This is a genomic window from Cellulomonas denverensis, from assembly GCF_012396125.1.
GTDB lineage: Bacteria > Actinomycetota > Actinomycetes > Actinomycetales > Cellulomonadaceae > Cellulomonas > Cellulomonas denverensis.
Genome location: NZ_JAAXOX010000001.1, coordinates 570,315 through 626,155, shown reverse-complemented (window position 1 = coordinate 626,155; position 55,841 = coordinate 570,315). Strand labels below are relative to the sequence as shown.

53 protein-coding genes and 4 tRNA genes (2 of these 57 cut by a window edge) are annotated in these 55,841 nt (G+C 73.6%); 36 read left to right on the top strand and 21 right to left on the bottom strand.

Annotated features, from left to right (window positions below; translation table 11 throughout):
- Positions 1 to 526 carry the 3' portion of a polyprenyl synthetase family protein gene (locus tag HGA03_RS02840; RefSeq protein WP_168628667.1) on the top strand. 479 nt of this gene lie to the left of the window's left edge, so the window shows 526 of its 1,005 coding nt (coding positions 480-1,005); its start codon lies off the left edge, out of view; it ends in the stop codon at positions 524 to 526.
- A 60-nt stretch (positions 527 to 586) separates the two neighbouring features.
- Here HGA03_RS02840 and HGA03_RS02835 read toward each other — a convergent pair whose 3' ends face one another.
- A complete protein-coding gene (locus HGA03_RS02835; RefSeq protein ID WP_168628666.1) occupies positions 587 to 1,966 on the bottom strand; it encodes an FAD-dependent oxidoreductase in 1,380 nt (459 codons plus the stop codon).
- 217 nt (positions 1,967 to 2,183) lie between these two features.
- Here HGA03_RS02835 and rarD point away from each other — a divergent pair, with 217 nt between their 5' ends.
- Positions 2,184 to 3,125 (top strand): EamA family transporter RarD, encoded by a 942-nt coding sequence (gene rarD, locus HGA03_RS02830; RefSeq protein ID WP_239073574.1) that lies wholly within the window; start codon positions 2,184 to 2,186, stop codon positions 3,123 to 3,125.
- Here the strand turns inward: rarD and HGA03_RS02825 are convergent.
- From HGA03_RS02825 to HGA03_RS02815, 3 genes are read right to left on the bottom strand one after another with little or no spacing between them, the layout of a single operon-like run.
- The gene (locus tag HGA03_RS02825) at positions 3,112 to 3,858 is read right to left on the bottom strand and encodes an amino acid ABC transporter ATP-binding protein (protein WP_168628664.1); all 747 of its coding nucleotides are present in this window, start codon (positions 3,856 to 3,858) and stop codon (positions 3,112 to 3,114) included. The genes rarD and HGA03_RS02825 overlap by 14 nt on opposite strands.
- Positions 3,855 to 4,754, bottom strand: coding sequence for an amino acid ABC transporter permease (locus HGA03_RS02820; RefSeq protein ID WP_168628663.1), 900 nt, complete (start codon positions 4,752 to 4,754; stop codon positions 3,855 to 3,857). Before HGA03_RS02820 ends, HGA03_RS02825 begins: the two co-directional genes overlap by 4 nt.
- The gene (locus HGA03_RS02815) at positions 4,754 to 5,596 is read right to left on the bottom strand and encodes an ABC transporter substrate-binding protein (protein WP_168628662.1); all 843 of its coding nucleotides are present in this window, start codon (positions 5,594 to 5,596) and stop codon (positions 4,754 to 4,756) included. Before HGA03_RS02815 ends, HGA03_RS02820 begins: the two co-directional genes overlap by 1 nt.
- A gap of 156 nt (positions 5,597 to 5,752) precedes the next feature.
- Between HGA03_RS02815 and htpX the strand changes: the two genes are divergently transcribed.
- Positions 5,753 to 6,631 (top strand): zinc metalloprotease HtpX, encoded by an 879-nt coding sequence (gene htpX, locus HGA03_RS02810; RefSeq protein ID WP_168628661.1) that lies wholly within the window; start codon positions 5,753 to 5,755, stop codon positions 6,629 to 6,631.
- Between the two features lie 45 nt (positions 6,632 to 6,676).
- Here the strand turns inward: htpX and HGA03_RS02805 are convergent, their stop codons facing one another.
- On the bottom strand, positions 6,677 to 7,177 hold the full coding sequence (locus tag HGA03_RS02805) for a YajQ family cyclic di-GMP-binding protein (protein WP_168628660.1): 501 nt from the start codon (positions 7,175 to 7,177) through the stop codon (positions 6,677 to 6,679).
- 131 nt (positions 7,178 to 7,308) lie between these two features.
- Here HGA03_RS02805 and HGA03_RS02800 point away from each other — a divergent pair.
- From HGA03_RS02800 to HGA03_RS02775, 6 genes are all read left to right on the top strand, one after another.
- A tRNA-Tyr gene (locus HGA03_RS02800) sits at positions 7,309 to 7,390 on the top strand.
- A 143-nt stretch (positions 7,391 to 7,533) separates the two neighbouring features.
- Positions 7,534 to 7,606: transfer RNA gene (locus tag HGA03_RS02795), tRNA-Thr, on the top strand.
- A gap of 53 nt (positions 7,607 to 7,659) precedes the next feature.
- A tRNA-Met gene (locus HGA03_RS02790) sits at positions 7,660 to 7,736 on the top strand.
- Between the two features lie 72 nt (positions 7,737 to 7,808).
- Entirely contained in the window at positions 7,809 to 7,979 is a 171-nt protein-coding gene (gene rpmG / locus HGA03_RS02785; protein WP_168628901.1) for a 50S ribosomal protein L33, read from the top strand.
- Positions 7,980 to 7,994: 15 nt separating this feature from the next.
- The gene (locus HGA03_RS02780) at positions 7,995 to 8,444 is read left to right on the top strand and encodes an FAS1-like dehydratase domain-containing protein (protein WP_168628659.1); all 450 of its coding nucleotides are present in this window, start codon (positions 7,995 to 7,997) and stop codon (positions 8,442 to 8,444) included.
- A complete protein-coding gene (locus tag HGA03_RS02775) occupies positions 8,444 to 8,863 on the top strand; it encodes a MaoC family dehydratase (protein ID WP_168628658.1) in 420 nt (139 codons plus the stop codon). The genes HGA03_RS02780 and HGA03_RS02775 overlap by 1 nt, the downstream gene beginning before the upstream one ends.
- A gap of 1 nt (position 8,864) precedes the next feature.
- Here HGA03_RS02775 and HGA03_RS02770 read toward each other — a convergent pair whose 3' ends face one another.
- Complete coding sequence (locus HGA03_RS02770) at positions 8,865 to 9,932, bottom strand: LacI family DNA-binding transcriptional regulator (RefSeq protein ID WP_168628657.1); 1,068 nt, start codon at positions 9,930 to 9,932, stop codon at positions 8,865 to 8,867.
- 194 nt (positions 9,933 to 10,126) lie between these two features.
- On the opposite strand from HGA03_RS02770, the gene HGA03_RS02765 reads away from it, so the two are divergent.
- The 3 genes from HGA03_RS02765 to HGA03_RS02755 are packed head-to-tail and all read left to right on the top strand — an operon-like array spanning position 10,127 to position 13,816.
- Positions 10,127 to 11,500 (top strand): MFS transporter, encoded by a 1,374-nt coding sequence (locus HGA03_RS02765; protein ID WP_239073573.1) that lies wholly within the window; start codon positions 10,127 to 10,129, stop codon positions 11,498 to 11,500.
- Between the two features lie 16 nt (positions 11,501 to 11,516).
- Positions 11,517 to 12,731 (top strand): MFS transporter, encoded by a 1,215-nt coding sequence (locus HGA03_RS02760; protein ID WP_168628656.1) that lies wholly within the window; start codon positions 11,517 to 11,519, stop codon positions 12,729 to 12,731.
- Positions 12,728 to 13,816 (top strand): UDP-N-acetylmuramate dehydrogenase, encoded by a 1,089-nt coding sequence (locus tag HGA03_RS02755; RefSeq protein WP_168628655.1) that lies wholly within the window; start codon positions 12,728 to 12,730, stop codon positions 13,814 to 13,816. The genes HGA03_RS02760 and HGA03_RS02755 overlap by 4 nt, the downstream gene beginning before the upstream one ends.
- Here the strand turns inward: HGA03_RS02755 and HGA03_RS02750 are convergent.
- The 8 genes from HGA03_RS02750 to HGA03_RS02715 all read right to left on the bottom strand — a co-directional run bounded on the left by HGA03_RS02750 (position 13,773) and on the right by HGA03_RS02715 (position 25,192).
- Positions 13,773 to 14,822, bottom strand: a complete 1,050-nt coding sequence (locus HGA03_RS02750; protein ID WP_168628654.1) for an adenosine deaminase — start codon at positions 14,820 to 14,822, stop codon at positions 13,773 to 13,775. The genes HGA03_RS02755 and HGA03_RS02750 overlap by 44 nt on opposite strands.
- A 29-nt stretch (positions 14,823 to 14,851) precedes the next feature.
- Positions 14,852 to 15,874 carry a sensor histidine kinase gene (locus HGA03_RS02745; RefSeq protein ID WP_168628653.1) on the bottom strand — a complete coding sequence of 341 codons (1,023 nt, stop codon included), beginning with the start codon at positions 15,872 to 15,874 and terminating at the stop codon, positions 14,852 to 14,854.
- Positions 15,871 to 16,512, bottom strand: coding sequence for a response regulator (locus HGA03_RS02740; RefSeq protein ID WP_168628652.1), 642 nt, complete (start codon positions 16,510 to 16,512; stop codon positions 15,871 to 15,873). Before HGA03_RS02740 ends, HGA03_RS02745 begins: the two co-directional genes overlap by 4 nt.
- Positions 16,509 to 17,714, bottom strand: a complete 1,206-nt coding sequence (locus HGA03_RS02735; RefSeq protein ID WP_168628651.1) for a sensor histidine kinase — start codon at positions 17,712 to 17,714, stop codon at positions 16,509 to 16,511. The genes HGA03_RS02740 and HGA03_RS02735 overlap by 4 nt, the downstream gene beginning before the upstream one ends.
- Before the next feature lie 19 nt (positions 17,715 to 17,733).
- Complete coding sequence (locus HGA03_RS02730) at positions 17,734 to 18,561, bottom strand: ABC transporter permease (RefSeq protein ID WP_168628650.1); 828 nt, start codon at positions 18,559 to 18,561, stop codon at positions 17,734 to 17,736.
- The gene (locus HGA03_RS02725) at positions 18,558 to 19,436 is read right to left on the bottom strand and encodes an ABC transporter ATP-binding protein (protein ID WP_168628649.1); all 879 of its coding nucleotides are present in this window, start codon (positions 19,434 to 19,436) and stop codon (positions 18,558 to 18,560) included. The genes HGA03_RS02730 and HGA03_RS02725 overlap by 4 nt, the downstream gene beginning before the upstream one ends.
- A gap of 110 nt (positions 19,437 to 19,546) precedes the next feature.
- Positions 19,547 to 23,455: an SdrD B-like domain-containing protein gene (locus tag HGA03_RS19535; RefSeq protein ID WP_168628648.1), complete on the bottom strand. Its 3,909-nt coding sequence runs from the start codon at positions 23,453 to 23,455 to the stop codon at positions 19,547 to 19,549.
- A gap of 495 nt (positions 23,456 to 23,950) precedes the next feature.
- The gene (locus tag HGA03_RS02715; protein WP_239073572.1) at positions 23,951 to 25,192 is read right to left on the bottom strand and encodes a pyridoxal phosphate-dependent aminotransferase; all 1,242 of its coding nucleotides are present in this window, start codon (positions 25,190 to 25,192) and stop codon (positions 23,951 to 23,953) included.
- A gap of 139 nt (positions 25,193 to 25,331) precedes the next feature.
- Here HGA03_RS02715 and HGA03_RS02710 point away from each other — a divergent pair.
- The 7 genes from HGA03_RS02710 (at position 25,332) to HGA03_RS02680 (ending at position 29,747) form a co-directional block, all read left to right on the top strand.
- Positions 25,332 to 25,404, top strand: a tRNA-Trp gene (locus HGA03_RS02710).
- 108 nt (positions 25,405 to 25,512) lie between these two features.
- On the top strand, positions 25,513 to 25,800 hold the full coding sequence (gene secE, locus HGA03_RS18655; protein ID WP_168628646.1) for a preprotein translocase subunit SecE: 288 nt from the start codon (positions 25,513 to 25,515) through the stop codon (positions 25,798 to 25,800).
- Positions 25,801 to 25,850: 50 nt separating this feature from the next.
- Complete coding sequence (gene nusG / locus HGA03_RS02700; RefSeq protein ID WP_168628645.1) at positions 25,851 to 26,651, top strand: transcription termination/antitermination protein NusG; 801 nt, start codon at positions 25,851 to 25,853, stop codon at positions 26,649 to 26,651.
- An 85-nt stretch (positions 26,652 to 26,736) separates the two neighbouring features.
- The gene (gene rplK, locus HGA03_RS02695; protein ID WP_168628644.1) at positions 26,737 to 27,168 is read left to right on the top strand and encodes a 50S ribosomal protein L11; all 432 of its coding nucleotides are present in this window, start codon (positions 26,737 to 26,739) and stop codon (positions 27,166 to 27,168) included.
- A gap of 91 nt (positions 27,169 to 27,259) precedes the next feature.
- Entirely contained in the window at positions 27,260 to 27,979 is a 720-nt protein-coding gene (gene rplA / locus HGA03_RS02690; RefSeq protein WP_168628643.1) for a 50S ribosomal protein L1, read from the top strand.
- 142 nt (positions 27,980 to 28,121) lie between these two features.
- Positions 28,122 to 28,415, top strand: a complete 294-nt coding sequence (locus HGA03_RS02685) for a thiamine-binding protein (protein WP_168628642.1) — start codon at positions 28,122 to 28,124, stop codon at positions 28,413 to 28,415.
- A 156-nt stretch (positions 28,416 to 28,571) separates the two neighbouring features.
- Complete coding sequence (locus HGA03_RS02680; protein ID WP_168628641.1) at positions 28,572 to 29,747, top strand: hypothetical protein; 1,176 nt, start codon at positions 28,572 to 28,574, stop codon at positions 29,745 to 29,747.
- 10 nt (positions 29,748 to 29,757) lie between these two features.
- Here HGA03_RS02680 and HGA03_RS02675 read toward each other — a convergent pair whose 3' ends face one another.
- The 5 genes from HGA03_RS02675 to HGA03_RS02655 are packed head-to-tail and all read right to left on the bottom strand — an operon-like array spanning position 29,758 to position 35,082.
- Positions 29,758 to 30,726, bottom strand: coding sequence for an alpha/beta hydrolase (locus tag HGA03_RS02675; protein ID WP_168628640.1), 969 nt, complete (start codon positions 30,724 to 30,726; stop codon positions 29,758 to 29,760).
- An 8-nt stretch (positions 30,727 to 30,734) separates the two neighbouring features.
- Positions 30,735 to 31,703: a zinc-binding dehydrogenase gene (locus HGA03_RS02670; protein ID WP_168628639.1), complete on the bottom strand. Its 969-nt coding sequence runs from the start codon at positions 31,701 to 31,703 to the stop codon at positions 30,735 to 30,737.
- An 18-nt stretch (positions 31,704 to 31,721) separates the two neighbouring features.
- A complete protein-coding gene (locus HGA03_RS02665; protein ID WP_168628638.1) occupies positions 31,722 to 32,546 on the bottom strand; it encodes a maleylpyruvate isomerase N-terminal domain-containing protein in 825 nt (274 codons plus the stop codon).
- Positions 32,547 to 32,565: 19 nt separating this feature from the next.
- Entirely contained in the window at positions 32,566 to 33,759 is a 1,194-nt protein-coding gene (gene metX / locus HGA03_RS02660) for a homoserine O-acetyltransferase MetX (protein ID WP_168628637.1), read from the bottom strand.
- Positions 33,760 to 33,765: 6 nt separating this feature from the next.
- Positions 33,766 to 35,082: a bifunctional o-acetylhomoserine/o-acetylserine sulfhydrylase gene (locus HGA03_RS02655; RefSeq protein WP_168628636.1), complete on the bottom strand. Its 1,317-nt coding sequence runs from the start codon at positions 35,080 to 35,082 to the stop codon at positions 33,766 to 33,768.
- A 403-nt stretch (positions 35,083 to 35,485) separates the two neighbouring features.
- Between HGA03_RS02655 and HGA03_RS02650 the strand changes: the two genes are divergently transcribed.
- Complete coding sequence (locus HGA03_RS02650; RefSeq protein WP_168628635.1) at positions 35,486 to 36,826, top strand: C40 family peptidase; 1,341 nt, start codon at positions 35,486 to 35,488, stop codon at positions 36,824 to 36,826.
- 62 nt (positions 36,827 to 36,888) lie between these two features.
- Here the strand turns inward: HGA03_RS02650 and HGA03_RS02645 are convergent, their stop codons facing one another.
- Positions 36,889 to 37,386, bottom strand: coding sequence for an inorganic diphosphatase (locus tag HGA03_RS02645; protein ID WP_168628634.1), 498 nt, complete (start codon positions 37,384 to 37,386; stop codon positions 36,889 to 36,891).
- Positions 37,387 to 37,542: 156 nt separating this feature from the next.
- Here HGA03_RS02645 and dacB point away from each other — a divergent pair, with 156 nt between their 5' ends.
- The 16 genes from dacB (at position 37,543) to nadC (ending at position 54,545) form a co-directional block, all read left to right on the top strand.
- A complete protein-coding gene (dacB, locus tag HGA03_RS02640; RefSeq protein ID WP_168628633.1) occupies positions 37,543 to 38,964 on the top strand; it encodes a D-alanyl-D-alanine carboxypeptidase/D-alanyl-D-alanine endopeptidase in 1,422 nt (473 codons plus the stop codon).
- Positions 38,965 to 38,993: 29 nt separating this feature from the next.
- Complete coding sequence (locus HGA03_RS02635; protein WP_168628632.1) at positions 38,994 to 39,977, top strand: zinc-dependent metalloprotease; 984 nt, start codon at positions 38,994 to 38,996, stop codon at positions 39,975 to 39,977.
- A 1-nt stretch (position 39,978) separates the two neighbouring features.
- Positions 39,979 to 41,022, top strand: coding sequence for a tRNA lysidine(34) synthetase TilS (tilS, locus tag HGA03_RS02630; protein ID WP_168628631.1), 1,044 nt, complete (start codon positions 39,979 to 39,981; stop codon positions 41,020 to 41,022).
- A 61-nt stretch (positions 41,023 to 41,083) separates the two neighbouring features.
- Complete coding sequence (hpt, locus tag HGA03_RS02625; protein ID WP_210732166.1) at positions 41,084 to 41,623, top strand: hypoxanthine phosphoribosyltransferase; 540 nt, start codon at positions 41,084 to 41,086, stop codon at positions 41,621 to 41,623.
- Between the two features lie 114 nt (positions 41,624 to 41,737).
- Positions 41,738 to 43,792, top strand: coding sequence for an ATP-dependent zinc metalloprotease FtsH (gene ftsH, locus HGA03_RS02620; RefSeq protein WP_168628629.1), 2,055 nt, complete (start codon positions 41,738 to 41,740; stop codon positions 43,790 to 43,792).
- 2 nt (positions 43,793 to 43,794) lie between these two features.
- The gene (gene folE / locus HGA03_RS02615) at positions 43,795 to 44,391 is read left to right on the top strand and encodes a GTP cyclohydrolase I FolE (RefSeq protein ID WP_168628628.1); all 597 of its coding nucleotides are present in this window, start codon (positions 43,795 to 43,797) and stop codon (positions 44,389 to 44,391) included.
- A gap of 91 nt (positions 44,392 to 44,482) precedes the next feature.
- Positions 44,483 to 45,301, top strand: coding sequence for a dihydropteroate synthase (folP, locus tag HGA03_RS02610; protein WP_168628899.1), 819 nt, complete (start codon positions 44,483 to 44,485; stop codon positions 45,299 to 45,301).
- The gene (gene folK, locus HGA03_RS02605; protein ID WP_168628627.1) at positions 45,298 to 46,881 is read left to right on the top strand and encodes a 2-amino-4-hydroxy-6-hydroxymethyldihydropteridine diphosphokinase; all 1,584 of its coding nucleotides are present in this window, start codon (positions 45,298 to 45,300) and stop codon (positions 46,879 to 46,881) included. The genes folP and folK overlap by 4 nt, the downstream gene beginning before the upstream one ends.
- Complete coding sequence (locus tag HGA03_RS02600) at positions 46,881 to 47,375, top strand: DUF3180 domain-containing protein (protein ID WP_168628626.1); 495 nt, start codon at positions 46,881 to 46,883, stop codon at positions 47,373 to 47,375. Before folK ends, HGA03_RS02600 begins: the two co-directional genes overlap by 1 nt.
- 30 nt (positions 47,376 to 47,405) lie before the next feature.
- Positions 47,406 to 47,894 carry a PH domain-containing protein gene (locus HGA03_RS02595; protein ID WP_168628625.1) on the top strand — a complete coding sequence of 163 codons (489 nt, stop codon included), beginning with the start codon at positions 47,406 to 47,408 and terminating at the stop codon, positions 47,892 to 47,894.
- Positions 47,891 to 49,387 (top strand): PH domain-containing protein, encoded by a 1,497-nt coding sequence (locus HGA03_RS02590; RefSeq protein WP_239073571.1) that lies wholly within the window; start codon positions 47,891 to 47,893, stop codon positions 49,385 to 49,387. Before HGA03_RS02595 ends, HGA03_RS02590 begins: the two co-directional genes overlap by 4 nt.
- Complete coding sequence (locus HGA03_RS02585; RefSeq protein WP_239073570.1) at positions 49,384 to 50,352, top strand: Rossmann-like and DUF2520 domain-containing protein; 969 nt, start codon at positions 49,384 to 49,386, stop codon at positions 50,350 to 50,352. Before HGA03_RS02590 ends, HGA03_RS02585 begins: the two co-directional genes overlap by 4 nt.
- The gene (panC, locus tag HGA03_RS02580; RefSeq protein ID WP_168628623.1) at positions 50,349 to 51,227 is read left to right on the top strand and encodes a pantoate--beta-alanine ligase; all 879 of its coding nucleotides are present in this window, start codon (positions 50,349 to 50,351) and stop codon (positions 51,225 to 51,227) included. Before HGA03_RS02585 ends, panC begins: the two co-directional genes overlap by 4 nt.
- Before the next feature lie 2 nt (positions 51,228 to 51,229).
- A complete protein-coding gene (panD, locus tag HGA03_RS02575) occupies positions 51,230 to 51,700 on the top strand; it encodes an aspartate 1-decarboxylase (RefSeq protein ID WP_168628897.1) in 471 nt (156 codons plus the stop codon).
- On the top strand, positions 51,697 to 53,403 hold the full coding sequence (locus HGA03_RS02570) for an L-aspartate oxidase (protein ID WP_168628622.1): 1,707 nt from the start codon (positions 51,697 to 51,699) through the stop codon (positions 53,401 to 53,403). The genes panD and HGA03_RS02570 overlap by 4 nt, the downstream gene beginning before the upstream one ends.
- A 230-nt stretch (positions 53,404 to 53,633) precedes the next feature.
- Positions 53,634 to 54,545: a carboxylating nicotinate-nucleotide diphosphorylase gene (gene nadC / locus HGA03_RS02565; protein WP_168628621.1), complete on the top strand. Its 912-nt coding sequence runs from the start codon at positions 53,634 to 53,636 to the stop codon at positions 54,543 to 54,545.
- Between the two features lie 42 nt (positions 54,546 to 54,587).
- On the opposite strand, the gene HGA03_RS02560 is transcribed toward nadC, so the two are convergent.
- Positions 54,588 to 55,841: the 3' portion of an LPXTG cell wall anchor domain-containing protein gene (locus HGA03_RS02560; protein WP_168628620.1), read on the bottom strand. Its footprint extends 1,137 nt past the window's final position; the window shows 1,254 of its 2,391 coding nt (coding positions 1,138-2,391); its start codon lies beyond the right edge, outside the window; its stop codon occupies positions 54,588 to 54,590.

Below are 55,841 nucleotides of genomic sequence, written 5' to 3'. Positions count from 1 at the left end.
GGCCGAGGGCGACGACCCGGTGCAGCACTACCTGCGGGTGCTGGCCGACAAGACCGCCTCGCTGATCGCCACCTCCGCCCGGCTGGGTGCGATGTACGGTGGCTGCGACCAGGCCACGGTGGAGACCGTCGCGGCCTTCGGCGAGCGGATCGGGGTGGCGTTCCAGCTGGCCGACGACGTGATCGACCTGTCGCTGGACGGGACGCTGTCCGGCAAGACCCCCGGCACCGATCTGCGCGAGCAGGTGCCGACCATGCCGGTGCTGCTGCTCCGCGAGCGGGCGGCCCGGGAATCCCGGCCGGCCGACCTCGCGCTGGTCGAGCTGTTGGACTCCGACCTGTCCGCGGACCAGGACCTGGCCCGCGCGGTGGCCGAGCTGTCCGCGCACGAGGTGGTCGAGGAGACCCGGGCCCGGGCGCTGGCGCTGGTGGACGAGGCGGTCGCCCTGCTCGACCCGCTGCCGGCCGGGCCGGTGAAGGACTCGTTCATCTCCTTCGCCGAGGCGCTGGTGAATCGGGCGTCCTGAGACCACGCCACGAGGGCCCCGCACCGGTGATCCGGTGCGGGGCCCTCGTCGTGGTGCGAGTCAGTCCTCGTCGGTCAGGGCGAGCGCGATCCGGACCATGTCCTCGCGGGGGACGACCTTGACCCGCTCGCGGCCTTCCCGCTCGCCCAGCGTGCGCTCGTAGGCGTCCAGCAGCTCCCAGCCGTCCCAGTGGATCGGCCGGGCGCCACGGGCCCGCAGGAAGTCGAGCACGGCCTCCGGGTCGGGCTCGGTGGCGGCGCGGAACGACTCGGCCGCGGCGTCCTCGACCAGGTGCTCGATGGTCTCCTTGGCATCGGACTTGGTGTGGCCGATCAGGCCGACCGGGCCGCGCTTGATCCAGCCGGTGGTGTACACCCCGGGCACCGGGTCGCCGTCGACGTCCACCACCCGGCCCTCCCGGTTGGCGATCACCCCGCCCTGCTCGTCGAAGGGCACGTCCACCACCGGGGAGCCGAAGTAGCCCACCGCGCGGTAGACCGCCTGCACCGGCCAGTCGTGGAATTGCCCGGTGCCGACCACGGTGCCGTCGCCGGTGAGCACGGTGCGCTCGGTCCGCAGGCCGACCACCTTGCCGTCCTCGCCCAGCACCTCGGCCGGGGCGTGCAGGAAGTGCAGGTGGATCCGCCGGCTCGCGGTCAGCTCCTCCGGCTCCTTGAGCGTCCAGTCGGTGAGGGTCTTGACCACCTGCTTGGTCTGGTTGGACGAGCGGATCGCCGCCTGGGAGCCCTCGTCGAACTCGAAGTCCTCCGGGTAGACGATCACGTCGACGTCGCGAACGTGGCCCAGCTCGCGCAGCTCCAGGCTGGAGAACTTGGCCTGCGCCGGGCCGCGCCGGGCGAAGACGTGCACATCGGTGATCGGGGAGGCCGCGAGCACCTGGTGCACATTGGCCGGGACGTCGGTGGCGGCCAGGTCCTCGGCGTGCTTGGCGAGCATCCGGGCCACGTCCAGCGCGACGTTGCCGGCGCCGATCACGGCGACCTCGCGGTCGTCCAGCGGCCAGCTGCGCGGCACGTCCGGGTGCCCGTCGTACCAGGAGACGAAGTCGGCGGCGCCGTAGGACCCGTCCAGGTCGATGCCGGGGATCGGCAGGTCGGCGTCCTTGATCGCCCCGGTGGCGAAGATCACCGCGTCGTAGTGCCGCCGGACGTCCTCCAGCTTGAGGTCCACGCCGTAGTCGACGTTGCAGATCAGCCGGATGTCACCCCGTTCGAGCACCTTGTGCAGGGCGGTGATGATCTGCTTGATCCGGGGGTGGTCGGGGGCCACGCCGTAGCGGACCAGTCCGAACGGGGCGGGCAGCCGCTCGATCAGGTCGATGGACACGTCCAGTCCGGAACGGGACAGGATGTCCGAGGCGTAGATGCCCGCGGGTCCGGCGCCGATCACGGCGACCCGGACGGGACGGTGGGAGCTCACGCGGCTTCCTTCTCTCTCGACGAGGACGTGGCGCCGCGCGACGCTCCGGCGACCGAGTCCGGGTCCGGACGTCCAGGTCGCCGCCCTGCGGCCGCGGGCTGTGACCAGTCTAGGCGGGCCGGGCAAGGGTGCCTCCGCTCGCCAATCGCCGTCGAACTCCTGCCAACGGCCGGATGCGGTCCGGGGTGGGTCGGCGGCCGGGGTTACGGTTCGGCCTGTGAGCACGACACCCACCCCGACCCTGGATCCCCGTGGCCTGGCCAACGGCACGGCCGCCTACCTGCTGTGGGGCGTGCTCCCGCTGTACTTCACCCTGCTGGTCCCGGCCGGCCCGGCGGAGATCATCGCGCACCGGGTGCTGTGGTCCCTGGTGTTCTGCGCGGTGGTGCTCACGGTGGGCCGCGCGTGGGGTGCGTTCGGCACCGTGCTGCGCTCTGGCCGGACCCTCGGGGTGCTGGCGGTGGCGGCGGTGCTGCTGGCGGTGAACTGGCTGACCTTCGTCTACGGGACGCTGTCCGGTCACGTGGTCGACGCGGCGCTGGGCTACTTCATCAACCCGATCGTCACGGTCGGGCTGGCGGTGCTGGTGCTGCGCGAGCGGCTGCGCCGGTTGCAGTGGATCGCGCTCGGGATCAGCGTGCTGGCGGTGGTGGTGATCACGGTCGGGGTCGGGCGGCTGCCGTGGGTGGCGCTCACCCTGGCGTTCTCCTTCGGGTTCTACGGGCTGCTGAAGAACCGGGTCGGCCGGTCGGTGGGCGCCGCACCGTCGCTCGCGGTGGAGACCCTGGTGCTGGCACCGGTCGCCGCGGGGTACCTGATCTGGCTGACCGCGATCGGTGACAGCAGCTTCGGCCACGCCGGCACCGGGCAGGCCCTGGCCCTGGTCGGCACCGGGGTGGTCACGGCGCTGCCGCTGCTGCTGTTCGGCGAGGCCGCCCGCCGGCTGCCGCTCAGCGTGGTCGGGATGCTGCAGTACCTGGCGCCGATCCTGCAGTTCCTGATCGGGGTGACCGTGCTGCACGAGACCATGCCGCCGGCCCGGTGGTGGGGCTTCGCGCTGGTCTGGGTCGCGCTGGTGCTGCTGACCATCGACGGGGTGCGGGCGAGCCGGGCCCAGCGGCTGAGCCGGGTCCAGGAGGCGACGCTCAGCCCGCGGTGAACCGCCGCAGGAAGTCCCGGGTGCGCTGCTCGCGCGGTTCGACCAGCACCTGCTCCGGCGGGCCCTGCTCCAGGATCCGGCCCTGATGCAGGAAGCACACCTGGTCGGCCACATGCCGGGCGAAGCTCATCTCGTGGGTGGCCAGCACCATCGTGGTGCCCTCCGCCTTCAGCTCCTCCAGCAGGCCGAGCACCTCGCCGACCAGTTCCGGGTCCAGGGCGCTGGTCACCTCGTCCAGCAGCATCAACGCCGGCTGGCCGACCAGGGCCCGGGCGATCGCCACCCGCTGCTGCTGGCCGCCGGACAGCTCGTCCGGGAAAGAGTTGGCCTTGGCGGCCAGCCCGACCCGGTCCAGCATCCGGGCGGCCCGGTCGCGCGCCTCGGCCCGGTCGAGCTTGTGCACGAGCCGTGGCGCCAGGGCCACGTTGTCCAGCACCCGCAGGTGCGGGAACAGGTTGTAGGACTGGAAGACCATCCCGATCCGGGCGCGCACCGCGTTGGCGTCCACCCGCGGGTCGGTGATCTCCTGCCCGGCCATGGTGATCGCGCCGTCGTCGACCTCCTCCAGCAGGTTGATGCAGCGCAGCAGGGTCGACTTCCCGGACCCGGAGGACCCGATCAGCACGACGACCTGGTGCTCGTGCACATCCAGCGACAGGTCGTCCAGCACGACGTGGTCGCCGAAGGCCTTGCGCACCCGGTCGATCCGCAGCAGCGGCTCGGTGCCGTTCATCGCATCGCCCCCGCACCGGCCAGGCCGCTCTGCGAGCCCAGCCAGCCGCCCCGCTTGGCCAGCGCGTCGGTGAACCGGGTCAGCGGGATGGTCAGCAGCACGAACAGCACCCCGGCGACCACATAGGGCGTGAAGTTGGCGTACTCGGCGGTCTTGAGCTGGGCCGCGCGCACCGCGTCGATCGCACCCAGGATCGAGATCAGACCGGAGTCCTTGGACAGCGAGACCAGGTCGTTCAGCAGCGGCGGGATCACCCGGCGCACCGCCTGCGGCAGCACCACGTGCCGCAGCGTCTGCCCGCGGGTCAGCCCGAGCGAGCGGGCCGAGGCGATCTGCGAGGGGTGCACCGACTCGATCCCGGCCCGGAACACTTCGGCGACATAGGCCGAATAGGTCAGCACCAGGGCGATGCCGCCGAGCACCACCGCCGAGGTCGGGATGCCCTGCAAGCGCAGCCCGGGCAGCCCGAAGCCGACCAGCAGCAGCACCAGGATCAGCGGCAGCCCGCGGAACACGTCGACGTAGCCGGTGGCCAGCGCGCGCAGCGGGAAGAACGCCGGGCCGCGCAGGGTCCGGGCCAGGGCCAGCAGCATCGCCAGCACCACGATGATCACCGCGCAGACCACCATCACCCGGACGTTCAGCCACAGCCCTTCCAGCACCTTGGGCAGCGACTCCCAGGCCACGTGCGGGTCCAGGAACGACTTGCGCACCCGAGGCCACCCGGGCGAACTGACCAGCGCCAGCACCGCCACCGCGGCCACCAGCACCGTGCTGACGATCGCCACCAGCACCGAGCGGCGGGCCCGGCCCTTGCGGAAGGCGTCCCGTTCGAGCTGACGCGCCGACGGCGCCCAGGCGGAGGCCCGGGCGCCGTCGGCGGAGGTGCTGGTCATTACTTCAGGACCGGGGCACCGGCGGCGTCGGTGAGCCACTCGGCCTGCAGGTCGTCCAGCGTGCCGTCCTCGCGCAGCGCGTCCACCGCCTCGGTGACCGGCTCGGTGAGCGGGGAGTCCTTGTCCAGCACCAGGCCGAACTGGTCCGGGTCGTCACCGGCCGGCAGCTGACCGACCAGCACGCCGTCGTCCAGCTCGGCCGCGGTGATGTAGAGCGCGGTCGGCAGGTCGACGATGATCGCGTCCACCAGGCCGGAGGTCAGCGCCTGCTTCACCTGGTCGTTGTCGTTGAACACCTGGATGTCGGTGTCCGGTTCGATCGTGTCCTGCGCGACCTGCAGGCTGGTGGTGCCGACCATCGCGCCGAGCTTGACGCCCTTGAGGTCGGCCAGGCTGCTCGCCTCCGCCGCCGGGCTGCCCTCGACCGTGACCACGGCCTGCGCGGTGTCGTAGTACGAGGAGGAGAAGTCCAGGTTCTCGGCCCGCTCCGGGCTGATCGACACCTGGTTGATCGCGAAGTCGAAGCTCTTGGCGCCCGGCGCGATGATCTGGTCGAAGGTCACGGTCACCCACTCGACCTGGTCCGCGTCGTAGCCGAGCTGCTCGGCCACCGCGTAGGCGACCGCCGACTCGTAGCCCTTGCCGTTGCTGGGGTCGTTGTCCACGATCCACGGCTCGTAGGCCGGGTCGGAGGTGCCGATGGTCAGCACACCGTCGGTCAGCGTCTGCAGCGCGCCGTCGGTGGCGGTGGCACCGCCGCTGCTGTCGTCGTCGGCCGGGGCACACGCCGCGAGCGCCAGGGCGCTCGCAGCGGCCAGGGCGAGAATGCGGGTGCTACGCACGAGGGTCTCCTCGGGGGACGGGGCCGGCGGCCCGGTGGTCGCGCGCGCGTGATGGCGCGCGAAGGGCCAGGGTAGGGGAACCGGGGCGGGGCCTGCGGCGTTGTCTCGGGGAACGGAGCGCCCTCACCCGCGCTCCCCGGCGAGGGAAGGACGACCATGGGCCACCGGCACTACAACGGGCTGAAGACGGCACTCCTGTTCGGCGTGCTGTGGGCGGTGCTGCTCGGCATCGGTGCCCTGGTGGCGGGCGGTCGCTACATCTGGCTGTTCGCGGTGTTCGGCCTGCTGAGCACGGCCTACTCGTACTGGAACTCGGACAAGATCGCGATCCGCGCCATGCACGCCCGCCCGGTCTCCGAGATCGAGCAGCCGGTGATGTACCGGATCGTGCGCGAGCTCTCCACCGAGGCCCGCCAGCCGATGCCCCGGCTGTACGTGTCGCCCACCGCCGCCCCGAACGCCTTCGCCACCGGCCGCAACCCGCGCAACGCCGCGGTCTGCTGCACCGAGGGCATCCTGCAGATCCTGGACGAGCGCGAACTGCGCGGCGTGCTGGGCCACGAGCTGATGCACGTCTACAACCGGGACATCCTCACGTCCTCGATCGCCGCCGCGGTGGCCGGCGTCATCACCTCGATCGCCCAGATCGCGCTGATCTTCGGCGGGGGCAACGACCGCGAGCGGGGTGGCAACCCCTTCGCCGCGCTGCTGATGGCCCTGCTCGCCCCGCTGGCCGCCACCATGATCCAGCTCGCGATCAGCCGGACCCGCGAGTACGACGCCGACGAGGACGGCGCCAACCTCACCGGCGACCCGCTCGCCCTGGCCTCCGCCCTGCGCAAGCTCGACGCCGGCACCCAGGCCCGCCCGCTCCCGCAGGACCGCGACCTGGTGGACGTCTCGCACCTGATGATCGCCAACCCGTTCAAGGGCGCCGGGGTCGGCAAGCTGTTCGCCACCCACCCGCCGATGGGCGACCGGATCGCCCGGCTGGAGCGGATGGCGGGGGATATCGGCGGGATCACGCGGTACTGACCGGCCGGTCGCGGCCCGCGCCGGTGCGAACCGCGACCGCGTGGCTCAGCGGTAGTTGACGAACTGCAGCGCCGCGTCGATGTCGTCCGCGCCCTTGAGCAGCGCGATGACCGCCTGCAGGTCGTCGCGGCTCTTGGAGGACACCCGGACCTCCTCGCCCTGGATGACGGTCTTGACGCCCTTGGGGCCCTCGTCGCGGATCAGCTTGGCCACCTTCTTGGCGTTCTCCGAGGACAGGCCCTCCTTGAGGGTGCCGGTGAGCCGGTACTCCTTGCCGAACGCCTTGGGGTCGCCGTCGCCGGTGTCGATCGCCTTGAGCGAGACGCCGCGCTTGATCAGCTTGGTCTGGAACACGTCCAGGACGGCGCGGACCCGCTCCTCGGAGTTGGCGACCATCAGGACGCTGTCGCCGCTCCAGCTGATCGAGGCGCCGACGTCCTTGAAGTCGTAGCGCTGGGCGATCTCCTTGGCGGCCTGGTTCAGCGCGTTGTCGACCTCCTGCCGGTCCACCTTGCTGACGACGTCGAACGACGAGTCGCTGGCCATGACTACCTCCTGCGATGACGGTCTGGTGCGGTGCGGGACCCGGTCCGCCGTGGCCGGATGTCACGGGAGGGTCCGAACCCTTGCTATCCTTCCATCCGCACGCAGGTCGTACCGACCGGCGCGCCACCCTTGGCGGGTTACCCAAGCGGCCAAAGGGGGCTGACTGTAAATCAGCTGGCACTGCCTACGGGGGTTCGAATCCCTCACCCGCCACCCTCGACAGGGCGTCCTCCTCACGGAGGGCGCCCTGTTCTGGTCTGCGGGGGAGTGCGTGGCCCGTGATCTCCGGGCGGGCCTGCGGGGGAGGGCGCGACGATTTCACTCCGCGCCGAGGGCCGTGTAGTGTTTCCCGCGCTGCCCCGATAGCTCAGTCGGCAGAGCGTCTCCATGGTAAGGAGAAGGTCAAGGGTTCGATTCCCTTTCGGGGCTCTGTGATGTGACACGGGCCAGGACCTCGTGGTCCTGGCCCGTGCCTCATCCCTGGCGGGGTAGCTCAGTTGGTCAGAGCGCACGACTCATAATCGTGAGGTCGCGGGTTCAAGCCCCGCTCCCGCTACCACGCATGAACCAGCGCGTCGGCCGGCGCGCATCAGCAGAACACGGCGCCACTGGCGCGGAGGGTGGCACGAACATGGCCAGCAAGAGCTCGGACGTCCGTCCGAAGATCACGCTCGCGTGCACGGAGTGCAAGGAGCGGAACTACATCACCAAGAAGAACCGTCGGAACAACCCCGACCGGCTCGAGATGAACAAGTTCTGCCCGCGCGACGGCCGCCACACGCTGCACCGCGAGACCCGCTGACGCTGACGATCAGCCGTGGCCGTCAACCCTGAGTTCGCCGGGCGGGAGTACCCGCCGAACGAGCCGTACGAGGTCGGCCGCGTGAAGCTCCGCGAGTTCGCGGAGGCCGTGGGGGCCACGCACCCCGCGCACACCGATCCCGCCGCCGCCCAGGCGCTGGGCTACCCGGACGTGATCGCTCCGCCCACCTTCGCGGTGGTGGTGGCGCAGCGTGCCGAGGCTCAGCTGATCCAGGACCCGGCGGCCGGGATCGACTTCAGCCGGGTCGTGCACGCCGACGAGCGCTTCGTGCACCACCGCCCTATCCACGCCGGTGACCGGCTGGTGACGGTGCTGCACGTCGACGCGATCACCGAGCGTGCCGGGTTGTCGATGATCACCACCCGCTGTGTGATCTCCGCCGAGTCCGGTGAGCCGGTGGCGTCGGTCACCTCCACCCTCGCGGTGCGGGGGGAGGACGCCTGATGCCCGCTCTGAGCGAGCTGGCCGTCGGCCAGGAGGTCGCCCGCCGCACCATCGCCGTGGACCGGTCCCGGCTGGTGCGCTACGCCGGCGCCAGCGGTGACTTCAACCCGATCCACTGGAACGAGCGGTTCGCGACCGAGGTCGGCCTGCCGGGCGTGATCGCGCACGGCATGTGGACGATGGGTGCCGCGAGCTCGGTGGTCGCCGACTGGCTCGGCGACCCGGGCGCGATCGTGGACTACCAGACCCGGTTCGCCCGGACCGTGCCGGTGCCCGACCCTGGTGCCGCCGAGGTCGAGGTGGTCGCCGCGGTGGGTGCGCTGGACCCGGAGTCCGGCACTGCCCGGATCGACCTGACCGTCACCTGCGACGGTGCCCGCGTGCTGGCCAAGTGCCAGGCGCTCGTCCGGCTGTCCTGACTCAGGCGGCCGGCGCCGGGCCGGTGGTGGTGCCCACCCGCAGCCGCACCGGCAGCACCTGATCGGCGGGGTGCTCCCCGGCCAACAGCTCCCGCACGGCCCGGCCGACCACGGCTCCCTTCTCCGCGATCGGCTGCACCACGGTGGTGAGCACGTCCGGGGTGAGCCAGGGCAGGTCCAGGCCGTCGAAGCCGGCGATCGAGACGTCCTCTGGCACCCGGAGACCGAGCTCTCGGGCACCGATCACCACGCCGGAGGCCAACAGGTCGGACTGGGCGACGATCGCGGTCGGCCGTTGGTCGGCGGGCAGGTCCAGTAGGGCGTGCGCGGCCGCCGTGCCGTGCTCGACCAGTGAGGCGGGCGTCTCATACACCGCGACCGGCTCCACCCCGGCGTCCCGCAGACCGGCCAGCCGGCGCTCGGCGATCTTCCACCGGATCGCGCGCTGCCGGTCCGGGTCGGCCACCGCGGCGCGCCGGTCCGGGCCGAACGGCAGGGTGACGGTGGCGATCCGGCGGTGGCCCAGGTCCAGCAGGTGCCGGGCGGCCTCGGCCACCCCGTCGCGGTCGTCGATCCCGATGGTGACGATGTCGTCCAGCTCGTGGCCCTCGACCACCACCGCCGGGATGCCGCGCCGGCGCAGCGCCTGCAGGGTCGGGTCCTCGCTGCTGCCGCCCCAGATCATCACCGCCACGTCCATCGCGGCGGACTCGATCAGCGGGTCGACGGCCGGCTCGTCCGGGCCGGTGGGGCCGGGTATCAGCAGCACCCCGAGCCCGGCCGGGGCGATGGTGTCCACCAGGCCGTCCAGCAGCTGCACCGAGACCGGGTCGCGGAACGAGCGTTTGAGGGCGTCCCCGACCACCACGCCGACGATGCCGGAGCGGCCGGACCGCAGCTGGCGGCCGAGCGGGTTGGGGCCGGAGTAGTCCAGGTCCTTGGCGGCGGCGAGCACGCGCTCCCGGGTGGCGTCGGCGATCGGCCCGGCGCCGGAGAACGCCAGGGACGCGGTGGAGACGGACACCCCGGCGCGCGCGGCGACGTCGGCGAGGGTGGGGCGTGGCGACACCGGGTCTCCTGCCTGCCGGGCGGCGGGCCCGGCGCTGGATGCATGGCCTGGCGCCGGTTCGCCCGCCGCCGAGCGGGGGGACGATGTTGACGCCGTTGCCAGGGTACCCGCAGACTGGTCGGGTCCCTCTAATCGATTCGATCCACCCGCTCGGGGCCGGGTTCGAATCGATTCGATCGCCTCAGGAGTTCGCCGTGACCACCCCGCGCCGCCCGCGCCCCGCCACCGGGCAGCTCCCGCGCCCGCGCCCGCCCCGTGGCGAGCGCGCTCCGGTCGATCCGGTGGTGGCCCGGGCCCGTCGGCTGCTGCTCGGCCTGTTCATGCTGACCGGCCTGATGTTCTCCTCCTGGCTGGCCCGGATCCCGGCGGTGCGGACCGCCCTCGGGATGAGCGAGGCCGAGCTCGGCGGCATCCTGATCGCCGGGTCGGTCGGGTCGCTGGCCACGGTCTCGCTGGCCGGCTGGCTGGTCACCCGGTTCGGCGGCCGGCTGGTGCTGTACCTGTCCACCGCCGCGTTCTCGGCCGCCTACGTGCTGATCGGGCTCGGCCCCACCCTGCACTCGGTGCCGGTGCTCGCGGTCGGGATCTTCCTGTCCGGGTCGGCCTTCGCGCTGGGCAACGTCCCGCTGAACGTGGAGACCGCGGCGGTGGAGCGCCGGATGGGCCGCACGGTGCTGCCGCAGTTCCACGCGGCGTTCTCGATCGGGTCGGTGGTGGGCTCGGGCATCGGGGCGCTGGCCGCGCACGCGCAGGTGCCGCTGCTGGTGCAGTTTGTGGTGACGGCGATCGTCGGTGCGGTGTGGCGGCTCGCGTCGGTGCCGGGGGCGGTGCTGGACTCGCTGCCGCCCGGCCCCGAGCAGCGCGCCGCCGCGCGGGCCGCCCGGGTGGAGGCCGCCACCGCGCCGGGCCGGGCAGGGGTGCTGGGCCGGACGCTGCGGCTGCGCGGGGTGCGGGCCACCGCCCGCCCGGGATCCGCGCTGCACGCCTGGCGCGAACCGCGCACGCTGCTGATCGGCGTCGTGATCATGTCCGCCGCCCTGTCCGAGGGGTCGGCCAACGACTGGCTGGCGCTGGCGGTGGTGGACGGCTTCGAGCAGACCGAGGCGATCGGCGCGGCGATGTTCGGGGTGTTCGTCGGGGCGATGACTGCGGTGCGGCTGCTCGGCACCACGCTGATCGACCGGTACGGCCGGGTGGTGGTGCTGCGGGTCTCCGGGGTGGTGTCGCTGGCCGGGCTGGTGCTGTTCGGCTTCGCCCCGACCCTGCCGCTGGCGGCCGTCGGCATCATCGCCTGGGGCTTCGGTGCGGCGCTGACCGTGCCGATCGGCATCGCCGCCGCCTCGGACGACCCGCTGCGCGCCGCCGCCCGGGTGTCGGTGGTCAGCTCGTTCAGCTCCACCGCCTCGCTGGCCGCCCCGCCGCTGCTCGGCCTGGCCGCCGAGGCGATGGGTGCCCGGCACGCGCTGCTGCTGATCACGGTGTCGATGGTTACCAGCGTGCTGCTGGCCCGGGTGGTCGCTCGCCAGGAGCAGCCCGCACCTGCCACCCTCGAACCTGCCCGTCCATGAACCGAGAGCTCTGACGATGACGTCCACCCACCCCCAGGTCCGCGCGGCCTCCGTTGCCGTGTTCGCGGTCTTCGCGCTGAGCGGCGCCAACTTCTCCAGCTGGGCCGCCCGGTTGCCCGCGGTCCGGGACGGGCTCGGCCTGCAACCGGCGCAGATGGGCCTGCTGCTGCTGGTCGGGTCGATGGGCTCGATCGTCGCGCTGCCGCTGTCCGGGCTGATCGTGACCAAGCTGGGCGCGGCCCGCACCGTGCTGGCCTTTGCCGTGCTGAACGCCTGCGGGTACCTGCTGGCCGCCGTCGGGGTCGGTCTGGGCCAGGTGCCGGTGGTGGCGGTGGCGCTGGTGCTGTGCGGGGTGGGTACCGGGGTCTGGGACGCCTCGATGAATCTGGAGGGCGCGCTGGTCGAACAGCGGCTCGGCCGCACCGTGATGCCGCGGTACCACGCCGGTTTCTCGGTCGGCACGGTCGCCGCGGCCGGGGTGGCGGCAGTGGCGGCGGGTGCGAAGGTGCCCGTGTGGGTGCACCTGCCGGTGGTGGTGCTGCTGTCCACGGTCGGGGTGTTCGTGGCCACCCGGAAGTTCCTGCCCGCCGGGCACGCCGAGGCCGCCGCGGCCCACCCGTCGGACGGCCCGCGGCAGTCGGTGTTCGCCGCCTGGCTGGAGCCGCGCACGCTGCTGATCGGCCTGGTCATCCTGGCCGCCGCGCTGACCGAGGGTGCGGGCAACGACTGGCTGAGCCTGGCGGTGGTGGACGGCTTCGACCAGAGCGACACGATCGGGGCGGTGGCGTTCGGGATCTTCGTCGCGGCGATGACCACGATGCGCTTCCTCGGCACGGCGCTGCTGGACCGGTTCGGCCGGGTGGCGGTGCTGCGACTGTGCGCCGGGCTGGCACTGGTCGGGCTGCTGGTCTTCGGCCTGGTGCCGCGGGACCTGCTCTGGCTCGCGGTGATCGGCGCGGTGCTGTGGGGGATGGGTGCGGCCCTCGGGTTCCCGGTCGGGATGAGCGCCGCCTCCGACGACCCGCTGCGGGCGGCGGCCCGGGTGTCGGTGGTGTCCACCATCGGCTACACCGCGTTCCTGGCCGGCCCGCCGCTGCTCGGCCTGCTCGCGGACCATGTGGGCTACCGGCACGCGCTGCTGGTGATCGCGGTGCCGATCGTGATCGGGCTGCTGGTGGTCAAGGCGGCCGCGCCGCCGGAGCCGGTGAACCGGCCTACCGTAGGGGCATGACCGCCACCACCCGCAGCGCCACCCTCGCCGACCTGACCACCCTCGCCGTGGGCGGCCCGGTCCGGGAACTGGTCGAGACCGACACCGAGCAGGAGTTCATCGACGCGATCCGGGCCGCCGACACCGACGGCACCCCGCTGCTGGTGATCGGCGGCGGGTCGAATCTGCTGGTCGACGACGAGGGATTCGACGGCGTGGTGGTCCGGGACACCCGGCAGGGCTTCACCGTGCCGGACCACTCGGCCTGCGCCGGGGTCACCCTGACCGTGCCGGCCGGCACCCGGTGGGACGACGTGGTCGAGCACTGCGCGGGCGTCCGGCTGAAGGGGATCGAGGCGCTCTCCGGCATCCCGGGATCCACCGGCGCCACCCCGGTGCAGAACGTCGGCGCCTACGGCCAGGAGGTCGCCGAGACCATCGCCACGGTGCGGGTGTGGGACCGCGAGCGCAGCCGGGTGCGCACCCTGCCGCTGGTCGACCTGACGTTCGGCTACCGCACCTCGCTGCTCAAGCAGTCGATGCTGACCGACCCGCAGGACCCGGCCACCCCGTGGTTCCCGACCCCGCGCTACGTGGTGCTGGACGTGACCTTCCAGCTGCGGGTGGCCCAGCTCTCCGAGCCGATCCGCTACGCCGAGCTGGCCCGGACCCTGGACATCGCGGTCGGTGAGCGGGCGCCGCTGCCGGAGGTGCGGGCCGCGGTGCTCGGCCTGCGGGCCCGCAAGGGCATGGTGCTGGACCCCGCCGACCCGGACACCCGCTCGGCCGGCTCGTTCTTCACCAACCCGGTGCTCACCGAGGCCGAGGCCGCCGCACTGCCCGAGGACGCGCCCCGGTTCCCGGCCGGCGAGGGCCTGGTCAAGACCAGCGCGGCCTGGCTGATCGAGCAGTCCGGCTTCGGCAAGGGCTACGGCCTGCCCGGCCCCGCGGCGCTGTCCACCAAGCACACCCTGGCGCTGACCAACCGGGGCGGGGCGAGCGCGGCCGACCTGCTGACCCTGGCCCGGACGGTGCGCGACGGGGTGGCCGAGCGGTTCGGCATCACGCTGGTGCCGGAGCCGGTGCTGGTGGGCACGGCGCTCTGAGCCAGTCGTCCACCCCGGCGAGCAGCCGCTTCCGGGTGGTGTCCCCGGCCCGGGACGCCCGGATCGAGGACCGCGCCAGCTCGGCCAGGGCATCGTCGTCGAAGCCGTGCACCTCGCGGGCGGTGACGTACTGGTCGACCAGCCGGCTGCCGAACAGCAGCGGGTCGTCCGCCCCGAGCGCCAGCTGCGCCCCCGCGTCCACCAGGGTGCGCAGCGGCACCTGCGCCGGGTCGGCGTAGACCCCGAGCGAGACGTTGGACGCCGGGCAGACCTCCAGGGCGATGCCCGCGTCCACCACCCGGCGCAGGAGCCCGGGGTCCTCACTGGACCGCACGCCGTGCCCGAGCCGGTCCGGGTGCAGGTGGTCCAGCACCTCGGTGACGTGCGCCGGGCCGAGCAGCTCGCCGCCGTGCGGCACCGATGCCAGCCCGGCCCGGCGGGCGATGGCGAAGGCCGGGCCGAACTCGGCGGTGTCGCCCCGGCGCTCGTCGTTGCTCAGCCCGAAGCCGATCACCTCGCCCGGTCCGTCGCCGGCGTGCTTGGCGGCCAGCCGGGCCAGGGTGCGGGCGTCCATCGGGTGCCGCATCCGGGAGGCCGCGACGATCACGCCGACCTCGGTGCCGGTGTCCCGCCAGGCGGCGCGGGCCTCGTCCAGCACGATCTCCAGCGCCGGGGTGATCCCGCCGACGCCGGGGGCGTAGGAGGTGGGGTCGACCTGGATCTCCAGCCGGCCGGAGCCCTCGGCGGCGTCGTCCACCGCGGCCTCGCGCACGATCCGGCGCAGGTCGGCCTCCCCGCGCACGCAGGCGCGGGCGGCGTCGTACAGCCGTTGGAACCGGAACCAGCCGCGTTCGTCGGCCGGGACCCGCAGGCCCTCGCCGTCCAGCAGGGTGGCCGGCAGCCGGATGCCACGGTCGGCCGCCATCTCGGCCAGGGTGGACACCCGCATCGAGCCGGTGAAGTGCAGGTGCAGGTGCGCCTTCGGCAGAAGGGCGAGGTCGCGCATCGAAGGATGATGCCCGATCGCGGCGCCGGTCACGAATCCGCGGCGCGCCGGACCGTGCCGTCCGCGCCCAGCACCAGGTGCGCGGGGCCGTCGTCCCGGGCGGTGACCAGCACCTCCTGCACCCCGCGCAGCAGGACGACCTCGGTGTCCCGGCTGACCGGCACCGGGGGCACCTCCACCGTGATCCGGATGCCGGTCTCGGCGTGGAACCGGGTCAGCAGCCGGTCCAGCACCTCGGTCAGCTCGGCCTCCTCCAGGGCGGGGCTGCCGAAGGCGGCGACCAGCGCCCGGGACTCCGCCAGGTGGGCCCGGGCGACCCGTTCCAGCTCTCCGGCGGTGTCCCGGGCCGCCGGTGCGTCCCCGGCGGCCACCTGCGCCCGCGCCGCCTGGGCCAGCAGCACGATCGAGGTGAAGCCCTGGGCCAGGGTGTCGTGCACCCGCTCGGCCACCCGCTCCCGCTCGGCCAGCACCCCGGCCCGGTGCTGGGCGGCTGCGGAGGCGGACCGGGTGCGTTCGACCTCGTCGATCAGGTCGGCCAGCACCTCGTTCTGCTCGGCCACCCGGGTCACCCAGAAGCCCAGCGCCAGGGCGAAGCCGAGTCCGACCGCGTACTGGCCGGCCAGCTGGGCGATCTCGATGCCCTGCGGCCGGACCCGCCAGACATTCGCCACCGCCACCCCGGCGGTGAGCAGCACCGACAGCACCGTGCCGTTGCGCAGGCCGGTGGCGAAGTACCAGATCTGCGCGAAGCCGACGAACAGCAGGATCGACCCCAGCGAGTTGACCGCGGTGCAGACCGACACCACCACCAGCATCACCGCCAGGTAACCGGTGGTCAGCCGGTGGTCGCCGCGCAGGGCGCCGGGCCGGGCCAACGCCAGGTAGGCGACCAGCAGCACGGCGAGCAGGGCGGCGACCAGCACCCGGTCGCCGGTGGGGTGCTCGCCGGTCAGCATCGAGAGTCCGCTCAGCACGAACAGCACCGCGAACGCGGCGTCCCAGCCGGGCAGGGTGCGCCGCCAGAACGAGCGCCGCTCGCCGGAGCCGGTCATGGCCGGGGGAGCAGCCCGCGCTCCAGGGCCACCGTCACCGCCCGGGTCCGGTCGTCGACCCCGAGCTTGGCGAACACCCGCAGCAGGTGGGTCTTCACGGTCGCCTCGGAGATGAACAGCTCGGCACCGATCGCGGCGTTCGACAGGCCCCGCGACACCGCGGCCAACACCTCCAGCTCGCGCGGGGTGGGGCGCTCGGCGTCGCCGCCGCGCATCTGCTGCACCAGCCGGGAGGCCACCGACGGCGACAGGGCCGTCTCGCCCCGGGCCGCGCCGCGCACCCCGGCGACCAGCTGGTCCCGGGGAGTGTCCTTGAGCAGGTACCCGGTCGCCCCGGCCTCCACCGCGCGCAGGATGTCGGCATCGGTCTCGTAGGTGGTCAGCACCAGCACCCGGACCCCGGGCGCCTCGGCCACGATCCGGGCGGTGGCGGCGGCACCGTCCAGCACCGGCATCCGCAGGTCCATCAGCACCAGGTCCGGGCGGAGCTCGATCGCGGCGGCCACCGCGGCCGCGCCGTCCGGCACCTCCCCGACCACCTCGATGTCGCCCTCCACGGCGAGCATCCCGGCCAGCCCGGAACGCACCACCGGGTGGTCGTCGGCCAGCAGCACCCGGATCCGGTCCTCGGCGGTCATTCTGGTGTCCCTTCGCTGTGCGGCAGCGGGAGCTCGGCGAGCACCCGCACCCCCGGTCCGGCGTCCTGCACCCGCAGCGAGCCACCGGCGGCGGCGACCCGGCGGCGCATCCCGCGCAGCCCGACGCCGTCCGTGCTGCCGGCGGCCAACCCCCGGCCGTCGTCGGTCACCTCCAGCAGCACCCGGCCCGCCCCGGTGGACAGCCGCAGCCGCACCGAGCTGGCAGCGGCGTGCCGCCGGACGTTGTTCAGTGCCTCCTGGGCGGTGCGGAGCAGCACGACCTGGAGTTCGCGGTCGGCCGGCGGGGTGCCGTCGACCCGGAGCCGGACGGCCAGGCCGGTCTCCTGTTCCAGTCGCTCGGCCACCCGGCCCAGCGCGGTGGGCAGGTCCTCGGCCAGCAGTCCGGACGGCCCGAAGGCGGTGACCAGCGCCCGCGCCTCGGCGAGGTTCTCCCGGGCGACCGCCTCGATCTGGTCCAGCCGCTCGGTGGCCGGGGCGAGCCGGCCGTGCTCCACCTGCGCCTGGGCGGTCTGGGCCAGCATCACCACACTGGTGAAGCCCTGGGCCAGGGTGTCGTGGATCTCCTGCGCCACCCGGGCGCGCTCGGCCAGCACCCCCGCCGCGTGGTGTCCGGCTGCCAGCTCCTGCTCGGCGGCCCGCAACCGGCGCAGCAGGTCCGCGCGCTGCTCCCGGGACCGGGCGATCCGGGTCAGCCACAGGCCCATCACCAGGGAGAACAGCAGGCCCACCCCGAGCTGCCCGATCAGCACCGGCAGGTCGGTGGACCGCAGCTCCTGACCGATCGACAGGGTCACGCCCACCGCCACGGTCAACGCCGCCGACCAGCCGATCCCGGCCCGCAGCGATGCGCTCAGCAACCAGATCTGCGAGTAGCCGACGAACAGCAGCAGGGTGCCCAGCGAGCTGGTGCCGGAGGTGAAGGCGACCACCGCGACCAGCAGCACCAGGTACACCCGGACCCGGCGGCGGTCGCCGGTCAGCAGCCCGCGACGGCCGGTGAAGGGGTAGGCCAGCATCAGCAGCGCCACCGCGGCCAGGGACAGCGCCACCGCCCGGGGCGCGGTGTCCTCGGCGACCAGCATCGAGACCGCCGCCAGGCCGGTGAGCACGTAGAACGCCGCGTCCCAGCCCCGGGGCAACAGCACGCTGTCCTCCGGCACCCGGGGCTGGTCGGCGATCATCGTGCTCAGTGTGGCGGACTCAGCGATCGTCCCGGCGCTGCCAGCGGAACGTCCGCACGGCGAGCACCAGCCCGAGCACCAGCCACACCCCGAGCACCAGCGCGGTCCGGCCGTGCTCCCAGCCGCCGGCGGGCTCGATCGCCGCCGCGGAGTCCGGCAGGAACACCGACCGCATGCCCTGCGCCATCCACTTCAGCGGGAAGACCGCCGCCACCTCCTGCATCCAGCTCGGCAGCTGGTAGAAGGTGAAGAACACCCCGGAGATGAACTGCAGCACCAGCACCACCGGGGTGACCACGGCGCTCGCGGACTTGGCCGACCGCGGCAGCGAGGAGAAGCCCACCCCGCAGATCGCCCCGGTGGCGGTGCCCAGCGCGAACACCCAGGCCAGCGTCCCCCAGCGCTCGGGGCTGTCCGGCATCGGCACGTCGAACAGGAAGCGCGCCACCAGCAGCAGGAGCACCAACTGGATCAGCGCGGTGACCAGCACCTGCCCGATCTTGCCCAGGAAGAACGAGGTCGCCGGCAACGGGGTGCCGCGCAGCCGCTTCAACCCGCCCCGGTCCCGCTCGGCGGTGATGTCCAGCGCCAGGGACTGGAAGGAGGACAGCAGGATGCCGGTGGCGATCATCCCGGGCAGGAAGTACTGCGCGAACGGGATGTCGTCGCCGACCGTGGCGCCGTCCTGGCCGAAGACGGTGGCGAAGATCGCCAGCATGATCACTGGGTAGGCGAAGATGAAGATCACCGCGTCGCGCTCACGGAAGAAGCCGCGCACCTCGTAGCGGGTGCGGGCCCAGCCCAGGCGGATCGTGCCGGGCAGCGGGTGGGTGTCCAGGGTGCTCATCGCACGGCCTCCTTCGCCCGGGTGACCGTGGCGTCGTCACTGATCAGGGAGAGGTAGACGTCCTCCAGGGTCGGCCGGAGCACCTGCAGCCCGGGCACCTCGCCCAGCCGGAGCGCCAGCTCGGAGACCACCGCGGTGGGGGTGTCGGTCCGGACCTCGCGGTGCTCGCCGTCCTCGGTCCAGCGCACCACGGCGTCCCGGGCTCCCCGGCCGCCCAGGTCCGCCGGGGCGCCGGTGGCCACCACCCGGCCGGAGTTGACCACCACCACCCGGTCGGCGAGCTGTTCGGCCTCGTCCAGGTAGTGGGTGGTCAGCAGGATCCCGGTGCCGTCGTGGCGCAGCCCGGCGATCAGCTCCCAGAACGCCCGGCGGGCCTCCGGGTCGAAGCCGGTGGTCGGCTCGTCCAGGAACAGCAACTCCGGGCGGCCGACGATGCCGAGCGCCACGTCCAGTCGCCGTCGCTGGCCACCGGACAGGGCCCGGGCGCGGGCGCGGGCCTTCTCCCGCAGGCCGACCGCGTCGATCACCTGCTCGGGGTCGCGGGGGTCGGGGTAGAACCCGGCGAAGTGGTGCACCAGCTCGGTGACGGTGGCCTCGTCCAGGTCGTTGCTGGTCTGCAGCACCACCCCGATCCGGGCCCGCCAGTCCCGGCCGGCGGTCTGCGGGTCCTGGCCGAGCACGCTCACCTCACCGGCGTCCCGGTTCCGGTAGCCCTCCAGGATCTCGACCGTGGTGGTCTTGCCGGCGCCGTTCGGGCCGAGCACCGCCACGATCTCGCCCCGGGCCACCTCCAGGTCCAGGCCGTCGACGGCGTGCTTGTCGCCGTAGTGCTTGCGCAGTCCGCGGACGCGGACCGCCAGGTCGTCTGTGGTCATGTCACCAGCCTGGCGTGGTGGGGCCCATCGCCGGGACGACCGGAGGAGGGGATCTGCCGTCCACCGATCGGTGGACGGCAGGTCCCCTCCGTTGCCGGGCGGCCCTGCGATCAGGACCGGTGCTGCGCCCGGCGGCGGGTCCGCAGCAGTGCGGCGCCACCGAGGGTGAGGGCTGCCGCGGCGGCGAGGACGCCGAGCGTCGCCGCGCCGGTCACGGCCAGGCCGCCACCGTTCCCCGACGACCGGCTCGTGCCGCCGGTGCCGGGAACCGGGGTGACCGTGATCGCCGCGTCGTCCTCGGCTGTCACCGTGCCCTCGACCCCCTCCGGGGCGTCCGGCCACTGTGCGGTCACGTCCGCGGTGTTGACCCTCGACTCCTGCTCCACGGCGGTGCAGGTGAGCGTGACCGACTCACCGGGTGCGAGGGAGTCGATGCGGTACCCCGTGGCCAGGTCGCGGCACGCGGCGTCCGCACTCGGCTCGGCCCCGGCGGCCCCGGCCAGCCCGGGGTCGGAGACGACGACCTCCGACAGCGGGGCGTTTCCGGTGTTGGTCACCACCAGCCGCCATGCCACCCGGTCGCCGGCGGTGTAGGCACCGGTGAGCCGATCGGAGTCGTCGGCCTCGATGAAGGTGCCCGATCCCGGGGCGCTCTCGACCAGCTTCCGCAGACCGACCGCGGCGGGTGTGGCCACCGTGATGGCTGCCGAGTCCTCGGCGAAGGCCTCGGTCGCCGTGTCGGTGACCACCGCGACGTTGGTGTGCGGGACCGTCACCGGCGAGGAGCACTCCAGGGTCACCGACTCGTCCGGAGCCAGCCGGTCGAGGGTCACGCCGTCCTCGGTCAGCGCCCGGCAGGAGTCGGCCGACTCCGCGGTGGGCGTGAGGCCGGGGTCGGTCACGACCAGGGTGTCCAGATCGGTGTGACCGGTGTTGCGGACCACGATCCGCCAGTCGGCGGTGTCACCCCAGGTGTACTGGCCGGTCAGGCCATCGGAGGCGTCGGCCTCGATGAAGGTGTCCGACCCGGGCGCCGACCGCACGGACTTGGACACGGTGAACTGGGTGTCGACCAGACCGGCATCGACCTGGTGCTCCGTTCCCACGCCCACGGTCACCGGGGTGGTGCCGGTGGTCGCGACGTCCGAGTCGACCGAGCGGTCCGCCCCGGCTCCCTGCGCGGTGAACTCGAGCCCGGCCAGCGAGCCGAGCACCGACTCGTCGACGGACACGGTGTGTTCCCCGGCGCCGAGCCCGTCGACCCGGTAGCCGCCGGCGGCGTCCGTGCTGGTCCGGTGCGAGGCGCCGGAGGGGGTGGTGATCTCCACCGGGATGTCCGCGACCGGGAGCTCGTCGCCGTCCCGGACACCGTCCCGGTCCCGGTCCCACCACAGCCGTCCGGTGATGGTGGCGCCGACCACGGTGATCGGCTGCGCGGTCACCGGGCCGAGCACGTGGCCGGGGAAGTCCTCCAGGTAGGCGATGTCCGAGTTCACGAACACGTCACCCACGGCGGCGTCGTCGATGGCCGCGGTGAGGCGGATCCCGCCGGCGTAGGTGACCCGGAGGTCGTCGACGTCGGCGCGCACTGCCGTGATCCCGGTGACCTCCGAGGGGTCGGCGGGCAGCGTCGTCCAGGTGATCGAGTCCGACCACGGGTCGGCCAGCACGTCCTGCGGGTCGGCCGTGGTGTAGGACAGCGTCGTGCCCGCGGTGGCGTCGCCGATCAGCTCGACGTCCGTCAGGCGCAGCGTGCCCCCGAAGTCGTTGCCGCGACCGTCACCGTCGAAGGGCAGCACGTCGACCACGGCGGTGGCACCCACGCTGACCGAGCGGTAGTTGTACCAGCCCAGCTGCCACGCGACCTCACTGGTGCCGACCGGGATCTGGGTCGGGCCGTCCACGACCTTCTGGATCGTGGTGACGTCGGCCTGGCTGACCGTGGTGGTGACGGTGGCGGTGCGCTCCGCCTCCGGCTGGTCGTTGTCGTCCGCCGAGATGACGGCGGGCACGACGATGCTGCCGGATGCCGGAGCCTGGATCGACGAGGTCGCCGTGAATTCGATCGGCGGCAGTGCCGTGTCGGAGGAGGCGGTGGCGGCGCCGACGTAGGTGAAGGTCAGCACGAAGCCGGTCTGCAGATCGCCGGTCTGTTGCACGCTCCAGGCCGGGTCCACCGTGCTGGTGTCCACCGAGACCAGCGACGGCGGCAGCGTCGCGGTCACGGTGACCCCGGTGGCGGTCACCGGCGCCGAGGCGTTCTGGGGTGCGACCAGGGCGGGCGTCAGGGTGTAGCCGATCTCCTCGCTGCTGACGATCGACTCGTCACCCGGATCGAGGGCGGCATCCAGGTGTAGGACGCCGCCGGCGACCTGCAGGCTCCGGGTGACCGCCCCGATGCGCGTCGCGGACTGGTAGAAGACGGCGGTGTCCGACACAGTGGCGGCACGCCCGGTGTGCAGTTGCATCGGCACGCTGATGGCGAGCTGGCCCCGGGTCTGGTTCGCGCCCGGCATGTAGAGGCCGGACACCGAGACGCGGATCCCGGAGACCTGATCGGGACCGCCGGCTTCGTCGATCGTGGGATACCAGGTCGCGGCCGACGGGTTACTCGCGTTGCCGTTGTTGGTGTAGGCGACGTCGTACTCCCCCGGCGCCAAGGTGACATCGTTCGCGTTGCCCACGTACAGCGGCGCGCCCTCGACGATGCTCTGCTGCGCCGGGTCCCAGAAGTCGTAGAGCGTGGGATCGGTCATCCCGGCGCTGATTCCGGTCGCGTCCACGGCGGCCACGCCCCGCACCTGAGCCGCGACGTACGACCCGTCGGCCACGTCTTCCGTGCTGATGGCGGTCCAGGCGGCCGACACGGTCCGGGGCAGGACACCCCAGCTCGGCGCCGCCGTGGGGTCGGTCGGGCGGTAGAGATCCTTGGCGATGATGGCGCCGACGGCTGCCCCGAGGGTGCCCCGGACGATGCCCGCTGCCGAGTCGGTCACCGGCGGCAGCGCGGTGTTGTCCGGCTCGGTCGCCTGCACGGTGGCCTGGTTGGTCAAGGTGGCGGCGGTGTTGGCGACGGTCAGGTGGTCCACCTCGGACTCCGGGACCGCCAACCGGACGGTGAGGGTGATCGGCGTCGCGGGGAACGTGGCCGGGACGGCGGTGACGGTGATCCGTGCGGTCGTGCCGCCTGTGGACTGGACAGCCGCGGTCACGCCCGCCGAGGCACTGACGAGCTCGATGCCGGTGGTGAAGCCGGACGGGTCGACGGTCCAGGACTCCTCCACCGTGAACGGCACGGCGACCTCCGTCGCGATCACCCCGATCTCGGTCGCGCTGGGGGAGTCGATCGTCAGCTTGTACTCGACGTACCGCGCGGCCTCGCGACCGGAACCGAAGTCCATCGTGCCGCCCCCGTTCTGCACGGACGTGACCTTGTCGAGCCGGAGTGCCGGCTCGCCCGCGACGACGGTGGCCGCACCGGTGGCCTGCTGGGTGGAGAACTCATCGGTGGCCTCGAGTCGTGGTGTGTAGCTCGAGCCGGGCTCGACCGATCCACCGGGCACCGCCATCAGCGGCCCGAGCTGGATCGCGGCGGCGCCGCCGGTGGGTGTCGAGATCGTGGCCGTCAGGGTCCGCCCGTCGTCGGAGATCGTGTAGGACGACGAGTACAGCGCGGTCTGGGCGTCGAGCACCGCGAGCGAGTCCTCCTGCCAGGTCCAGCCCGCCGGCAGGGTCTGGGTGAACACGGCGTTCTCCAGGCCCGTGGTGGCGAACGACCACCGGTAGGCCACGGCGTCGTTGGTCGCGACGATCCCGTTGTGCTGGTCCTCATCGACCGCGTTGGGAACGGACGCGCCGTCGTACTCGGTCGTCACGGCGAGCTGCGAGACCGAACCCGAGGCGGCGGAGGCGGCGGACGGGAACACCAGGCCGAGGAGCGCGACCAGGGCGACGGTGAGGGTCAGGCCCAGGGCCCGTGAGGAATGACGCCGAGCGTCTCTCGATGGACGGTGCCGCACGATCTTCTCCTTGCACAGGGGGATGGTCCGCGCCGAGCGCGTGCTTCTGTGCGGGTAGCGTCGATCCGTCGCCGGCGGATTACTCAAGGACCTTCGGCCTCGGGCCGGCCGCCGGAACGCGGCCGGGAACGGGCGGCGACGGGTGGGCGCCGCGGGGCGCCGGGCCGGCTCAGGGCGCGGCGATGCGCGGCGGTCGGCGGTTACCTGGGGCAACGCGCGGGTGCGCGGACTCCCGGCGGGATCGACGGCCCGACCCGATCGGGCCGGCGTGCGCGGGGGGCGACACCCTCAGCTCTCCGAGGGTGGTGTCTGGATAATGGCGATTGCGTGAGTATGTCTGGGTGGCGGGGTGCGGGATTTCGCACAGAATGGGGCAGCGGCTGGGTGGCACTACCCAACGGTCGCGCGACTGAGCGCGCAGTCACCGCCCCGGAAAGCCGCCTCGTCACCGGTTCCGGTGCGGACCCGCCGCCCGCCGCTCGCCGGACGAGTGGGTCAGTCCGCCTCGGCCAGTAGTGCCTGGATCCGGCCGACGCCCTCGACCAGGTCGTCGTCGCCGAGTGCGTAGGACAGTCGCAGGTAGCCCGACGGGCCGAAGGCCTCGCCCGGCACCACGGCGACCTCGGCCTGGTCCAGGATCAGCGCGGCCAGCTCGGCGGACGTGGTCGGCGTGACGCCCCGGATGCTGCGGCCGAGCACCCCGGCCACCGACGGGTAGGCGTAGAACGCGCCCTGCGGCACCGGGATCCGGACCCCGTCGATCTCCGAGAGCATCTGCACCATGGTCCGGCGGCGCCGGTCGAAGGCGGTCCGCATCCGTTCCACCGCGGACAGGTCGCCGGTGACCGCCGCGAGCGCGGCCCGCTGGGAGACGTTCGCGACGTTGGACGACAGGTGCGACTGCAGGTTGGTCGCGGCCGTGATCACGTCGGTGGGGCCGATCATCCAGCCCACCCGCCAGCCGGTCATCGCATAGGTCTTGGCCACCCCGTTCAGCACCACCGTGGTGTCGGCCAGCTCGGGCACCGCCCGGACGATCGGGGTGGCGACCGCGCCGTCGTAGACCAGGTGCTCGTAGATCTCGTCCGTGATGACCCAGATGCCGTGCTCCAGTGCCCAGCGGCCGATCTGCTCGGTCTGTTCCGGGGTGTACACCGCGCCGGTCGGGTTGGACGGCGACACGAACAGCACGACCTTGGTCCGCGAGGTGCGGGCGGCCTCCAGCTGCTCCACCGTCACCCGGTAGTCCTGGTCCTCCCCGGCGAACACCTCGACCGGGACGCCGCCGGCCAGCCGGATCGCCTCCGGGTAGGTGGTCCAGTACGGCGCGGGCAGCAGCACCTCGTCGCCCGGGTCCAGCAGGGTGGCGAAGGTCTGGTAGACCGCCTGCTTGCCGCCGTTGGTGACCAGCACCTGGGCCGGCTCGACCGGGTAGCCGGAGTCGCGGAGCGTCTTGGCGGCGATCGCCTCGCGCAGCGCGGGCAGTCCGGCGGCGGGGGAGTAGCGGTGGTTGACCGGGTCGTGCGCTGCCCGGACCGCCGCCTCGACGATGTAGTCCGGGGTGGGGAAGTCCGGCTCGCCGGCGCCGAAGCCGATCACCGGGCGACCGGCCGCCTTCAGTGCCTTCGCCTTGGCATCCACCGCGAGCGTGGCGGACTCGGCGATGGCGCCGATCCGGGTGGAGACCCGGCGGGGCGCGGCGGACGAGGCGGAGCGGGAGGCGGCGTGCTCGGTCACGGGGTCATCCTCGCAGACCGCCGCCGGGGGTGTGGTTCGACCGGGCCGCATGCGTCGCGTACAGTAGGCGCTCGGTGGTTGACCTCCGCCATGATGAGCCGTGCCCAGCGCGGACCGTCGTGACCGGGAATGCCGCCGTAGGGCAGTGGCGCAATTGGTAGCGCACCGGTCTCCAAAACCGGCGGTTGCGAGTTCGAGTCTCGCCTGCCCTGCGCGTGTGGTCACGGCCAGCCGCTCCGTGCTCCACGGGACGGCGGCTTGCCGCTGACGACCGAGATCAGACGCCGCACCGGCGTCGTGGAGACGTAGGGGAACGAACCGTGAGCGAATCGGCACCGGTGGCGGCGTCCGGCGCGGACGAGCCGGCCCGGACCAAGGGGTCCAGCGGCAAGGCCGCCAAGCCCGAGAAGCGTCGTGGACTGTTCGCGCGGATCGCGCTGTTCATCCGCCAGGTCGTCGCCGAGCTCAAGAAGGTCGTCTGGCTGACCCGGTCCGACCTGATCACCTACACCATCGTCGTGCTGGTCTTCGTGGCCGTCGTGATGGCGTTCGTGACCGTGGTCGACCTGGGCATCGGCCAGTTGACCCGGTGGGCCTTCGGCGGCTGACGCCGCCGGCTCCACCCCCTCCTCAACCGCAGCAGAAAGCAGGTCAGTACGTGTCGCAGGAATCGCAGGAGCCCGAGGTGGGCGCCGCTGAGTCCGAGCTCGATGACGCCCTGACGTCGGTGGCCGCGACCGAGGACGAGGCCGGCCTGGAGGCCGCCGAGACCGTCGGTGACGAGGCCGCCGAGCCCGAGGTGCCGGCCGAGGACGCCGAGGAGACCGTCGAGGTCGACGCCGACGAGGACCCGGTCGAGGCGTTCAAGGCGCAGCTGCGCTCCCAGCTGGGCGACTGGTACGTGATCCACTCCTACGCCGGGTACGAGAACCGGGTGAAGGCGAACCTGGAGAACCGCACCCAGTCCCTCAACATGGAGGACTTCATCTACCAGGTGGAGGTCCCCATGGAGGAGGTCGTGGAGATCAAGAACGCGCAGCGCAAGGTCGTGCGCCGCGTGCGGATCCCCGGCTACGTCCTGGTGCGGATGGACCTGACCGACGAGTCCTGGGGCGCCGTCCGGCACACCCCGGGCGTGACCGGGTTCGTGGGGCACACCCACCAGCCGGTGCCGCTGACCCTGGACGAGGTCTTCTCCATGCTGGCCCCGACCATCGAGGAGAAGGCGCCCGCCGCCGCGTCCTCCGGCGGCCAGGCCCAGTCCGGCAAGTCCGCCTCCCCGATCGAGGTCGACTTCACCGTCGGCGAGTCGGTCACCGTCACCGACGGTGCCTTCGACACGCTGCCGGCCACGATCTCCGAGATCAACCCCGAGAACCAGAAGCTCAAGGTTCTCGTCTCCATCTTCGGCCGGGAGACCCCGGTCGAGCTGTCGTTCAGCCAGGTCGCCAAGATCTGACCCGCGCCCCGCGGGGCGCAGCGACGGCACTGCAACCGGGTCATCGCCCACGGCGTCGGCCCACGAACAAGGAAGGGGATGGCGCATGCCTCCCAAGAAGAAGGTCACCGGCCTCATCAAGCTCCAGATCAACGCCGGTGCCGCGACTCCGGCCCCGCCGATCGGCCCCGCGCTGGGTGCCGCCGGTGTGAACATCATGGAGTTCTGCAAGGCCTACAACGCGGCCACCGAGTCGCAGCGCGGCAACGTGATCCCGGTGGAGATCACGGTCTACGAGGACCGCTCCTTCACCTTCATCACCAAGACCCCGCCGGCCGCGGAGATGATCAAGAAGGCTGCCGGTGTGGCCAAGGGTTCCCCGACCCCGCACACCGTCAAGGTCGCCTCGATCACCGCCGACCAGGTCCGCGAGATCGCCACCACCAAGATGCCGGACCTGAACGCGAACGACATCGAGCAGGCGATGAAGATCGTCGCCGGTACCGCCCGCTCCATGGGCATCACCGTCAACGACTGATCACCCCCGTGCCCCCGGCGACCGCCGGGGGACCCCAGTGGCAGGGCCCTGTGCGGCCCGTCGACCACGACTGCTGAACAAGGAGAAGCAGATGCCCAAGCACAGCAAGGCCTACCGCGCCGCGCTCGAGAAGATCGAGCCGGGCGAGGTCTACAACCCGCTGCAGGCGATCCGCCTGGCCCAGGCCACCTCGACCACCAAGTACGACGCCACGGTCGAGGTCGCCATGCGCCTCGGGGTGGACCCGCGCAAGGCGGACCAGATGGTCCGTGGCACGGTCAACCTGCCGCACGGCACCGGCAAGACCGCCCGCGTGATCGTGTTCGCGAACGGTGAGCGTGCCGAGCAGGCCCGCGCCGCCGGTGCGGACGAGGTCGGCGGCGACGAGCTGATCGAGAAGGTCGCCGGCGGTTGGACCGACTTCGACTCCGCGGTCGCCACCCCGGACCTGATGGGCAAGGTCGGTCGTCTGGGCAAGGTGCTCGGTCCCCGTGGCCTGATGCCGAACCCGAAGACCGGCACCGTCACGATGGACGTGGCCAAGGCCGTCGCCGACATCAAGGGCGGCAAGATCGAGTTCCGCGTGGACAAGCACGCCAACCTGCACTTCATCATCGGCAAGACCTCGTTCTCCGATGTGCAGCTGGTGGAGAACTACGCCGCCGCGCTGGAGGAGATCCTGCGTCTGAAGCCGTCCGCGTCGAAGGGCCGCTACATCACCAAGGCGACCATCTCGACCACGAACGGCCCCGGCATCCTGGTCGACCAGTCCAAGACCCGGAACCTCACCTCCGAGGAGGACGCTGCCTGAGGTAGCGCCCACCACGAACGCACGGCCCCGGTCCCCCCATCGAGGGGGACCGGGGCCGTGCGTCATTCCGCAGGGTGCGCGTCCGGGTGCTCTCGGGCGTCAGGGGTGGACGGCTCCGGGCTGGTGCGCGAAGGTGGGAGACATGCTGGTCGCGTTCTCGGTATCCCCGCTCGGGGCAGGTGAATCCGTCACGGCGGCCGTCGCCGACGCGGTGCGGGTGGTCCGGGACTCCGGTCTGCCGCATCGGACGGATGCGATGTTCACCACGATCGAGGGTGAATGGGACGAGTGCATGGAGGTGGTCCGGCTCGCCACGGAGGCGGTCGGGCGCCATGCGGGGCGGGTCAGTCTGGTGCTCAAGGCCGACATCCGTCCCGGCCACACCGGTGAACTCACCGGCAAGGTGGCCAGGTTGGAGGCCGAGCTCACGCGCTAGCGCGTGGACAAGTCGTGCAGAAGACCTGTGTCCGGGCAGAACGGGCGCCGGAGGATGACAGAATCCCGGTGCGCGTCCCGGGCGGCGGGCGAGCGAGTGCGGGTGCGGCGGGCGATGATCCGCGCCCTGCCAGGACAGGGATGGAGCAACGGACGGATGGCGATCTTCGAGCTCGACGACGGCCACGGCACGCTCGTCCAGCCGATGCGGCCCAGTGCCGACTCCTTCGACCGGGACGCCGCCGCCCTGGTGGCGGAGAACGCCGGGGAGCTGATCGGCGAGCCGGTGCTGACCATCCGGGAGATCGGTGCCGGTGACGGTTCCCAGCTGCTCGCCCTGGATGCGGCCGCCCAGCCGGTGGTGGTGGAGGCGGTGCAGCTGCTGGACGCTTCGACCCTGCTGCGGGCGCTGCGGCACGCCGGCGGGGCGGCCCGGATGAGCCGCGCCGACATCGCCCGGCTGTACCGCGGCGGGCCGGAGGCCTTCGAGGCCGATCTGGCGGTGTTCCGGGACCGGGCGCCGATGGTGCGCGCCGAGCGTGCCGGGCGGGAGGGTGTCCGGCTGGTGCTGGTCTGCGGCGACATCGCCGAGGGCCTGCAGGAGGCGGTGGAGTACCTGACCGCCGGGACCCAGGTGGACGTGCTCCGGCTCGGGGTGACCGAGGGGCCGGGCGGGCGGCGGTACCTGGACGTCTCACCGCTGCGCCCCGGCTCCACCCGGCAGCGGCGACCGGTGGAGCCCGGCCCGGCGACCGGGTCGGTGCCCGCGGTGTCCCAGGCGCCCACGCCCTGGCCGCCCACCGGCGCGGCGCCGGCCGAACCCGAGGAGCAGACCGAGCCGGAGGAGCCGCAGGCCGAGCCGGAGGAGCCGCCGGTCGACGCCGTGGCCGAGCCCGAGCCCACGTTCTCCCCGGCTGCGATCCCGGTGGACCCGGTCCCGTTGACCCGGCGCAGCCGTCGTGGTGACGCTGCCGAGGTGCCCACCCCGCTGACCGGTCCCCGGCCGATCGCCGCGGACGCCACCACCGTGCTGCCGCCGGTCCGCGACGACTCCGCCCCGGTGCCCGGTGGCCCACTGCCGGAGCTGGCCGCACTGGCCGCTGCCGAGCGCAAGCCGCTGGACCTGGTCTGGGTGCGGGTGCGCCGGGGTCAGCGCCTGACCGCCACGCTGCGCACCGACGGCATGATCCAGCTCGCCGACGGCAGCCTGCACACCGATCCGGGCGACGCCGCCGTGGTGGCCGCCGACCTGGAGCGCCCGGCGGACGGCTGGCGGGTCTGGCGGTTCGGCGAGGACGGCCCGAGCCTGGGCGAGGCGGTCGGCATCCGCTGACCGGCCGGCGTCACTCCCAGCCGTAGGCGGCGCTCCACCGGGCGATCTCGGCGTAGAGCCGCGCTCGCACCGGTGCCGGGGACAGGGTCAGGTCGTGCAGACCACCCTCGATCCGCACCACGGTCAGCACCGGCCCCAGGTTCAGCGCCCGGCGGACCAGCGACTCCACGTCCAGCACCATGTCCGCGGCGCGCATGTCCTCGGTCCACCACGGGCTGAGCAGGCTGCGGGCCGAGGCGAGCATCAGCACCGGCACCGGGATGTCCAGCCCGCGGGCCACCCGGGAGTGCCCGGCCAGCACCGCCGCCAGCCAGCCGGCCCGGACCGGGAACGACGGGGTGGGCCGCCAGTCCTCCTGGTAGGTCCACTCGCCGCCATCGGCCTCGCGCACCGTCCGGGCATAGAAGCCAGCGTCGACATTCGGCAGCGGGGCCTTGGGCTGCAGCCGGGCCAGCCGGGCGATCGCCGGGAAGCTGATGTGCCGCACCACCGAGGAGCCCTGCAGCTCCAGCCACGGACTGTTCAGCACCAGGCCGTGCACCCGGCCGGGGTGGCGGTCCAGCCAGAGCGCGGCGGTCAGCCCGCCGGTGGAGTGACCCATCAGCATCACCCGGGCCGGGTCGCCGAGCTCTGCCTTGATCTCGGTGAGGGCGGCCTCGATGTCCTCGTCGTAGGCCGCCAGGTCGTCGATGTAGCCGGGGGTCTGGTGCGGGCGCAGGCTCCGGCCGTACTTGCGCAGGTCGAGGGCGTAGAACGCCGCACCCTGCCCGGTCCAGAACTCGGCCAGCCCGGTCTGGAAGAAGTAGTCGGACCAGCCGTGCAGGTAGAGCACCGCGCGGGACGGCCGCTGCGGTTCGGGGGTGGGCGGCGCGTGCCGGACCAGGGTGGCGACCACCGCGCCCTCGTCGTCGTCGGCCAGGTCCAGGGTGAGCGCACGGTAGTCGGGGCCCAGGATGTCCTGCTGCCACTGCCGGCCCACCGCGCCACCTACCCCTGGATCTCGAGCACCACCTTGCCGAACTGCTCACCGCGGGCCAAGCGTGCCAGCCCCTGGTCGGCCTGCGCGAGCGGGAAGGTGGAGTCGGTCACCGGGCGCACGCCGGTCCGGGCGCAGAACGCCAGCAGCGCCGCCAGGTCCTCCTTGCTGCCCATCGTGGCGCCGAGCACCTGGATCTCGGTGAAGAAGATCCGCTGCAGCTCCATCCGCTCCGGGTCGCCGGTGGTCGCCCCGGCCACCACGATCCGGCCGCCCGGGCGCACCGAGCGCACCGAGTGCGACCAGGTGGCGGCGCCGACGGTCTCGATCACCAGGTCCGCGCGGGCGGGCAGCCGGTCGCCCGGGGCCAGCACCCCGGCGGCGCCCAGGGTGAGCGCGCGATCCCGGCGGGCCTGGTCGCGGCTGGTCACCCAGACCTCCAGCCCCGCGGCGGCACCGAGCAGCAGGGCAGCGGTGGCGACCCCGCCGCCGGCACCCTGCACCAGCACCCGCTGGCCGGGCTTGGCGCTGCCGGTGGTGAACAGCATCCGGTACGCGGTCAACCACGCGGTGGGCAGGCAGGCGGCCTCGGCGAAGGAGAGCTCGGCCGGCTTGTCCACCAGGTTCCAGCTCGGCACCGACGTGCGTTCGGCCAGGGTGCCCGGGTAGCGCTCGGACAGCAGCGACCGGGGCTCGGCCGGGCCGACGCCGTGGCCGAGGCCGCCGCCGATCACCCCGTGCAGCACCACCTCGCGGCCGTCGGCGGTCACCCCGGCGCCGTCGGTGCCCAGCACCATCGGCAGTTGCTCGGCCCGCAGCCCCACACCGCGCAGCGACCACAGGTCGTGCTGGTTCAGGGCGGCGGCGCGCAGGTCGACCGTGGTCCAGTGCTCGCGCGGCTCGGGGTCGGGATGCTCCCCGACCGTGAGTCCGGCCAGCGGGTCGTCGGGGTGGAAGGAGGTGACCTGGGCAGCGAGCATGATCCGACCCTAGAACCGTCAGAGCACCGGCAGCATCCGACCGAGGTCCGGGACCGCGTCCGAGGTGAAGCGCGGCGCCAGGGCCGCGGCGAGCACGTCCACGTCGTAGGGCAGCCGCCCGGCCGCCAGCCGGACCCAGGTCAGCGGCTGCGCCACCTCCAGGTCCCAGCCGCCCCGGGCCACCACGATCCGCAGCAGCTCACCGGCCACCAGGTCCAGCGCGTCGCCGTCGATCGGGCCACCGGAGCCCACCCCGTCGCCCAGCCCGCCCTCCGGGCCCAGGCCACCGGGCACGCCGGGCAGCGGGCCGATCCCGTCGCCGAGCTCCGCCCGGCTGCCGGGGGCCGCGCCGCGCGACCGGGCCAGCGAGCGCTGCAGGTCGTCGGCGTGCACCACCAGCTCGGTGAGCCGGGAGGCGATCATGGTGGACAGCAGCACCGGCCCGCGGCGGGCCTGCACCACCACGTCCTGCGGGCCGAGTTCGCGGGCCCGGTCCAGGGCGGCACGGGCCCGCAGGTCCACCTGGGGCAGCGGGTCGGCGGCGATCTCCTCGGCCAGCTCGCGGGTGGTGCGGGCGATGTCGTCGGCCCGTCCGGCGTAGCTGCCCAGGTACTCGGCGAGGCTGAGTGGCACGGTGCCGGCCGGGGCGGGCTCGCACACTGCCAGCGCCTCCATCGCCCGGCCGAGGTGGGCGACCAGCTCGGCGACCGTCCAGCCGTCCAGGATGGAGTCCGCCGCGCCGCCACCGGCGTCCACGGCGGTGCCGACCCAGTCGCGCAGGGTGGTCCACTGCCGGTCGAGCAGGTCGGTGCGGGCGGCCAGGTCCTCGGGGCGCAGTGTCATGGAGCAAGAGTGGCAGCAGTCAGCCGGTGAGGTCGACGACCCCGGCCTCCAGGTGGTCGCGCACCCAGGGCCCGAGCTGGGCGTGCTCGATCAGGAAGCCGTCGTGGCCGTACGGGGTGTGCAGCGTGCGCAGCGGCGCGGCACCGGGCACCCCGGCCGCGATCCGGGCGGACTGGGCGGGCAGGAACAGCCGGTCCGAGTCCACCGCGACCACCAGGGTGCGGGCGGTGATCTGCCGCAGGGCGGTGTCCACCCCGCCACGGTCCCGGCCCAGGTCGTGGGTCATCATCGACCGGGTGAGTACCGCATAGGTGTTGGCGTCGAACCGCCGGGCCAGTTTGTCGCCGTGGTGGTCCAGGTAGGACTGCACCGCGAACCGGCCGCCGGACAGCGGCTGCTCGCCGCCCTGCGGGATCCTGCCGAACCGGGTGTCCAGCTCCTCGGCGCTGCGGTAGGTCTGGTGTGCGATCTGCCGGGCCAGGCCCAGTCCGGCGTGCGGGCCGTCGCCGTCCGCCGCGTCGTAGTAGTCGCCACCGCGGAACCGCGGGTCGGCGGTCAGGGCGGTGAGCTGGGTGTGGAAGGACGCGATCTGGTCGCCGGAGGTCTGGGCGCTGGTGGCGATCGCGGCCAGCGCCCGGACCCGCTCGGGTGCGGTCACCGCCCACTCCAGCGCCCGCTGGCCGCCCATCGACGCGCCGATCACCAGCGCCCAGGACCGCACGCCCAGGGCGTCGGCCAGCCGCAGTTCGGCCGCGACCTGGTCCCGTACGGTCAGCTGCGGGAACCGGCTGCCCCAGGGCCGGCCGTCCGGGTGCGGGCTGGCCGGCCCGGTGCTGCCCTGGCAGCCGCCGAGCACGTTCGGGGCGACCACGAACCAACGGTCGGTGTCGATGGCGGCGCCGGGCCCGACCAGCGTGGACCACCACCCGGGGGTGGGGTGGCCGGGCCCGGCGTCGCCGGTGACATGGGTGTCACCGGTGAGGGCGTGCAGCACCAGCACCGCATTCGAGCCGTCCGGGGCGAGGGTGCCCCAGGTCTCGTAGGCGAGCCGGACCGAGGGCAGCAGTCCGTCGCCCTCCAGGGCGAGTGGCCCCAGGTCGGCGAACTGCCGGCGGCCGACCGGGTCGCCCTCCCGCCAGGCCGAGGAGGCCCGGGGCGGCCGGTCCTCCTGCGCGGTCCGGGGCCGGCGGGTGTCGGTGCGGTGCTGCGGCACGGGTGCTCAGGCCCCCTTGGCGGCGCGGAAGCCGGCGTCCAGGTCGGCGAGGATGTCCTCGATCCCCTCCAGGCCGACCGCGAGCCGGACCAGGCCGGGGGTGACGCCGGACAGCGCCTGCTCCGCCGGGCTGAGCTGGCTGTGCGTGGTGGAGGCCGGGTGGATCACCAGCGAGCGGACGTCGCCGATGTTCGCCACGTTCGAGTGCAGCTCCAGTGCGGAGACGAAGGCCTGCCCCGCCTCGGCGCCACCGGCGATCTCGAAGGCCAGCACCGCGCCGGTGCCGCGCGGGGCGTACTTGCGGCCCAGCTCGTACTGCGGGTGGCTGGGCAGCCCGGCATAGGTCACCGACAGCACGTCGTCCCGGGCGTCCAGCCACTCGGCGACCTTCTGGGCGTTGGCCACGTGCCGCTCCACCCGCAGCGACAGCGTCTCCAGGCCCTGGGCGATCAGGAAGGCGTTGAACGGGCTGATCGCGGCGCCGAGGTCGCGCAGCAGCTGCACCCGGGCCCGCAGGATGTAGGACAGGTTCACCCCGAAGGCGCCGTCCTTGCCGAGGTCCCGGGCGAACACCAGGCCGTCGTAGGACGGGTCGGGCTGGTTGAACGACGGGTAGCGCTCGGGGTCGGCGCCGAAGTCGAAGGTCCCGCCGTCGACGATCACGCCGCCGATCGCGGTGCCGTGCCCGCCGAGGTACTTGGTCGCCGAGTGCACGACCACGTCGGCGCCGTGCTCCAGCGGCCGGATCAGGTACGGGGTGGCGACGGTGTTGTCGACGATCAGCGGGACCCCGGCCTCGTGCGCGATCCCGGCGACGGTCTCGATGTCGAGGATGTCCTGCTTGGGGTTCGGCACCGACTCGGCGTAGAACGCCTTGGTGTTCGGCCGGATCGCGTCCCGCCAGGCCTGCGGGTCCTGCGGGTCGGTGACGAAGGTGGTCTCGATCCCGAGCCGGGGCAGCGTGTAGTGCAGCAGGTTGTAGGTGCCGCCGTACAGGCTGGGGCTGGCGACGATGTGGCTGCCGGCCTCGGCGACGTTGAGGATCGCGTAGGTCTCGGCGGCCTGGCCGCTGGCGAGCAGTAGGGCGCCGACCCCGCCCTCCAGCGCGGCGATCCGGTTCTCCACCACCTCGACCGTGGGGTTGCCGATCCGGGTGTAGATCGGGCCCAGGTCCTTCAGGGCGAAGCGGTCGGCGGCGACCCCGGCGTCGGGGAAGACGTAGCTGGTGGTCTGGTAGATCGGCAGGGCGCGGGCGCCGGTGGCCGGATCGGGGGTCTGGCCGGCGTGGATCTGCTGGGTCTCGAAGGACCAGTTCTGGGACATCGTGGCTCCTGTGGGTGTGGGGCGGGGCTGCTGGTGGAGAGCGGGGCGCACGCCGCGTGCCAGGAGGGCGATGAGGGCTGGGGTCCGGTGGCCGGGTACCGACCGGCGCCGGGATCCGCGAGAGCCGGGAACCGGCCTGCGGGCACAGCCGAGCGTGCGCTGGTCAGCGACACATTCGGCAGGTCATGCCAGGACGATACGGTCCGCTTGTCGACATGTGGAACCGGTGTCTTGCGCACTGAGACGGCCGCACTCCATCGGGTGAACCGACGGGGACTCCTCCCGGTATGGGTGATTTGTGACGGGTGTGACCTCTGTGAAAACTGTGACAGGAGTTCACTTCTGTGGTGGAAGCGGGGTAGCGTCGGGTCCGATCTGTAGCGGGAACGAGAGGGACAGTGCTGTGACGCAACCGAATCACCGGCGGACCGGCCGCGCGGCCGCGGCCGTGATCACGGCGGCCCTGCTCGTCGTTCCCGGCAGCATGGCGATGGCCGACCCGGACGTCAGCGACGACGACGTCCGCCAGGCGCAGGCCGCGGTCGGCACCGCGGCGGATGCGGTGGCCGACATCGAGGTCCGGCTGGCCCAGCTGTCCGCCACCAGCGACCAGGCGCAGATCGCCGTGCAGGAGGCCGCCGAGGCCTACGCCCAGGCGCAGGCCGACCTGAGCGCCGCCCAGACCGCCGCCACCGACGCCCAGGCCAAGTACGAGTCCGCGCAGGAGGACCTGGAGTCCGCGCGCTCGACCCTGGTCGCGATCGCCCGTGAGGCCGCCCGCAACGGCGGTTCGATGGACGACCTGCAGGCGCTGCTGTCCGCGGAGGGCCTGGAGGACGTGGTCGCCCGCAACCAGGCGCTCGGCCTGGTGAGCACCAAGGCCGACCAGGCGGTGCAGGCCTACCGCGCCGCCGACCAGGTCGCCACCACCCTCAAGGAGGAGGCCGACGCCGCGCAGGCGGCCAAGGAGTCCGCCGCCACCGACGCCGAGGAGAAGCTGACCGCGGCCGAGACCGCGCAGAGCGACGCGGATGCCGCCGTCGCCAGTGCCGCCACCGAGCGCCAGTCGCTGATCCAGCAGCTCGCCGCCGCCCGCAACACCTCCGCCGAGGTCGAGCAGGAGCGGCAGGACCAGATCGACGCCGACCGCCGGGCCCAGACCGAGGCCGCGGCCCAGGCCGAGCGTGCCCAGGAGCCGGCCCCGCCGGCTGCGAGCACGCCGAACACCCCGTCGGCGCCCAGCACGCCGTCGACGCCGAGCCAGCCGTCGAACCCGAGCACCCCGTCGACCCCCACCCCGACCACTCCGCCGTCCAGCGGTGGCAGCACGGGCGGCAGCACGGGTGGCAACACCGGCGGCAGCTCCTCGGGCAGCACCTCCTCCGCGGAGACCGCGATCGCCTGGGCCAAGCAGCAGCTGGGCAAGCCCTACATCTGGGGCGGCACCGGCCCGACCGGCTACGACTGCTCCGGCCTGACCCAGGGTGCCTGGCGCGCCGCCGGGGTGAACCTGAACCGCACCTCGCGCGACCAGTACCGCCAGGTGCAAAAGGTCAGCTACGCCCAGATGCGCCCGGGTGACCTGATCTTCTACGGCAACAACCCGAACGATGCGGCCAGCATCTACCACGTGGCGATGTACATCGGGAACGGGCAGATGATCGAGGCGCCCAAGCCCGGCGACGTGGTGAAGATCGCCTCGGTGCGCTACACCAACTCGATGGCCTACGTCGGGCGTCCCTGACCCGCACGGACGAGGCCCCCGTCACCGACCTCGGTGGCGGGGGCCTCGTCGTGCAGCGAAGCTCAGTGCGCGTTGTAGCCGGCGTCGGCGGCGCGCTGCAGCGAGCGGGCGATCTCGGCCTCGGCCTCGGCGCGGCCGACCCAGTGGGCGCCCTCCACCGACTTGCCCGGCTCCAGGTCCTTGTACACCTCGAAGAAGTGCTGGATCTCCAGCCGGTGGAAGTCGGACACGTCGTCGATGTCCTGCCGCCAGGCCGCCCGCTGGTCGCCGGTGGGCACGCACAGCACCTTGTCGTCACCGCCGGCCTCGTCCCGCATCCGGAACATGCCCAGCGCACGGCAGCGGATCAGGCAACCGGGGAAGGTCGGCTCCTCCAGCAGGACCAGGGCGTCCAGCGGGTCGCCGTCCTCGCCGAGGGTGCCGTCGATGAACCCGTAGTCGTCCGGATAGCGCGTCGAGGTGAACAGCATCCGGTCCAACCGGATCCGCCCGGTGGCGTGATCCACCTCGTACTTGTTCCGCTGACCCTTGGGGATCTCGATCGTGACGTCGAATTCCACTCCCGCTCCTTCGTCTCACCGTGGTCCCAGCGCCGGGCCCGGTGTGGCCCATCCTCACACGCGGCGGGCATGACGACCCGCGTCCGTCCCCTAGTGTGACGCACGCGGGTGTGCGGCGATGGCCGCATGCCGGGCAGAGGCGAGGAGGTGGCGCCGGTGGCGCGGGCTGGGCGGACGGTGGGGATCACCGCACTGGTGCTGGTGCTGGCCGGGGGCGGCTACCTGACCGCGGACGCCTATGACGTGGCGCCCGGCTTCCTCACCCTGGCGCCCGAACCCGACCCAGCCGCCCCGTTCCCGACCGCCCCGGGCGCCCAGGACGCCACCACCGGCACCGGCGTGCTCAGCGACCTGGACCCGGCAGCACCGATCCCGTCGGCCGAGGTCCTGGCCGGGCAGGTCTCCGGCCTGACCACCGATCCGCGGCTCGGCCCCAACGTCGGGGTGCTGGTCGCCGACGCGCTCACCGGCGAGGTGCTGGCGCAGAACAACCCGGACCAGGGCCGCACCCCGGCCTCCACCCAGAAGCTGGTCACCGCGGTGGCCGCCCTGACCGACCTCGGCGCGGACACCACCTTCGACACCACCGTGGTGCAGGGCGGTGCCGCCGACCAGATCGTGCTGGTGGGCGGTGGCGACATGATGCTGGCGGCCGGCGAGGGCGACCCCGACGCGGTGAACGGCCGCGCCGGACTGGCCGACCTGGCCGCCGCCACGGCTGCACAGCTCCGGCTGGCCGGGGTCAGCTCGGTGACCCTCGGGCTGGACGACACCCTGTTCACCGGCGACGCCCTGGCCCCGGGCTGGGACCCGGCCGATGTCGGGGCTGGCTACGCGGCACCGGTGGCCGCGCTCGGGGTGAACATCGCCAAGCTCACCGACGACGAGTACGCCCAGCGCCAGACCGACCCGGCGATGTCCGCCGCCGGGGAGTTCGCCCGGCGGCTGGCCGAGCAGGGGATCACGGTGCAGGGCAATCCGTCCCGGGTGCAGTCCGGGTACACCGCCGGCGACACCCTGGCCACGGTGTCCTCCGCACCGGTCTCCGAGGTGACCGGCTACTTCCTGGACCACTCCGACAACACCATCACCGAGGTGGTGTCCCGGATGGTCGCCGTGCACCGGGGCTTCCCGGCCAGCTTCGAGGGCGCCACCCAGGCGGTGCTGCAGTCGGTCCGGGCGCTCGGGGTGGACATCACCGGGGCCGTGCTGACCGATGCCAGTGGCCTGGCGGAGGGCTCCAGCCTGAGCCCGGCCCTGCTGCTCGATCTGCTGCAGTTGATCGTCGACCCGGCGCACCCGGAGCTGCGGTCGGTGGGCACCGGGATGCCGATCGCCGGGTTGACCGGGACGCTGTCCGACCGGTTCACCTCGGGTGCGGGCACCGGCGTGGTCCGGGCCAAGACCGGCTCGCTCAAGGGCGTGACCTCGCTGGCCGGGCTGGTGCTGGACGCCGACGGCCGGATGCTGCTCTACGTGGTGATGGCCGACCAGACCGGCGAGGGCGGGCAGTGGGGGCCGCGGCAGGCGATCGACGGCTTCGTCACCGGTCTGGCCGGGTGCGGTTGCCAGGGCTGAGTGGTGCCCGGGCTGGCTACCGTGGGGTGATGAGCGCACCCGCCGTCGACTGGGAGCTGGCCGCCCGCCTCGCTCCGCGCCTGGTCCGTCCGGGACCGGTCGCGGTCTGGTCCGACCGGGTGCAGCTGGTGGACTCGCTGCGGTGCGCCGCCCGGACCGCACTGCCGCACGCCGCCCGGGTGACCGGGCTGGAGCAGCCGGAGGCACCGCAGACCCTGGTGGTGGACCGGGCCGGCTGGGCGCGGGCGAACGTCCGGGCGCTGGGCGGGGTGATCGGCGACCAGGGCCGGGGTGCCGGGACCGGGGCGGCGATGGAGCTGGCCGCCGGGCTCGGCCTGCTGTCCGGGTCGGTGCTCGGCCAGGTCGAGCCGTGGGGTGCCGGCCGGCCGCGGCTGCTGCTGGTCGCCCCCAACGTGCTGGCCACCGAGCGCAGCCTGTCGGTGCCGGCCGAGGACTTCCGGCTCTGGGTGGCGCTGCACGAACAGACCCATGTGCTGCAGTTCGCCGCGGCGTCGTGGCTGGCCGGGCACCTGGCGGAGCGGGTGGCCGCGCTGTGGGCCGACCAGCCCCGGCCGACCCCGGGTGCCGTGCTCGCCGGTGCCCGCCAGGCCGCGCGGTCGGGGGACTGGACCCCGCTGGACCTGCTGGACGAGCGGCAGCGGGCCGAGGTGGACCGGATCGGCGCGGTGATGGCGCTGCTGGAGGGGCATGCCGATGTCGCGATGGACGCGGTGGGGCCGTCGGTGATCCCGAGTGTGCGGCAGCTGCGGCGGCGGTTCGGCCGGCGACGGGCGGCTGCGGCCCGGGCGACCGGACTACGCCGGGTGCTGCGGGCCGTGCTCGGCGTGGACGTGAAGCTCGCGCAGTACACCGACGGCGCCACCTTCGTCCGGGCGGTGCGCCGCCGGGTCGGCCGGGACGGGCTGAACGCGGTCTGGTCCGCGCCGGAGCTGATGCCCGGCCCGGCGGAGCTGGCGGACCCGGCGTCCTGGGTCCGGCGGGTGCACGGCTGAGATGCCCGGACCCGCCCCCGCGGTCGCGCGCACCCGATCCGCCGTCACCACGGCCTGCGCCGATCTGCCGCCCGGCGCGCTGGTGCTGGTCGCCTGCTCCGGTGGCGCCGACTCGCTCGCCCTGGCCGCCGCCACCGCCTTCGCGGTCCGCGACCACGGCCCGCTGGCCCTGCGCGCCGGGGCGGTGGTGGTGGACCACGGCCTGCAACCGGGCAGCGCCGGCGTTGCGCAGGCGGCGGCGGACCGGTGCCGGGCGCTCGGGCTGGACCCGGTGCAGGTGCGCACCGTGCAGGTCGACGGAGGTGGGGGGCCGGAGGCGGCCGCCCGGGAGGCGCGCTACGCGGCACTGACCGCCGCGGCCACCGAGCTCGGCGCGGCCGCGGTGCTGCTCGGCCACACCCGGGACGACCAGGCCGAAGGGGTGCTGCTCGGGCTGGCCCGGGGGTCGGGCGCCCGGTCGCTGGCCGGGATGGCGCCGGTGCGCGGGCTGTGGCGCCGCCCGCTGCTCGGCCTGCCGCGCGCGGACACCGAGGCCGCCTGCGCCGCTCTGGGACTCGACCCGTGGCAGGACCCGACCAACACCCCCGCCCCGGACGACCCGGCGGCCCCGCTGCGCTCGCGGCTGCGCATCCGGGTGCTCCCGGTGCTGGAGTCCGAACTCGGGCCCGGCGTCGCGGCGGCGCTGGCCCGGACCGCCACCGGGCTGCGGGAGGACGCCGACGCGCTGGACGCCTGGGCTGAGGAGCTGGCCGGCCGGGCGATCACCCCGGACGCGTCCGGCGCCGCGGTCCTGGTCGATCCGGACCTACTGGCCACCGCCCCGGCGGCCCTGCGCCGCCGGGTGCTGCGGTTGGCCGCCCTGCGGGCCGGGGTGCCCGCCGCCGCGCTGACCCGGGCGCACCTGCTGGCGGTCGACGGGCTGCTGACCGACTGGCACGGCCAGGGACCGGTGCACCTGCCGGGCCGGGTGGAAGCGCTCCGGGCGTGTGGCAGGCTTGCTCTGCGCGGGGGCGCACCGTCGCCCGCCGCCACCGATCAGCCGTAGGTCCGGTGATCCCGGACGGTCCGCATCAGCAAGGAGAACCGCAGCGGTGAACGTGGAGGACATGGGCGAGGACCTGGAGCGCGTGCTCCTGACCGAGGAGCAGCTCGGGAACCGCCTGGACGAGATCGCCGCCCAGATCGACGCGGACTACGCCGGCAAGGACGTGCTCCTGGTCGGCGTGCTCAAGGGTGCGGTGATGGTGATGGCCGACCTGGCCCGCCGGATCAGCGCCCCGGTCTCGATGGACTGGATGGCGGTGTCCTCCTACGGCTCCGGCACCAAGTCCTCCGGCGTGGTCCGGATCCTCAAGGACCTGGACGCCGACCTCACCGGCCGCCACGTCCTGATCGTCGAGGACATCATCGACTCCGGCCTGACCCTGTCCTGGCTGCTCGCGAACCTGCGCAGCCGCGGCCCGGCCAGCGTGGAGATCGCCACCATGCTGCGCAAGCCGGATGCCGCCAAGGTCGAGGTCGACGTCCGCTACGTCGGCTTCGACATTCCGAACGAGTTCGTGGTCGGCTACGGGCTGGACTACGACGAGAAGTACCGCAACCTGCCGTTCGTCGGCACGCTCGCCCCGCACGTCTACTCGCACTGAGCCCTGGGCGAACATCGGCCCACCGGGCCACCCGGGCCCAGATCCACCGTGTAGCTTCGAGGCCTCCACCCCTGCAACCGGAGGGACGAGGGGGCAGACGCCCTCGCTGACCACATGACTCTCAAGCGACTCACCCGCGGACCCGTCCCGTGGATCCTGCTCGGCGTCCTGGTGCTCTGGATCGGCGCGAGCTTCTTCACCTCGTCCGGTGTGCAGCGGATCGACACCTCCGACGGCCTCGAGCTGATCGAGGACGGCAAGGTCGAGCAGGCCAAGATCACCGAGGGCGTCCAGCGCGTGGACCTCGTCCTGACCGAGGACTTCGAGAAGGACGACAAGAACTACGGCAAGAACGTCCAGTTCAGCTACGTCGTGCCGCAGGGCCCGATGGTGGTGGACGCGATCGCCCAGGCAGACCCGGAGCAGGGCTACACCTCCGAGGTCCCCACCACCCCGTGGTGGAGCAGCCTGCTGACCTTCGTGCTGCCGTTCGTGATCATCGTCGGCCTGTTCTGGTTCCTGATGAGCTCGATGCAGGGCGGCGGCCGGGGTGCGATGGCCTTCGGCAAGTCCAAGGCCAAGCTGGTGTCCAAGGAGTCGCCGCAGGTCACCTTCGCCGACGTCGCCGGGGTGGACGAGGCGGTCGAGGAGCTGCAGGAGATCAAGGAGTTCCTGTCCGAGTCGGCCAAGTTCGAGGCGGTCGGCGCCAAGATCCCCAAGGGCGTGCTGCTGTACGGCCCGCCCGGCACCGGCAAGACCCTGCTGGCCCGTGCGGTGGCCGGTGAGGCCGGGGTGCCGTTCTACTCGATCTCCGGGTCGGACTTCGTCGAGATGTTCGTCGGTGTCGGCGCCTCCCGGGTGCGCGACCTGTTCGACCAGGCGAAGCAGAACGCCCCGGCGATCATCTTCATCGACGAGATCGACGCGGTCGGCCGGCATCGTGGCGCCGGGATGGGCGGCGGCCACGACGAGCGCGAGCAGACCCTGAACCAGATGCTGGTCGAGATGGACGGCTTCGACGTCAAGAGCAACGTCATCCTGATCGCCGCCACCAACCGGCCGGACATCCTGGACCCCGCGCTGCTGCGCCCGGGCCGGTTCGACCGCCAGGTGGCCGTGGAGCCGCCGGATCTGAAGGGCCGCGAGCGGATCCTGCAGGTGCACGCGCAGGGCAAGCCGATGGCCACCGACGTCGATCTGTCCGCGGTGGCCCGCCGCACCCCGGGCTTCACCGGCGCCGACCTGGCGAACGTGCTGAACGAGGCCGCGCTGCTCACCGCGCGCTCGAACGCCCAGATCATCGACAACCGCGCGCTGGACGAGGCCATCGACCGGGTGATCGCCGGCCCGCAGAAGCGCACCCGGGTGATGAAGATCAAGGAGCAGAAGATCACCGCGTACCACGAGGGCGGGCACGCCCTGGTGGCCGCGGCGCTGCGGTACACCGACCCGGTGACCAAGGTGACGATCCTGCCCCGTGGCCGCGCGCTGGGCTACACGATGGTGATGCCCACCGAGGACAAGTACTCCACCACCCGCAACGAGCTGCTGGACCAGCTGGCCTACGCGATGGGTGGCCGGGTGGCCGAGGAACTGGTCTTCCACGACCCGACCACCGGCGCCTCGAACGACATCGAGAAGGCCACCGACACCGCGCGCAAGATGGTCACCCAGTTCGGGATGAGCGCCCGGGTCGGTGCGGTCAAGCTCGGCCAGGACTCCGGCGAGGTGTTCATGGGCCGGGACATGGGCCACGGGCGCGACTACTCCGAGGCGGTGGCCAGCACGGTCGACGTCGAGGTGCGCGGCCTGATGGACCACGCCCACCACGAGGCCTGGGAGATCCTGAACGAGTACCGGGACGTCCTGGACGCGCTGGTGCTGGAGCTGCTGGAGAAGGAGACCCTGAACCAGCAGGAGCTGGCCCGGATCTTCGAGCCGGTGACCAAGCGGCCGCCGCGCGAGGTGTGGCTGACCAACGACGAGCGCGGGGTCTCCGACCGGCCGCCGGTGATGACCCCGGCCGAGCTCGCCGGCCAGAACGGCCAGATCGTGCCGCAGGACGAGGCGGCCGCCGCCAAGGACGAGCACCCGGCGGTGGAGACCGTCGAGGTGCCGCCGAACGAGCTGCCCGACGTGCCCGGTCCGGCCGGCGACCAGCAGGACTGACCATGGCCGAGCAGCCGTTCCCGCCGCCGTCCGCGGTGCCGCCGTACGACGCCGCCCGGGCCGAGGCCGCGGTGCGCGAACTCCTGCTCGCGGTGGGCGAGGACCCGGAGCGCGAGGGGCTGCGGGACACCCCGGCGCGGGTGGCCCGGGCGTACCAGGAGATCTTCGCCGGGCTGCGCCAGGACGCCGCCGACGTGCTCAGCGCGACCTTCGACATCGGGCACGAGGAGATGGTCCTGGTCAAGGACATCGAGGTGTACTCGACCTGCGAGCACCACCTGGTGCCGTTCCACGGCGTGGCGCATGTCGGCTACATCCCGGGCGAGAACGGCACGGTGACCGGGCTGAGCAAGCTGGCCCGGCTGGTGGACGTCTACGCCCGGCGCCCGCAGGTGCAGGAGCGGATGACCGGGCAGATCGCCGACGCCCTGGTCGAACACCTGCAACCGCGGGGCGTGCTGGTGGTGGTCGAGTGCGAGCACCTGTGCATGTCGATGCGCGGGGTGCGCAAGCCCGGCAGCCGGACGCTGACCTCGGCGGTGCGGGGGCAGATGCGCGATCCCGCCACCCGCGCCGAGGCGATGAGCCTGATCCGCTGACCACGAGCGACCCGGACCGCCTAGGCTGACCCGCGTGCATCACCCCTCCCCCCTCCCCGATGCCGTGACCGCCGTCGATCGCACCCTGGTCATGGGTGTGGTCAACGTGACCCCGGACTCGTTCTCCGATGGTGGGGAGTGGTTCACCCCGGATGCCGCCCTCCGGCACGGGCTCGCCCTGCTGGCCGAGGGCGCCGACCTGCTGGACGTCGGCGGCGAGTCCACCCGGCCCGGTGCCGAGCGGGTGCCGGTGGACGAGGAGCTGCGCCGGGTGATCCCGGTGATCCGCGAGTTCGCAATCCGCGGCGTGCCGGTCAGCGTGGACACCACCCGGGCCGCGGTGGCCGAGGAGGCGGTGAAGGCCGGGGCGGTGATCGTCAACGACGTCTCCGGTGGCCTGGCCGACCCGGAGATGTACGGCGTGGTCGCCCGGACCGGCGTGGTCTACGTGGCGATGCATTGGCGCGGGCACGCCGACGTGATGGACTCGCTGGCCGAGTACGGCGACGTGGTCACCGACGTGCGCGCCGAGCTGGCCGAGCGGGTCGCACGGCTACGGGACGCCGGGGTGGCCGACCACCAGATCGTGCTGGATCCCGGGCTGGGCTTCGCCAAGCCGGGTTCGGCGAACTGGCCGCTGCTCGCCCGGCTGGACGAGTTGCTGGCCGAGGGTTTCCCGGTGCTGGTGGGGGCGTCCCGCAAACGCTTCCTCGGGCACCTGCTGGCCGGTGCGGACGGCACCCCGGCCGCACCGTTGGAACGGGACCGCGCCACCGCGGCGATCTCGGCACTGGCCGCCGCCGCCGGGGCCTGGTGCGTGCGGGTCCATGAAGCACGGGGAACGGCCGACGCGGTGCGCGTGGCCCAGGCCTGGACGGCCGCCCGGACCGCAGGAGAGGACGCACGATGAGCGAGCAGCCGACCACCCCGGACACCATCCGGCTGACCGGCGTCAGCGCCACCGGGTACCACGGCGTCTTCGACCACGAGCGGCGCGAGGGCCAGACCTTCGTCGCCGACCTGGTGATCGCCCTGGACACCCGGCGCGCCGCCGCCACCGACGACCTGGCGCACACCCTGGACTACGGCACCGTCGCCGAGCAGGTGGTGGCGGTGCTGCGCGGCGAGCCGGCCGACCTGATCGAGACCGTCGCGGAGCGGATCGCGGCCACCGTGCTGGCCCACCCGCAGGCGCTGGCGGTCGAGGTCACCGTGCACAAGCCGCAGGCCCCGATCGCGGTGCCGTTCGGCGACGTCGAGGTGCGGGTGCGCCGGGACCGCAACCGGCTGCCCGCCGCCGAGCCGCTGGCCCCGGGTGCCCAGCCGTGGCAGCCGCCGGCCGAAGCCGAGCTCAGCCCCGCCGGTCACGTGGACGACGACGCCGAGCTGGCCGCCGCGCACGCCCCGGCCGACGAGCTGCCCACCCCGGACGGCCGCCCGGTCACCGGCCCGATCCGGGTGTCCGGCACCGGCGCCCCGGCCACCGCGGTGATACCCGCGGTCCCGGCGGAGGCGGCGGGTGCGGCCAGTGCCGGTGCCGCCCTGGCCGGTGCGGCCCTCGCCGGTGCGCTGGACCTCGGTGGCCCGGCCGAGGACGAGCCGGCCCGAGAGGAGCCGGAGACCGTGACCGGCCCGGACGACCCCGCCGCCGCGGCCCTGGCCGGCCTGAACGGCGGCTCCGCACCCACCCCGGTGGTGACCGGCACCGCCGCGGGCGACGCCTTCGACCAGCCGCCGGCCGAGCCGACCGAGGTGGTGCTGGCGCTCGGGTCCAACCTCGGCACCGCCCAGGACACCCTGCGCGCCGCCGTCGCCGAGATCGCGGACATCCCCGGGGTGGAGCTGCTGGAGGTCTCCGCCCTGGCCCGGACCGCCCCGGTCGGCGGACCGGAGCAGCCGGACTACCTGAACGCCGTGCTGATCGCCCGGACCACGCTGGCCCCGCGGGAGCTGCTGCACGCCACCGGCGCGATCGAGCAGGCGCACGGCCGGGAGCGCCTGGTGCACTGGGGTCCGCGCACGCTGGACATCGACATCATCGCCTTCGGCGAGCTGAGCCTGGTCACCGACGACCTGGAACTGCCGCACCCCCGCGCGCACGAGCGGGCGTTCGTGCTGCAGCCCTGGGCGCAGGTCCGGCCGGATGCGGTGCTGCACGGGCTGGGCGGCGGGCCGGTCGCCCAGCTGGCCGCGACCGCGCCGGACCGGGACGGGGTGCGCTGGCTGGCCCTGGACTGGCTGACCCAGTCGGTGCCCGCGGCCTCCGACGGGCCCGACGAGCCGGTCGCCGGGATCGAGCCCGAACTCGACCCGCTGCCGGTGCCCGGAGTTCCGGCACCCACCTCGGCACCCACACCGGCACCCGCACCCGCACCCGCCGAGCCGGAGCACGACCCGATGCGTGACCACCCCGCCCTGTTCGACATCCCGCCGATCCGGCCGGAGTTCGACACCGGGGAGAACCCCACCGCCCGGCACCAGGCACCCTGATGCAGCGCACCCGGATCGGTTCACTGCTGCTGGTCGCCGCCGTCACCACCGCCGTCGCCTGGGCGGTGCTGCGGATCCTGTCCAGCCGCGGCTGGCTGCCGCCGGAGGTGCCCTGGCCGACCGTGGGCGTGCTGGTGTTCATCGCCGCGATCGTGTTCTGGCTGGGCTGGACCGTGCGCCAGTACCTGCACGGCAAGCGCCCGGGGCTGGACCCGATCCGGGCGGCCCGGACCGCGGTGCTGGGCAAGGCGAGCTGCTACACCGGGGCGCTGTTGTCCGGCTGGTACCTGGCCCAGGTGTTGCACGCGGTGACCGAACTGTCCGGCCCGGGTGGCACCGAGCGCGCCTGGTCCGCGGGCCTGGCGGTGCTGGGCGCGGTGATCCTCGCCGTGGTCGGCCTGCTGGTCGAGTGGTTCTGCCACGTACCGCCGCCGGAGGACCCCGCCGAGCGCGACCGGGCGACCGGACCCGCACCGGATCCCGCAGCGGGCTGAGTGGTGCCGCCGGGTGCCATCATGTCCGCCATGACCACCGAGCCGTTCGAACCCGAGGGCGTCACCTGGACCCCGGTCTCCCCGCGCCTGATCACCGCACGCACGGTGCTGGCCGCGGCCTGGCTGGCCCCGGTGCTGATCGGCGCCGTGCTGGTCCCGCTGCTGTCCGGGCTGATCTGGCTGTGGGCGATCCCGCTGGGGGTGCTGCTGCTGTGCGCCTGGGTGGCCTGGCTGATCCCGCGGCAGGTGCGCGCGATGGGCTACGCCGAACGCGCCGACGACCTGCTGGTCCGCCGGGGCATCCTGTTCCGCTCGATGGTGGTGGTGCCCTACGGCCGGATGCAGTACGTCGATGTGAACGCCGGGCCGCTGGCCCGCAAGTTCGGCATCGCGACCGTCCAGCTGCACACCGCCTCACCGCAGAGCGAGGTCACGGTCGACGGCCTGCCCACCGACGAGGCCGCCCGGCTGCGTGACCAGCTCGCCTCGCGTGGCGAGTCCCGGCTGGCGGGGCTGTGAGCGACCCCGCGGCACGTCCGATCACCGCCGGGAGCCCCGCGCAGGTCGAGGACGGCGTGCAGTGGCGCCGGATGCACCCGGTGACCCCGGCGGTGAAGGGCTGGAAGGTCTTCGTCGCGGTGCTGGTGGTGATCGGCGCGAACTCCGCCGACGACGTGCAGGAGCTCGCGGAGTGGCTGGGCGGCCGGGTGTGGCTGGCCGCGCTCGGGCTGCTGGCGATCGTGTTCCTGTTCGGCTTCGGCTACTCGGCGATCGCCTGGCGGGTCACCCGGTTCGCGGTCACCGACGACGCGGTGCAGCTGCGCACCGGGGTGCTGTTCCGCCAGCAGCGCCAGGCCCGGCTGGACCGGTTGCAGGCGATCGATGTGCGCCAGCCACTGCTGGCACGGTTGTTCGGGCTGGCCGAGCTGCGGCTGGAGGTGGCCGGTGGCGCCGGGAGCGCGGTGCCGCTGGCGTTCCTGCGCGAGGCGGAGGCCGACCAGCTGCGGGCCGACCTGTTGGCCCGCGCGGCCGGCCTGCACCGTGGGCGCACCGCGGTGCCGCAGGCGACCGGGGGCGGGCCCGAGGCGCCGGGCACGGTGGTGTCGCCGGCGGAGGAGCTCGCGCCCACCGCCCCGGAACGGCCGGTGTACACCGTCCCGGTCCGCCGCCTGCTGCTGTCCACCCTGCTGACCTGGGCGGTGTTCTGGCTGCTGCTCTGGGTGGCCGCCCTGATCGTCGTGATGGCCGTCTCCGGCAGCATCGGCCCGGCGCTCGGCATCCTGCCCGGTGTGCTGGCCGTGGCCTCCTACCTGTGGGGCCGGATCAACCGGGGTGCGAACTTCCGGGCGGCGATCTCCCCGGACGGCATCCGGCTGCGGCACGGGCTGACCGAGACCCGCGCCCAGACCCTGCCGCCTGGGCGGGTGCAGGCGGTGCGGATCTACCAGAGCATCCTGTGGCGCAAGGCCGACTGGTGGCGGGTCGAGATCAATGTGGCCGGCTACGGCACGGCCGAGGACGGCGAACAGTCCGACCACGTGCTGCTGCCGGTCGGCACCCGGGAGGACGTGCTGCTGGCCCTGTGGCTGGTGCTGCCCGACCTGGGCACCGAGGACCCGGCCGGACTGGTCGAGGCGGCCCTGACCGGCACCGACGACCGGCACGGCTTCCTCACCGCACCCCGCCGCGCCCGCTGGCTGGACCCGATCGCCTGGCGCCGCACCGGCGTGACTGTGACCGACCGCGCCCTGGTGATGCGGCACGGCCGGCTGACCCACTGCGTGGTGGTGGTGCCGCACGAGCGCACCCAGTCGCTCGGCCTGAACCAGGGCCCGCTGGAGCGCCGGATGGGGCTGGCCACCTTCGCGGTGCACTCCACCCCCGGTCCGGTCACCCCCACCGTGCACCACCTGGACGGCCGCGACGCCGCCCGGCTGATCGAGGACCAGTCGGTGCGGGCGCGCACGGCCCGGGCCGGTGCCGGTCCGGAGCAGTGGATGATCCAGCCGTGACGACCAGGCTGGGGGTCGGCGTGGTCGGCGCCGGCCGGGTCGGTGCCGTGCTCGGCAGCGCACTGCGGGCGGTGGGGCACCCGGTGATCGGGGTGTCCGCGGTCTCCGAGGCGTCGAGGGAGCGGGCCGAAACCCTGCTGCCCGGGGTGCCGGTGCTCCCGGTGCCGGAGGTGGTGCGCCGGGCGGAGCTGGTGCTGCTGGCGGTGCCGGACGACGCGCTGGCGGACCTGGTCGAGGGTCTGGCCGCCACCGGCGCGTGGCAGCCCGGGCAGATCGCCGTGCACACCGCCGGTCGCTACGGGGCGGCGGTGCTGGACCCGGCGCGCGCCCGGGGAGTGATCCCGGTGGCACTGCACCCGGCGATGACCTTCACCGGCACCTCGCTCGACCTGTCCCGGTTGGAGGGCTGCACCTTCGCGGTGACCGCGCCGACCCCGGTGCTGCCGATCGGCCAGGCGCTGGTGGTGGAGATGGGCGGCGAGCCGGTGGTGGTCGACGAGCGGATGCGACCGCTCTACCACGCGGCCCTCGCGCACGGGGCGAACCACCTGGTGGTGCTGGTCGCCCAGGCCGGCGAGGCGCTGCGGGCCGCCGGGATCGAGGACCCGGGGGCGGTGCTGCGCCCGCTGCTGGACGCCGCCCTGGACGGATCGTTGCGCGCCGAGTCGGCCGGCGGGGCGATCGCCACCCTGACCGGCCCGGTCCGGCGCGGCGACGCGGGCACCGTGCGCGATCACCTGGCCGAGCTGACCGACCTGGCCGCCCGGACCGGCGCCGCGGACGTGCTGGACTCCTACTCGGTGCTGTCCCGGGCCGCCACCGTGCGCGCCCTGGCCGCCGGGCTGATCGGCACCGGCCAGGGCCAGGCGCTGCTGGACGCCCTGACCCCGGCTCACACCTCGGGCGCGGACGGGGGTAGCGTTCCGGACATCCCCACCGCCGATCCGGAGGACGACGACGCATGACCACCCAGGCACCCGGTGCGCCCACGCTGGCGCGCACCCGGATCGAGCTGGACGCCGCACTGCGTCCCGTCGACCGTGCGGTGGTGATGACCATGGGGGCGCTGCACGACGGGCACCTGAGCCTGGTCCGCGAGGCGCGTGCCCGCGGCGAGCAGGTGGTGGTGACGATCTTCGTCAACCCGCTGCAGTTCGGCCCCACCGAGGACCTGGACCGCTATCCGCGCGACCTGGCCGGTGACCTGGCCCGGCTGACCGGCCCGGGGCTGCTCGGCCCCGGCGACGTGGTCTTCGCCCCGGAGCCGGCCGAGGTCTACCCCGACGGCGACCCGGTGGTCCGGGTCAGCGCCGGTGCGATCGGCGAGGTCTACGAGGGTGCGATCCGGCCCGGGCACCTGGACGGGGTGCTGACCGTGGTGCTCAAGCTGATGCACCTGACCCGGCCCTCGGTCGCGCTGTTCGGCCGCAAGGACGTGCAGCAGCTGGTGGCGGTCGGCCGGATGGTGCGCGACCTGGACCTGGACGTCACGATCGTCCCGGTGCCGACCGTCCGGGACGACGACGGGCTGGCCCTGTCCTCCCGGAACGCCTACCTGTCCGCCGAGCAGCGCCCGGTCGCCCTCGGACTGTCCCGGGCGCTGGCCGCCGGTGAGCAGGCCGCGGCCCGGGGTGACGGCACGGCAGCGGTCCGGGCGGCCACCCGCGAGGTGCTGACTGCCGCCGGGGTGGACGCCGACTACGTCGCCCTGGTGGACCCGCAGACCTTCGCCGACCTGCCGGACGACCCGCCGCAGCCGGGCTCGGTGGCGGTGCTGGCAGTGGCCGGCCGGGTGGGCGGCACCCGGCTCATCGACAACACGGACGTGAGGTGGGCGTGACCATGCTGCGCCCGATGATGATCGGCAAGATCCACCGTGCCACCGTGACGCAGGCCGACCTGCACTACGTCGGCTCGATCACCGTGGACGCGCACCTGCTCGCGGCGGCGGACCTGCTGCCCGGACAGCAGGTGGACGTGGTCGACGTGACCAACGGCGCCCGGCTGACCACCTATGTGATCGCGGGGGAGGCGGGCTCCGGGCAGATCTGCATCAACGGTGCCGCCGCCCACCTGGTGCACCCCGGCGACGTGGTGATCCTGATCGCCTACGGCATGCTGACCGACGCCGAGGCGCACACCTACGACCCGCACGTGGTGCTGGTCGACGCGGACAACCAGATCGTCGACACCGGCCACGACCCCGGCACCGTGCCGCCGGAGTGGACCGAGCAGGCCGGTCTGCACCCGAGCGGGGTGCCCTTCGACACCGGACGCGAGCTGGTGCGCGACGACCCGGAATCGGAGCGGTGACCACCCCGGTCCTGGCGCGCAGCCTGGCTGCACCCGCCCCGGGGTGGACCGTCACCGCCGATGCCGTCGTGGTCGGCTCCGGCATCGCCGGACTCACCGCCGCCCTGGAGCTGCGGACCCGGGTCGACCGGGTGCTGCTGGTCACCAAGGGCGAGCTGGTCTCCGGCTCGACCATCTGGGCCCAGGGCGGGATCGCCGCCGCCCTCGACCCGGCCGACTCCCCGGCCGCCCACCTGCGCGACACCCTGGAGGCCGGGGTCGGACTGTGCGACCCGCGCGCCGCGGAGGTCCTGGTCACCGAGGGCCCGGCCCGGGTGCGCGAGCTGGTCGCCGGCGGAGCGGTCTTCGACACCGCCCCGGACGGCCGGATCGCCCTGACCCGCGAGGGCGGGCACCGGGCGGACCGGGTGGCGCACGCCGGCGGCGACGCCACTGGGGCGGAGATCTCCCGGGCCCTGGTCGCCCAGCTCGCCGCGGTGCGCGAGGACCCGGGCATCGAGGTGATCGAACAGGCACTGGTGCTGGACGTGCTCACCGGCAAGCCCGGTCCCGACGGGCGGCCCGGACCGGTGTGCGGGGTGACCCTGCACGTGATCGGCGCCGGCTCCCGGGACGGCGTGGGAGCGGTGCTGGCCCCGGCGGTGGTGCTGGCCACCGGCGGGATCGGCCAGGTGTTCCGGTCCTCCACCAACCCGGCCCAGGCGACCGGCGACGGGATGGCCGCCGCGCTGCGGGCCGGCGCCGCGGTCGCCGACGTCGAGTTCGTGCAGTTCCACCCGACCGTGCTGTGGCTGGGCTCCGGGGTGAAGGGGCAGCTCACGCTGGTGTCCGAGGCGGTCCGCGGCGAGGGCGCGATCCTGCTGGACGTGGAGGGGCACCGCTTCCTGCCGGCCGCGCACCCGATGGCCGAGCTCGCGCCCCGGGACGTGGTGTCCCGGGCGATCGTGGCGCAGTTGGCCCGGACCGGGTCCGACCACGTGCTGCTGGACGCCCGGCACCTGGGCAGCGACGGCGCCCGCCGCCGGTTCCCGACCATCGCCGCCCGGCTGGCCGAGCACGGGCTGGACCTGGGCGCCGACCTGATCCCGGTCGCCCCCGCGCAGCACTACCACTCCGGCGGGGTGCTCACCGACCTGTCCGGCCGGTCCACCCTGCCCGGGCTGTACGCGGTCGGGGAGGCCGCCTGCACCGGCGTGCACGGGGCGAACCGCCTGGCCTCCAACTCGCTGCTGGAGGGCCTGGTCTTCGCCCACCGCGCCGCCCACGACGTCGCCGACCGGGTCGCCCGCGGCCGGCTGGTGCACGCCGAGCCGGTCGCCCGGCCCGGCGACACCGCCCTGGTGTCCGGCGCCGCCCGGTCCCGGGTGCAAAAGATCGCCACCGCCGGGCCCGGGGTGCTGCGCTCCGCCGACGGCCTGGCCGACGCCGCCGACCGGTTGGCGCAGGTCCGGACCGACGCGCACCGGTTCGGCGACGGTGGTGCCGCCCCGATCGCCGACCCCCAGGTCGCCGAGTGGGAGACCACCAACGTGCACCAGGTGGCCAGCGTGCTGACCGCCGCGGCTGCCGAGCGGACCGAGTCCCGCGGCGGACACGTGCGCACCGACTACCCGGAGTCCAGCGACGCCTGGCTGGTCCGCCTCCGCGCCGAACTCGACCCCCACGGCCGCCTCACCCTGACCCGCACCCCGGTCGCCGACTGACCCCGCAGTCCGGACCAGCGAGCCGAACCGTCCAGCGGGTGCGGGTAGCGGTCCACGCTGCGGGCTGGCCGCGGTCGGTTCCCGCCGAGGGCGCAGTTCGCGGTGGTCGCGGCGGCCCCGGACCAACCTGAACTGCGCCCTCGGTGCGGTCCGGACCAGCGAGCCGAACCGTCCAGCGGGTGCACGTGAGGCCCGGACCGGCGCGCGTGCGGACGGCCTAGGCTGCGGGGGTGACCGCAGTGGACCTCCCCGATCCCGGCCTGCTCGACCCCGACTGGGTGCGCCGCACCGTGCGCACCGCCCTGGACGAGGACCTGGGCCCCGAGCCCGGGCGTGACCTGACCACCCAGTCGACCGTGCCGGAGGAACTGTCCGGCATCGCGCACCTGGTGGCGCGGGAACCGGGCGTGGTGGCCGGGCTGCCGGTGGTGGCGGAGGTGACCGCGCAGGTCGCCGGGCGCCTGGGGCTGCCGGTTCCGGTGGTGGAGCAGCGGGTGCCGGACGGGTCGGCGGTCCGGCCGGGTGACCTGCTGGCGGTGTTGTCCGGACCGGTGCAGGTGCTGCTGGTGGCCGAGCGGACCGCGCTGAACCTGGCGTCCCGGGCGTCCGGCGTGGCCACGCACACCCGGCGGTGGGCGGACCGGCTGCGCGGCACCGGTGCGCAGGTGCTGGACACCCGCAAGACCACCCCGGGGCTGCGCGAGCTGGAGAAGTACGCGGTGCGGTGCGGCGGCGGCACCAACAAGCGGATGGGCCTGTACGACGTCGCGATGATCAAGGACAACCACGTGGTCGCGGCCGGCGGGATCACCCCGGCGATCGAGGCGGTGCGGGCCCGGTTCGGTGACGTGCCGTTGCAGGTGGAGGCGGACACCCCGGCGCAGGCGCTGGAGGCGGTGGCCGCCGGTGCCCGGTTCCTGCTGCTGGACAACATGCCGCCGGAGACGCTGACCGAGGTGGTGACGGCGGTCCGGGCCGGAGAGGCGCGGACCGGCCGGATCGAGCTGGAGGCCACCGGCAATCTGACCCTGGACCGGGCCGCCGCGGTGGCCGCCACCGGGGTGGACTACCTCTCGGTCGGCGCGCTGACCCACTCGTCGCCGATCCTGGACCTGGCGCTGGACCTGGTCGACGGGCTCTGACCGGGCGCGGCCCCGGGACTGCCCGGAGCCGCGCCCGCCGGATCAGGACCGATGCGTGGCCCGCCGGCGACCGGCGAGCAGCAGGCCGCCCGCCGCGAGCAGCGCCCCGGCCAGTGCCGCGGCGCCACCGATCTGGGCGCCGGTGACCGGCAGTCGCTGCGCGCCGGGGTCGCCACCGGACGGCGGGACGACGGCGGCGGCGATGTCGTCGTTGGTCACCGTGCACAGCACGTCCCCGCTGTCGCCGATGGTGACCGTGTCCGCGCTGACCGGCAGGGTGCTGCCGTCGTTCTGGTCGACGCAGACCCAGCCGCGGGACTCGTAGCCGTCGGGTCCGTCCTCGGCCAGGGTGTAGCTGCCCGGGTCGACCGGCACGGTGGTCACGCCCGCCGCACCGGTGATCCCGGTGACCCCCGGCGTCGGGCCGGTGGCGGTCAGGGTCCAGTCGGTGGCGGTCGCGGTGCCGTCGTCGTCGTTCACCACCTCCTTGACCAGGGTCAGGAAGGGCTCGCAGGCGACCTCGTTGGTGACCTGCACGGTCCGCGGGCTGCCCGCGGTCACGGTGGCCGGCAGCGGGTCGTCCGCCGGGGCGCCGTCGATCTCGGTCACCCGGGAGGACAGCAGCCGGCAGCCGGTCGGCAGGGTGACCTGCTCGTCGACGGTCACGTCCTCGGCACCGTCGTAGCCGCCGCGGTCCACGCCCCAGTCCTGGTCGGTGGCGGGGGTCCCGCCGGGGCCGGTGAGGGTCAGTTGCCCGTCGTAGCCCGGCGGCTGGGCGCCCTCGGCGTAGGTCTGGCCCTGGATCACCCAGGTCTTGTCCACCTGCACCGAGCTGAGTGCCTTGTTGTAGACCAGGCAGTTGATGAAGCCGGACTCGGGTAGCTGCACCGAGAAGCCGGTCGCCCCGGTGTTGGTCACGGTGACCGGGGCGTCGTCGTTCAGTTTGTCCACGCAGACCGCGTTCGCGCCGCCCGGTGCCACCAGGGTGTAGCCGGGTTGCTGTTGTTCGGCCAGCTGGATCTCGGCGTCCTGGGCCGCCCCGGTGTAGGTCGCGGTGAAGGCGACCGAGCCGGTGCCGTCCGCGGTGGTGGTCGCGCTGGTGTTGTCCAGGACGACCCCCGGGGTGGTCATGCTCGCGTCGAACTGCCAGCCCGCACCGGCGACCTCGGCCCCGGTGATGTCGTCGCCGGTGTTCGCGGTCGGGACGATCTCCTTGGTGACGTTCACCCGGGGCACGCAGTTGCTCAGCACCAGGTCGCGCAGCGTGCTCCCGGCGGCCTCGAAGTCGTCGACGTC

Excerpts from the sequence above, each read along its gene's own strand:
- HGA03_RS02825 (WP_168628664.1), bottom strand. The coding sequence starts at position 3,858 with ATGAACGGCACCGAGCCGCTGCTGCGGATCGACCGGGTGCGCAAGGCC.
- HGA03_RS02820 (WP_168628663.1), bottom strand. The coding sequence starts at position 4,754 with ATGACCAGCACCTCCGCCGACGGCGCCCGGGCCTCCGCCTGGGCGCCG.
- htpX (WP_168628661.1), top strand. The coding sequence starts at position 5,753 with ATGGGCCACCGGCACTACAACGGGCTGAAGACGGCACTCCTGTTCGGC.
- HGA03_RS02805 (WP_168628660.1), bottom strand. The coding sequence starts at position 7,177 with ATGGCCAGCGACTCGTCGTTCGACGTCGTCAGCAAGGTGGACCGGCAG.
- rpmG (WP_168628901.1), top strand. The coding sequence starts at position 7,809 with ATGGCCAGCAAGAGCTCGGACGTCCGTCCGAAGATCACGCTCGCGTGC.
- HGA03_RS02775 (WP_168628658.1), top strand. The coding sequence starts at position 8,444 with ATGCCCGCTCTGAGCGAGCTGGCCGTCGGCCAGGAGGTCGCCCGCCGC.
- HGA03_RS02760 (WP_168628656.1), top strand. The coding sequence starts at position 11,517 with ATGACGTCCACCCACCCCCAGGTCCGCGCGGCCTCCGTTGCCGTGTTC.
- HGA03_RS02755 (WP_168628655.1), top strand. The coding sequence starts at position 12,728 with ATGACCGCCACCACCCGCAGCGCCACCCTCGCCGACCTGACCACCCTC.
- HGA03_RS02750 (WP_168628654.1), bottom strand. The coding sequence starts at position 14,822 with ATGCGCGACCTCGCCCTTCTGCCGAAGGCGCACCTGCACCTGCACTTC.
- HGA03_RS02745 (WP_168628653.1), bottom strand. The coding sequence starts at position 15,874 with ATGACCGGCTCCGGCGAGCGGCGCTCGTTCTGGCGGCGCACCCTGCCC.
- HGA03_RS02740 (WP_168628652.1), bottom strand. The coding sequence starts at position 16,512 with ATGACCGCCGAGGACCGGATCCGGGTGCTGCTGGCCGACGACCACCCG.
- HGA03_RS02735 (WP_168628651.1), bottom strand. The coding sequence starts at position 17,714 with ATGATCGCCGACCAGCCCCGGGTGCCGGAGGACAGCGTGCTGTTGCCC.
- HGA03_RS02730 (WP_168628650.1), bottom strand. The coding sequence starts at position 18,561 with ATGAGCACCCTGGACACCCACCCGCTGCCCGGCACGATCCGCCTGGGC.
- HGA03_RS02725 (WP_168628649.1), bottom strand. The coding sequence starts at position 19,436 with ATGACCACAGACGACCTGGCGGTCCGCGTCCGCGGACTGCGCAAGCAC.
- rplK (WP_168628644.1), top strand. The coding sequence starts at position 26,737 with ATGCCTCCCAAGAAGAAGGTCACCGGCCTCATCAAGCTCCAGATCAAC.
- rplA (WP_168628643.1), top strand. The coding sequence starts at position 27,260 with ATGCCCAAGCACAGCAAGGCCTACCGCGCCGCGCTCGAGAAGATCGAG.
- HGA03_RS02685 (WP_168628642.1), top strand. The coding sequence starts at position 28,122 with ATGCTGGTCGCGTTCTCGGTATCCCCGCTCGGGGCAGGTGAATCCGTC.
- HGA03_RS02680 (WP_168628641.1), top strand. The coding sequence starts at position 28,572 with ATGGCGATCTTCGAGCTCGACGACGGCCACGGCACGCTCGTCCAGCCG.
- HGA03_RS02670 (WP_168628639.1), bottom strand. The coding sequence starts at position 31,703 with ATGCTCGCTGCCCAGGTCACCTCCTTCCACCCCGACGACCCGCTGGCC.
- HGA03_RS02665 (WP_168628638.1), bottom strand. The coding sequence starts at position 32,546 with ATGACACTGCGCCCCGAGGACCTGGCCGCCCGCACCGACCTGCTCGAC.
- HGA03_RS02655 (WP_168628636.1), bottom strand. The coding sequence starts at position 35,082 with ATGTCCCAGAACTGGTCCTTCGAGACCCAGCAGATCCACGCCGGCCAG.
- HGA03_RS02635 (WP_168628632.1), top strand. The coding sequence starts at position 38,994 with ATGAGCGCACCCGCCGTCGACTGGGAGCTGGCCGCCCGCCTCGCTCCG.
- tilS (WP_168628631.1), top strand. The coding sequence starts at position 39,979 with ATGCCCGGACCCGCCCCCGCGGTCGCGCGCACCCGATCCGCCGTCACC.
- hpt (WP_210732166.1), top strand. The coding sequence starts at position 41,084 with ATGGGCGAGGACCTGGAGCGCGTGCTCCTGACCGAGGAGCAGCTCGGG.
- ftsH (WP_168628629.1), top strand. The coding sequence starts at position 41,738 with ATGACTCTCAAGCGACTCACCCGCGGACCCGTCCCGTGGATCCTGCTC.
- folE (WP_168628628.1), top strand. The coding sequence starts at position 43,795 with ATGGCCGAGCAGCCGTTCCCGCCGCCGTCCGCGGTGCCGCCGTACGAC.
- folP (WP_168628899.1), top strand. The coding sequence starts at position 44,483 with ATGGGTGTGGTCAACGTGACCCCGGACTCGTTCTCCGATGGTGGGGAG.
- folK (WP_168628627.1), top strand. The coding sequence starts at position 45,298 with ATGAGCGAGCAGCCGACCACCCCGGACACCATCCGGCTGACCGGCGTC.
- HGA03_RS02600 (WP_168628626.1), top strand. The coding sequence starts at position 46,881 with ATGCAGCGCACCCGGATCGGTTCACTGCTGCTGGTCGCCGCCGTCACC.
- HGA03_RS02595 (WP_168628625.1), top strand. The coding sequence starts at position 47,406 with ATGACCACCGAGCCGTTCGAACCCGAGGGCGTCACCTGGACCCCGGTC.
- panC (WP_168628623.1), top strand. The coding sequence starts at position 50,349 with ATGACCACCCAGGCACCCGGTGCGCCCACGCTGGCGCGCACCCGGATC.
- panD (WP_168628897.1), top strand. The coding sequence starts at position 51,230 with ATGCTGCGCCCGATGATGATCGGCAAGATCCACCGTGCCACCGTGACG.